General features: G+C 67.7%; 45 protein-coding genes and 11 pseudogenes. 24 read left to right on the top strand and 32 right to left on the bottom strand.

All coding sequences use genetic code 11. The annotated features are described in order from the left end of the window. Positions 1-338: pseudogene (locus tag G205_RS22915) on the bottom strand (HNH endonuclease); the annotation flags it as partial. 197 nt (positions 339-535) lie between these two features. On the opposite strand from G205_RS22915, the gene G205_RS13010 reads away from it, so the two are divergent. From G205_RS13010 to G205_RS21175, 4 genes and pseudogenes are all read left to right on the top strand, one after another. Beyond that, positions 536-1354 carry an oxygenase MpaB family protein gene (locus G205_RS13010; RefSeq protein WP_035753013.1) on the top strand — a complete coding sequence of 273 codons (819 nt, stop codon included), beginning with the start codon at positions 536-538 and terminating at the stop codon, positions 1352-1354. After that, the gene (locus tag G205_RS13005) at positions 1347-2246 is read left to right on the top strand and encodes a DUF817 domain-containing protein (RefSeq protein WP_009358372.1); all 900 of its coding nucleotides are present in this window, start codon (positions 1347-1349) and stop codon (positions 2244-2246) included. Before G205_RS13010 ends, G205_RS13005 begins: the two co-directional genes overlap by 8 nt. A 69-nt stretch (positions 2247-2315) precedes the next feature. Continuing rightward, positions 2316-3545, top strand: coding sequence for an MFS transporter (locus G205_RS13000; protein WP_009358371.1), 1230 nt, complete (start codon positions 2316-2318; stop codon positions 3543-3545). A gap of 46 nt (positions 3546-3591) precedes the next feature. Continuing rightward, positions 3592-3986, top strand: a pseudogene (locus tag G205_RS21175) ((R)-mandelonitrile lyase). A gap of 22 nt (positions 3987-4008) precedes the next feature. Here the strand turns inward: G205_RS21175 and G205_RS12990 are convergent. Next, positions 4009-5386: pseudogene (locus tag G205_RS12990) on the bottom strand (LLM class flavin-dependent oxidoreductase). 320 nt (positions 5387-5706) lie between these two features. On the opposite strand from G205_RS12990, the pseudogene G205_RS12985 reads away from it, so the two are divergent. Continuing rightward, a pseudogene (locus tag G205_RS12985) lies at positions 5707-6851 on the top strand (PQQ-dependent sugar dehydrogenase). A gap of 12 nt (positions 6852-6863) precedes the next feature. Here the strand turns inward: G205_RS12985 and G205_RS12980 are convergent. After that, positions 6864-7748, bottom strand: coding sequence for a helix-turn-helix transcriptional regulator (locus tag G205_RS12980; protein ID WP_009358370.1), 885 nt, complete (start codon positions 7746-7748; stop codon positions 6864-6866). Positions 7749-7899: 151 nt separating this feature from the next. Here G205_RS12980 and G205_RS12975 point away from each other — a divergent pair. From G205_RS12975 to G205_RS12965, 3 genes and pseudogenes are all read left to right on the top strand, one after another. Then, positions 7900-8939 (top strand): annotated as a pseudogene (locus G205_RS12975) (NAD(P)-dependent alcohol dehydrogenase). Positions 8940-9149: 210 nt separating this feature from the next. Beyond that, positions 9150-9857: a hypothetical protein gene (locus G205_RS12970; protein ID WP_009358369.1), complete on the top strand. Its 708-nt coding sequence runs from the start codon at positions 9150-9152 to the stop codon at positions 9855-9857. A gap of 53 nt (positions 9858-9910) precedes the next feature. Next, entirely contained in the window at positions 9911-10090 is a 180-nt protein-coding gene (locus G205_RS12965; RefSeq protein WP_035753009.1) for a hypothetical protein, read from the top strand. Between the two features lie 10 nt (positions 10091-10100). Here the strand turns inward: G205_RS12965 and G205_RS12960 are convergent. The 10 genes and pseudogenes from G205_RS12960 to G205_RS12915 all read right to left on the bottom strand — a co-directional run bounded on the left by G205_RS12960 (position 10101) and on the right by G205_RS12915 (position 19756). Beyond that, positions 10101-10696: pseudogene (locus G205_RS12960) on the bottom strand (GNAT family N-acetyltransferase). Continuing rightward, the gene (locus tag G205_RS12955) at positions 10693-12783 is read right to left on the bottom strand and encodes a penicillin acylase family protein (RefSeq protein WP_009358367.1); all 2091 of its coding nucleotides are present in this window, start codon (positions 12781-12783) and stop codon (positions 10693-10695) included. Before G205_RS12955 ends, G205_RS12960 begins: the two are co-directional and overlap by 4 nt. A gap of 123 nt (positions 12784-12906) precedes the next feature. After that, on the bottom strand, positions 12907-13935 hold the full coding sequence (locus G205_RS12950; protein WP_009358366.1) for a nitronate monooxygenase: 1029 nt from the start codon (positions 13933-13935) through the stop codon (positions 12907-12909). Positions 13936-13992: 57 nt separating this feature from the next. After that, positions 13993-14762: pseudogene (locus G205_RS12945) on the bottom strand (CPBP family glutamic-type intramembrane protease). 155 nt (positions 14763-14917) lie between these two features. Beyond that, positions 14918-15862 (bottom strand): hypothetical protein, encoded by a 945-nt coding sequence (locus G205_RS12940; RefSeq protein WP_009358364.1) that lies wholly within the window; start codon positions 15860-15862, stop codon positions 14918-14920. A 128-nt stretch (positions 15863-15990) separates the two neighbouring features. Beyond that, positions 15991-16188: a hypothetical protein gene (locus G205_RS12935; protein WP_009358363.1), complete on the bottom strand. Its 198-nt coding sequence runs from the start codon at positions 16186-16188 to the stop codon at positions 15991-15993. Positions 16189-16364: 176 nt separating this feature from the next. Continuing rightward, positions 16365-16544, bottom strand: a complete 180-nt coding sequence (locus tag G205_RS12930; protein ID WP_009358362.1) for a hypothetical protein — start codon at positions 16542-16544, stop codon at positions 16365-16367. A gap of 218 nt (positions 16545-16762) precedes the next feature. Then, the gene (locus G205_RS12925) at positions 16763-17578 is read right to left on the bottom strand and encodes an ABC transporter ATP-binding protein (RefSeq protein ID WP_035753007.1); all 816 of its coding nucleotides are present in this window, start codon (positions 17576-17578) and stop codon (positions 16763-16765) included. 2 nt (positions 17579-17580) lie between these two features. Then, on the bottom strand, positions 17581-18576 hold the full coding sequence (locus tag G205_RS12920; RefSeq protein WP_009358360.1) for a FecCD family ABC transporter permease: 996 nt from the start codon (positions 18574-18576) through the stop codon (positions 17581-17583). Positions 18577-18679: 103 nt separating this feature from the next. Then, the gene (locus tag G205_RS12915; protein ID WP_009358359.1) at positions 18680-19756 is read right to left on the bottom strand and encodes a FecCD family ABC transporter permease; all 1077 of its coding nucleotides are present in this window, start codon (positions 19754-19756) and stop codon (positions 18680-18682) included. Between the two features lie 124 nt (positions 19757-19880). Here G205_RS12915 and G205_RS22910 point away from each other — a divergent pair, with 124 nt between their 5' ends. The 5 genes and pseudogenes from G205_RS22910 to G205_RS22900 all read left to right on the top strand — a co-directional run bounded on the left by G205_RS22910 (position 19881) and on the right by G205_RS22900 (position 21808). Further along, positions 19881-20216: a hypothetical protein gene (locus G205_RS22910; protein ID WP_235046911.1), complete on the top strand. Its 336-nt coding sequence runs from the start codon at positions 19881-19883 to the stop codon at positions 20214-20216. Beyond that, the gene (locus tag G205_RS12910; protein ID WP_235046910.1) at positions 20213-20890 is read left to right on the top strand and encodes an ABC transporter substrate-binding protein; all 678 of its coding nucleotides are present in this window, start codon (positions 20213-20215) and stop codon (positions 20888-20890) included. Before G205_RS22910 ends, G205_RS12910 begins: the two co-directional genes overlap by 4 nt. Beyond that, positions 20890-21144 (top strand): annotated as a pseudogene (locus G205_RS22905) (siderophore-interacting protein); the annotation flags it as partial. The gene G205_RS12910 and the pseudogene G205_RS22905, both read left to right, overlap by 1 nt. A gap of 7 nt (positions 21145-21151) precedes the next feature. Next, positions 21152-21286: pseudogene (locus G205_RS23510) on the top strand (hypothetical protein); the annotation flags it as partial. Between the two features lie 36 nt (positions 21287-21322). Further along, complete coding sequence (locus G205_RS22900; protein WP_009358357.1) at positions 21323-21808, top strand: siderophore-interacting protein; 486 nt, start codon at positions 21323-21325, stop codon at positions 21806-21808. Between the two features lie 10 nt (positions 21809-21818). Here G205_RS22900 and G205_RS12900 read toward each other — a convergent pair whose 3' ends face one another. The 5 genes from G205_RS12900 to G205_RS12885 all read right to left on the bottom strand — a co-directional run bounded on the left by G205_RS12900 (position 21819) and on the right by G205_RS12885 (position 24520). After that, positions 21819-22556: a GAF and ANTAR domain-containing protein gene (locus G205_RS12900; RefSeq protein WP_009358356.1), complete on the bottom strand. Its 738-nt coding sequence runs from the start codon at positions 22554-22556 to the stop codon at positions 21819-21821. Positions 22557-22558: 2 nt separating this feature from the next. Next, positions 22559-23287 (bottom strand): GAF and ANTAR domain-containing protein, encoded by a 729-nt coding sequence (locus G205_RS12895; RefSeq protein WP_009358355.1) that lies wholly within the window; start codon positions 23285-23287, stop codon positions 22559-22561. A 172-nt stretch (positions 23288-23459) separates the two neighbouring features. Further along, positions 23460-23792: a hypothetical protein gene (locus G205_RS12890; protein ID WP_009358354.1), complete on the bottom strand. Its 333-nt coding sequence runs from the start codon at positions 23790-23792 to the stop codon at positions 23460-23462. Between the two features lie 9 nt (positions 23793-23801). Continuing rightward, positions 23802-23996 (bottom strand): ANTAR domain-containing protein, encoded by a 195-nt coding sequence (locus G205_RS22895; RefSeq protein ID WP_235046909.1) that lies wholly within the window; start codon positions 23994-23996, stop codon positions 23802-23804. After that, a complete protein-coding gene (locus tag G205_RS12885; protein ID WP_235046908.1) occupies positions 23993-24520 on the bottom strand; it encodes a GAF domain-containing protein in 528 nt (175 codons plus the stop codon). Before G205_RS12885 ends, G205_RS22895 begins: the two co-directional genes overlap by 4 nt. Before the next feature lie 100 nt (positions 24521-24620). On the opposite strand from G205_RS12885, the gene G205_RS12880 reads away from it, so the two are divergent. Further along, entirely contained in the window at positions 24621-25355 is a 735-nt protein-coding gene (locus G205_RS12880) for a GAF and ANTAR domain-containing protein (protein ID WP_035753003.1), read from the top strand. Between the two features lie 13 nt (positions 25356-25368). Here the strand turns inward: G205_RS12880 and G205_RS12875 are convergent, their stop codons facing one another. Beyond that, a complete protein-coding gene (locus tag G205_RS12875; RefSeq protein ID WP_009358352.1) occupies positions 25369-26121 on the bottom strand; it encodes a type 1 glutamine amidotransferase family protein in 753 nt (250 codons plus the stop codon). A gap of 102 nt (positions 26122-26223) precedes the next feature. On the opposite strand from G205_RS12875, the gene G205_RS12870 reads away from it, so the two are divergent. Beyond that, positions 26224-26556, top strand: coding sequence for an ArsR/SmtB family transcription factor (locus G205_RS12870; RefSeq protein WP_009358351.1), 333 nt, complete (start codon positions 26224-26226; stop codon positions 26554-26556). Positions 26557-26568: 12 nt separating this feature from the next. Continuing rightward, positions 26569-27066, top strand: coding sequence for an SRPBCC family protein (locus G205_RS12865; protein ID WP_009358350.1), 498 nt, complete (start codon positions 26569-26571; stop codon positions 27064-27066). A 42-nt stretch (positions 27067-27108) separates the two neighbouring features. On the opposite strand, the gene G205_RS12860 is transcribed toward G205_RS12865, so the two are convergent. Together G205_RS12860 and G205_RS12855 are read right to left on the bottom strand one after the other, a co-directional pair. Beyond that, positions 27109-27642, bottom strand: a complete 534-nt coding sequence (locus tag G205_RS12860; RefSeq protein WP_009358349.1) for a PaaI family thioesterase — start codon at positions 27640-27642, stop codon at positions 27109-27111. Positions 27643-27707: 65 nt separating this feature from the next. Then, a complete protein-coding gene (locus tag G205_RS12855; protein ID WP_009358348.1) occupies positions 27708-30068 on the bottom strand; it encodes a beta-galactosidase in 2361 nt (786 codons plus the stop codon). A gap of 124 nt (positions 30069-30192) precedes the next feature. Here G205_RS12855 and G205_RS12850 point away from each other — a divergent pair, with 124 nt between their 5' ends. Next, entirely contained in the window at positions 30193-30786 is a 594-nt protein-coding gene (locus tag G205_RS12850; RefSeq protein WP_009358347.1) for a DnaJ family domain-containing protein, read from the top strand. On the opposite strand, the gene G205_RS23505 is transcribed toward G205_RS12850, so the two are convergent. From G205_RS23505 to G205_RS12840, 3 genes are all read right to left on the bottom strand, one after another. After that, the gene (locus tag G205_RS23505) at positions 30783-31010 is read right to left on the bottom strand and encodes a GNAT family N-acetyltransferase (RefSeq protein ID WP_268743677.1); all 228 of its coding nucleotides are present in this window, start codon (positions 31008-31010) and stop codon (positions 30783-30785) included. The genes G205_RS12850 and G205_RS23505 overlap by 4 nt on opposite strands. Before the next feature lies 1 nt (position 31011). Further along, a complete protein-coding gene (locus G205_RS23500) occupies positions 31012-31311 on the bottom strand; it encodes a GNAT family N-acetyltransferase (protein ID WP_268743676.1) in 300 nt (99 codons plus the stop codon). Positions 31312-31567: 256 nt separating this feature from the next. Further along, positions 31568-33739, bottom strand: a complete 2172-nt coding sequence (locus G205_RS12840; protein WP_009358346.1) for a transglycosylase domain-containing protein — start codon at positions 33737-33739, stop codon at positions 31568-31570. Positions 33740-33919: 180 nt separating this feature from the next. On the opposite strand from G205_RS12840, the gene G205_RS12835 reads away from it, so the two are divergent. Continuing rightward, positions 33920-34534, top strand: coding sequence for a PadR family transcriptional regulator (locus G205_RS12835; RefSeq protein ID WP_009358345.1), 615 nt, complete (start codon positions 33920-33922; stop codon positions 34532-34534). Between the two features lie 27 nt (positions 34535-34561). Here the strand turns inward: G205_RS12835 and G205_RS12830 are convergent. From G205_RS12830 to G205_RS12820, 3 genes and pseudogenes are all read right to left on the bottom strand, one after another. Further along, positions 34562-35883 (bottom strand): annotated as a pseudogene (locus G205_RS12830) (ammonium transporter). Between the two features lie 324 nt (positions 35884-36207). Then, positions 36208-37002 carry a carbon-nitrogen hydrolase family protein gene (locus G205_RS12825; protein ID WP_009358344.1) on the bottom strand — a complete coding sequence of 265 codons (795 nt, stop codon included), beginning with the start codon at positions 37000-37002 and terminating at the stop codon, positions 36208-36210. Positions 37003-37071: 69 nt separating this feature from the next. Beyond that, positions 37072-37308, bottom strand: coding sequence for a DUF2630 family protein (locus tag G205_RS12820; protein ID WP_009358343.1), 237 nt, complete (start codon positions 37306-37308; stop codon positions 37072-37074). A 94-nt stretch (positions 37309-37402) separates the two neighbouring features. On the opposite strand from G205_RS12820, the gene G205_RS12815 reads away from it, so the two are divergent. Then, positions 37403-37801 (top strand): hypothetical protein, encoded by a 399-nt coding sequence (locus G205_RS12815; RefSeq protein ID WP_035752999.1) that lies wholly within the window; start codon positions 37403-37405, stop codon positions 37799-37801. A gap of 15 nt (positions 37802-37816) precedes the next feature. Here G205_RS12815 and G205_RS12810 read toward each other — a convergent pair whose 3' ends face one another. From G205_RS12810 to G205_RS12800, 3 genes are read right to left on the bottom strand one after another with little or no spacing between them, the layout of a single operon-like run. Beyond that, complete coding sequence (locus G205_RS12810) at positions 37817-38149, bottom strand: DUF202 domain-containing protein (protein WP_009358341.1); 333 nt, start codon at positions 38147-38149, stop codon at positions 37817-37819. A 3-nt stretch (positions 38150-38152) separates the two neighbouring features. After that, on the bottom strand, positions 38153-38557 hold the full coding sequence (locus tag G205_RS12805; RefSeq protein WP_009358340.1) for a YidH family protein: 405 nt from the start codon (positions 38555-38557) through the stop codon (positions 38153-38155). A 33-nt stretch (positions 38558-38590) separates the two neighbouring features. Continuing rightward, positions 38591-38950: a YnfA family protein gene (locus G205_RS12800; RefSeq protein WP_035752985.1), complete on the bottom strand. Its 360-nt coding sequence runs from the start codon at positions 38948-38950 to the stop codon at positions 38591-38593. Positions 38951-39005: 55 nt separating this feature from the next. Here G205_RS12800 and G205_RS12795 point away from each other — a divergent pair, with 55 nt between their 5' ends. The 5 genes and pseudogenes from G205_RS12795 to G205_RS12775 all read left to right on the top strand — a co-directional run bounded on the left by G205_RS12795 (position 39006) and on the right by G205_RS12775 (position 43886). Continuing rightward, complete coding sequence (locus G205_RS12795) at positions 39006-40049, top strand: LLM class flavin-dependent oxidoreductase (RefSeq protein WP_035752983.1); 1044 nt, start codon at positions 39006-39008, stop codon at positions 40047-40049. A 215-nt stretch (positions 40050-40264) separates the two neighbouring features. Next, complete coding sequence (locus G205_RS12790; protein ID WP_009358337.1) at positions 40265-41362, top strand: ferredoxin reductase; 1098 nt, start codon at positions 40265-40267, stop codon at positions 41360-41362. A 12-nt stretch (positions 41363-41374) separates the two neighbouring features. Further along, entirely contained in the window at positions 41375-42565 is a 1191-nt protein-coding gene (locus tag G205_RS12785; RefSeq protein WP_009358336.1) for a fatty acid desaturase family protein, read from the top strand. Positions 42566-42750: 185 nt separating this feature from the next. Further along, positions 42751-42948, top strand: a complete 198-nt coding sequence (locus G205_RS12780) for a hypothetical protein (RefSeq protein ID WP_009358335.1) — start codon at positions 42751-42753, stop codon at positions 42946-42948. Positions 42949-43050: 102 nt separating this feature from the next. Further along, positions 43051-43886: pseudogene (locus G205_RS12775) on the top strand (alpha/beta fold hydrolase). Between the two features lie 112 nt (positions 43887-43998). On the opposite strand, the gene G205_RS12770 reads toward G205_RS12775, so the two are convergent. Next, positions 43999-45585, bottom strand: coding sequence for a carbohydrate-binding domain-containing protein (locus tag G205_RS12770; RefSeq protein ID WP_009358334.1), 1587 nt, complete (start codon positions 45583-45585; stop codon positions 43999-44001). Positions 45586-45649: 64 nt separating this feature from the next. Then, complete coding sequence (locus G205_RS12765) at positions 45650-46435, bottom strand: polyphosphate polymerase domain-containing protein (RefSeq protein ID WP_009358333.1); 786 nt, start codon at positions 46433-46435, stop codon at positions 45650-45652. Positions 46436-46503 lie beyond the last annotated feature (68 nt).

Raw genomic sequence — 46503 nt, 5'->3', positions numbered from 1 at the left:
TTCGCCAGGCCAAAAAGCCGTCCGCCCTTGGCGGGGGATTCCCGCCGCGCCAGGGCAATTTGGGCAGCCACGCCGGCGCCCTGCTCGTCGGCCGGGACGCCGGCCGCGGCCTGGACCCGCCGCTGGAACCCATCAAAGGCGACAGTGATGTCGGCCTGCCGGGCACCGGCCAGGGACTTCACATCCTCCAGCTGCCGCAACTGGTCAATCATCCCCGCACCAGCGGAGGCAACAGGCACGCGGGCGAGCAGGGCAAGCACGTCCGAAACAGTCGGGACACCATAAAGCCCCGCAACCGTTCCGTCCCCTGGCTCTGCCGCCGCCCCAACCACTTCCATAAACAAAGTCTTCCAGCACGGTCTGACAATTCCCGCCACGACCAGCGCCTATGTGGAAAACCGCGGCCAGTGGGTTCCGGAAGATGTCCGGGCTGCAACCGGCACCGCAGAGTCAGCAGCCCCCATCACCGCGGCGGGTTTCCACATGCCGGCCGCCCGGCGTCGTCGGTTCATGCGCCCTCCGGTAGCCTGTTGAAATGGTGCGAGGAATGGCCGACTACGGTGCAGAAACCATCCTGCTCGTGGGAGCGGGACGGGCTCTGCTGCTGCAGCTCGCAGACCCAGCCGTCGGGCGCGGCGTGGACGAGCACAGCTCCTTTGTCGGCCGCCCGGTCAACAGGCTCAAAGGCACCCTGACCTACGTCTACGCCATCGTCTATGGCACGGACGAGCAGGTGAAAGAGGTCCGGCGCAGGGTGAACCGCGCCCACGTTCCCGTGCGGAAAGCCGGCACCGAGGCTTCGCCGGGCTACAACGCCTACGATCCGGAACTCCAGCTCTGGGTGGTTGCCACGCTCTATGACACCGCGGTGACCATCATCGAAAAGATCTACGGCCCGCTCGACGACGAGTCAGCCGACGCCATGTACCAGGACTACGCACGGATCGGGACGGCCCTGCAGCTGCCCCGGGAGCTGTGGCCGGCAGACCGTGCCGCCTTCCGCCGCTACTGGGACGGACGCATCTCCACGCTGCGCGCGGAAGCGGGCGGCGTGCGGGTGGGCCGAGGCCTGCTTTACCCCAAGCACACCGCACTCTGGTACCGCGCCATCATCCCGCCCGCAAGGTTCCTCACCGCCGGGCTCCTGCCGCCGCAGCTGCGGGAGGACTTCGGCCTGCCGTGGAACCACCGCCGGCAGCGCCGCTTCGACCGCACCATGGCGGTCCTGGCCGTGGTGTACCCCCGGCTTCCGCGGCGGATCCGGCACTGGTTCAAGGACTACTGCCTGGCCGAACTCGATAAAGACCTTCGCAAGAACCGCCAGCCCATACAGCGTCAGGGAGCCAGTGCGTAGTTCCACTTCAGTTGAGCAGCGGATCGATGAACGGGCCCGCCGCTTCCTGGCCACCGCCCCGGCCGGCGGCTACAAAGCAAAAGTCACCGAGTTCGTGGTGTTCGGCCTCAAACAGGGCTGGGCGTGCATCTTCGGTGCCACGCTCCTCGCCGTCCTGATGGCCGCGCGGCTCTGGTACCCGGACACCGCTGCCCTGGCCCGGAACGATTTCCTGACCATCGCCGCCGTCGCCATCCAGGTCCTCATGGTGCTGTTCAAGCTGGAGACGCTCCGCGAACTGCGGGTGATCATCCTGTTCCACATCGTGGGCACCGTGATGGAGCTGTTCAAGACCGACGCCGGCTCCTGGTCCTACGAGGCCGAGGGCTTCCTGCGCATCGGCGCGGTGCCCCTGTTCAGCGGCTTCATGTACGCAGCAGTGGGTTCCTACATGGTGCGGGTCTACCGGCTTTTCGACCTCCGTTTCGCTGCCTACCCGCGGCGCTGGATCACGGCGCTCCTGGGCGCGGCCATCTACGCGAATTTCTTCACGCATCACTACATCTGGGACCTGCGCTGGGTGCTGCTGGCCGCCGTCGTCATCATCTACGGGCGGTGCGTGATGCACTTCCGGGTGTTCCGCAGGCAGTTCCGCATGCCGCTGGTGGCCGCATTCCTGCTGGTGGCGCTGTTCATCTGGATTGCCGAAAACATCGCCACCTGGTCCGGCGCCTGGCTGTACCCGAGCCAGGTGGCCGGCTGGCATCCCGTGGGGCTGGAAAAGCTCGTGGCGTGGTTCCTGCTGATGATCATCTCCGTGGTGCTGGTGGCGTGGGTCTACAAACCCCAGCCGCCGGAAGGCGAAAACGGACGACGGCGGGAAGTCCCGGCGTCGTCCGCGGTGCGGCAGTAAGGGGTACTGCCATAACCCGTTCCAGCAGGGCCCTCGCTGGAACTTTGGCCCCGGGGTTTGATGAAGGCTATGGACTCCACTACCGCCGTCACCAGCAGCAAGAAGGCCCCGGCACCGGACGTCCGCGAACACCACCGGGCGCACTGGGGAGGCGTCTTCGCAATGTCGCTGTGCGTCTTCGCCCTGATCGCCTCCGAATTCATGCCGGTCAGCCTCCTCACACCCATGGCATCCGACCTCCAGGTCTCCGAGGGCATGGTGGGGCAGGGCATAGCAATCTCCGGCCTCTTCGCCGTCCTGGCCAGCCTGTCGGTGTCCAGCCTGGCCGGAACCATGGACCGCAAGACCCTCCTGCTGGGCCTGACCGCGGTTATGGCTGTCTCGGGAGCGGTGGTTGCCCTGGCGCCGGGGTACCTGCCCTTTATGATCGGCCGCGCGCTGATCGGCGTGGTCATCGGCGGGTTCTGGTCCATCTCGGCAGCCACCGCCATGCGCCTGGTCCCCGCGCACAAGGTGCCCCAGGCACTGGCGATCTTCAATGGCGGCAACGCGCTGGCAACGGTTGTCGCCGCGCCGCTGGGCAGCTACCTCGGCTCCATTGTGGGCTGGCGGGGCGCGTTCTTGTGCCTGGTGCCGGTGGCCGTGCTCGCCCTGGTGTGGCAGTGGTTCAGCCTCCCTTCGATGAAAATCACGGCAGGCGCGTCCGCGGCGAAGAACCCGTTCGGAGTCTTCTCAGGACTGAAAAGCCGGCCCGTCGCCTGGGGAATGGCCGCCTGCGGGTCGTTCTTCATGGGACAGTTCATCCTCTTCACCTACATCCGCCCGTTCCTGGAAACCGTGACGCGGGCGGACGTGGCCACAGTCTCCCTGGTCCTGCTGGTGATCGGTGTCGCCGGCTTTGCGGGCACCATGCTGATCGGCCGCTTCCTCGGGAAAGGCCTGTACCGGACGCTGGTCATTCTTCCGGTGCTCATGGCGGTCCTGGCCGCGGCGCTCGTTCCCGCCGGCGGCTGGCTCGCCGCCGTCGTGGTCCTCCTGGGCCTGTGGGGCCTGATGTCCACGGCCGCGCCCGTGGGTTGGTGGAGCTGGCTGGCGAAGGCCATGCCAAACAATGCTGAGGCGGGCGGCGGCCTCATGGTCGCCGTTGTCCAGACGTCGATAGCCATCGGGTCGACACTGGGTGGAGTGCTGTTCGACTCCACCGGCCACCGCGGTACGTTCCTGGTGAGCGCGGGCGTCCTGTTGGCCGCGGCCGTCCTGGCATTCCAGGCCGCACGTGCCGCCAGGCAGGCAGCATGACCATTTGGAAAGACTTCCCTTTAAGCCGAAACCTTAGGAGGACGACATGAAGTACACCCCAAGCGGCGGCCAGACGGCAGCCGGGCCGGAGGAGTGGTTCACCGGATCAGTGCACATCGACAGCATCCGCAACCCGGATGAGCAGTCAGCCATCGGCTGTGCCCACGTCCGGTTCGCCCCCGGCGCACGGACCGCCGGCACCACCACCCCAAGGGGCAGACCCTGTACGTCACGGACGGCATCGGACTGGTGGCACGGCGCGGCGGGGAGGTCCAGGAGATCCGGCCCGGCGACGTCGTGTACATCGAGCCTGGCGAGGAGCATTGGCACGGGGCTGCTCCGGACCGGTTCATGGCGCATGTTGCCATGCACGAAGCTGACGGTAACGGGCAGGTGGTCACCTGGCTGGAGCACGTGACCGACGAGGAGTACCGGGCCTAGTGCTCCCCGCCGGCGGCGCATGTCAGAACGCCGCGCCGATCGAGGCCAGCTGTGCCGCCCCGGCGTCCGCGTACTGGTTCCCGGGCCGTGCCAGGCCGTAGTGGTCCCGAAGGGTACGGCCGGTGTAGTCGGTGCGGAACAGTCCGCGTTCCTGCAGGATGGGCACCACCCGGTCCACGAAGCGTCCAGCCCGGAGGGCAGCACCGGCGGCATGATGTTGAAGCCGTCGGCCGCCCCGCCGTCGAACCATTCCTGGATGGCGTCCGCCACCTGCACCGGGGTGCCGGTGAAGGTCCGGTGCCCGCGGCCGCCGCCCAGCCGGCCGATCAGCTGCCGCACGGTGAGCTGCTCGCGGCGGGCCAGCTGCACGATCAGGGTGTAGCGGCTCTTGGCGCCCTCGATCTCATCCTCGCTGGGCAGGTCGGCGGGCAGCTGGCGGTCCAGCGGGAGGTCTTCGGGATTGACGCGGAGGGTCTTGGCCAGCTGGATCCGGGCGTACTCGGGCTTGATCAGCCGGTCCAGTTCGCGTTCGAGTTCCAGGGCTTGCTTTTCCGTCGCGCCGATCACGGGCACGATGCCGGGCAGGATCTTGATGCTCTCCGGGTTGCGGCCGGCGGCGGCGGTGCGGGCTTTCAGGTCGCGGTAAAACTCCTGCGCGTCGGCCAGGGTCTGGTGCGCGGTGAACACGGCATCCGCGTACCGGGCGGCCAGCTCCTTGCCGTTCTCGGACGAGCCAGCCTGGACGATCAGCGGGTGCCCCTGCGGGGAGCGGGGGACGTTGAGCGGACCGCGGACCTGAAGTGCCTGCCCTCATGGTCAATGGTGCGGATCTTTTCGGCGTCGCCCCAGACGCCGTCGGCCTTATCCGCGAGGATGGCGTCGTCCTGCCAGCTGTCCCAGAGTTTCCGGGCCACCTCGATGAACTCGGCCGCCCGCTCGTACCGTACGGCGTGGGCGGGCTGGTCGTCGACGCCGAAGTTCCGGGCGGCGTCGGGCCCGGCCGTGGTCACCACGTTCCAGCCGGCCCGGCCACCGCTGACCCAGTCCACGGAGGCGAACCGGCGGGCCAGGTTGAACGGCTCGTTGTAGGTGGTGGAGGCGGTGGCGATGAGCCCGATCCGCTTGGTGGCGCCGGCGATGGCGGTCAGCAGGACGGTGGGTTCCAGCTTGCCGGCCGGACGGCGTCCCACTTCGCCGAACAGGACGGGGGAGTCGGCGAAGAAGATGGAGTCCAGCTTGCCCCGTTCGGCGGTGCGGGCCAGCTGCTGGTAATGCTCCACGCGGCTGCCGGCGTGGGGGTCGCTTTCCGGCAGCCGCCACGAGGCCTCGTGGTGTCCGGTGCTCATGAGGAAGGCGTTGAGGTGCAGCTGGCGCTGCGGGGACGGGGTCTGGGAAGCCATGCGGGTACTCCTTCGAGTGTGGGAAGAGGTGGCGGGTACGACGCCGGACGCCGGCCAGGAAGGACGGCGCGGGAAGGCGCGGAAAAGGGATGCAGGGGAGTGCCGGCGTCGGACGATTGTGCCCGACGCGCCGGGGTGTTGAAACACCTAAACACGGCCGCTGCGGCCTTGGCCAGCACCGTGAAACGGAAGCTCAACGGGAGGAAACGGCACTACTTATTGCGCCATTCCGGGGTCAAAACAGGCAACGCGGCGCCATGATCCGCAACGCGGGTTAATGTGGCTGGAAAGGTAGGGACATGGGTCGAGGGGAGAAGCGCATGCGTCACCGGGTCCTGGCTGCTGTGGCCGTTTTCGGGGCAAGCCTTCTAGTGGCCGGCTGCACTGCCGCCCCTGCTCCCGCGCCGGCCACCACATCCGCTGCCCCCGCGACATCCGCCGCGCCGCCGTCCGCCCCGGCTCCCACCACACCCGCGCCCGGGGCTCCCGCCGCAGCTGCCACCATCGCCGGCGCGCCGCAGCAGGTGGCGGCGGACCTTGACGCTCCCTGGTCGGTGGTCTTCCGGGATGGGACGCCGCTGGTGAGCGAACGCAACAGCGGGCAGATCCTTGAACTCGCTCCTGACGGCTCCTCCCGGTCCATCGGAACCGTGGAGGGGGTGGCGGCCCGCGGCGAGTCCGGCTTGCTGGGCCTCGCCGTGGGCAGCCAGGGCGACCTTTACGTCTATTCGACGGCGGAGGACGGCAACCGGGTCCAGCGCTTCCCCGTCAGCGGTGAACCCGGGTCCCTCTCGCTGGGGCGCCCGGACACGCTCCTTGACCGCATCCCGTCGGCAAACATCCACGACGGCGGCCGGATCGCTTTTGGCCCCGACGGCATGCTCTACGTGACGGCAGGTGACGCGAGCCGGCGCGACAGCGCCCAGGACCGCGGCTCACTGGCCGGCAAGATCCTGCGGATGACCCCCGACGGCGACGCTCCCGCAGACAACCCCTTCCCCGGTTCGCTGGTCTACAGCTACGGCCACCGGAACCCGCAGGGCATGGCCTGGGCGGAGGACGGAACCATGTTCGCCACCGAGTTCGGCCAGAACACCTGGATGAACTGAACATCATCACCCCCGGCGCCAACTACGGCTGGCCCACCGTTGAAGGGATCGCGGGCCGGGATGGCTTCGTGGACCCGGTCCAGCAGTGGCGGCCCGGCGCGGCGAGCCCCAGCGGCATGGCCCATGCGGGCGGTACCTTGTTCGTGGCCAACCTGCGCGGCCAGGTCCTGCGGTCTGTCCCCGTCTCGGATCCCGGCACCTCCGCGGAGCATTTCAGCCGCGAGTTCGGCAGGATCCGGGACGTGACAGTGGCGCCGGACGGCCGGCTGTGGTTCCTGACCAACAACACCGACGGCCGCGGCCGCCCGCAACCCGGGGATGACCGGATCCTCGCCGTCGACCTGGCGGAGGGGTGAGCCGGAGCTCCGTCAGCTCCGCGCGCCGGCCTGCGCCAGTTCCACGATCTTCTCGGTGGCGGCCCAGGAAGCGAGGAGCTTGAGCGCCTCGTCGGAGGGGCTGCCGGGGGTGGCCGGATAAACGGTGAGGGAGTGCCCGGGGTCCTCCTCCAGTCCCAACACCTGGTAATTCAGTTCCAGCAGTCCCACCGCCGGATGCCGGAAGAATTTGGTCCCGGCGTAATGGCGGCGGACATTGTGCGCAGCCCACAGCGTCCGGAATTCCTCGCTGCGCATGGACAGCTCGCCAACCAGTTCGGCGATGCCCTTGTCGTGCGGGTTCCGGCCCGCCTCGCGGCGCAGGATGGCAACGTTGGTGTTGGCTGCCCGGTCCCAATCGACGTAGAAATCGCGGGACCGCGAATCCAGGAAGATGAAGCGGGAATGGTTTCCCGGCCTGGCGGTGCTGCGGTACATATCGGAGTAGAGCGCGTAGCCCAGCGTGTTGGCCGCCACGATGTCCAGCCGGTCGTTGCCTATGAAGGCGGGCGCTTCGGTGATGGCGTCCAGGAGGTACTGCAGCTCCGGCCGCACCCCGGACGGGACGGGAGCCGCAACGCGTTTCCGGCCCGAGGTGTTGGCCGCCCGGGCAAGATCGTAGAGGTGGTCGTGCTCTGCCCGGTCCAGTTCCAGGGCCCGCGCAATCGCATCCAGCACACTGTCGGACACACCCGAAAGGTTCCCGCGCTCCAGCCGGGTGTAGTAGTCCACGCTGACCCCGGCCAGCCGGGCCACTTCCTCACGCCGCAGCCCGGGCACGCGCCGGCGGCCCCCGTAGGGCTCGAGTCCCGCCTGCTCGGGCGTGATGCGTCCACGGCGGGTGGAAAGGAACTGCCGGACTTCGGCTCGGTTATCCATAGGGGACACGTTACGACGGATCCGGAAAGCCAAGGGTGGGTCTGCCAGAACCAGTTACAGCAGGGCCCTCCTTACGGATCCCAACTGCCGGTTTGATGTCCATGTAGCCCTGTAGCATTTCGATAACCCCCAAAGACATCACAGGAGACCCATGACTACCGTCAAGGCCTATGCCTCACCGTCCTCCTCCGAGGACCTCATCCCCACCACCATCGAACGCCGCGCCGTTGGCCCGCACGATGTCCTGATCGAGATCAAGTTCGCCGGCATCTGCCACTCGGACATCCACACCGTCCGCGGCGACTGGGGCCCGCAGCAGTACCCGCTGGTCCCCGGCCACGAGATTGCCGGCGTCGTCACCGAAGTGGCTCCGCCGTGACCAAGCACAAGGTGGGCGACCGCGTGGGCGTCGGCTGCATGGTTAACTCGTGCCGTGAATGCGCCAACTGCCTGAACGGCGACGAGCAGTACTGCCTCAAGGGCATGGTGGGCACCTACGGCGCGGAGGACCGCGACGGCACCATCACCCAGGGCGGCTACTCCACCCACGTTGTGGTCACCGAGCACTTCGTGGTGAGCATTCCGGACGGCTTGGAGCTGGACGTCGCAGCCCCGCTGCTGTGCGCAGGAATCACCACCTACTCGCCGCTGCACCGCTGGGGCGCCGGCCCCGGCAAGAAGGTGGCCGTGGTGGGCCTTGGCGGACTGGGCCACATGGCCGTCAAGCTCGCCGCCGCCATGGGCGCCGAGGTCACCGTCCTGTCCCAGTCGCTCAAGAAGCAGGAGGACGGCCTGCGCCTGGGCGCAACCAGCTACTTCGCCACCAGCGACCCCGGCACGTTCGAGCAGCTGGCCGGTAGCTTCGACCTGATCATCAACACCGTCAGCGCCTCCATCGACATCAGCGCCTACCTGCAGCTGCTGACGCTCGACGGCGCCCTGGTCAACGTGGGTGCCCCCGCGGAACCGCTCCCTGTCAACGCCTTCGCGCTGATCGGCGGCCGCCGGTCCTTCGCCGGATCGATGATCGGAGGCATCCCCGAAACCCAGGAGATGCTCAACTTCTGCGCCGAGCACGGCATCGGCGCGGACATCGAGGTCATCCCGGCAGGGAAGATCAATGACGCATACGAACGTGTCCTTGCCTCGGACGTCCGCTACCGCTTCGTGATCGACACCGCCACGCTGTAGCAGGGACCCGCGTAACGGCGGGCCGGCCCCGGAAGGTGCCGACCCGCCGTCGTGCGTGGGGCGCCGGGTCCTTTTGTTATGCCCCGCAACGGTTGGGCGGCAATCAGTCCGCTCCCGGATCCCGAATCCAGCCCCGGTTCCACAATGGAAGGACCAGTTTTCCAAGCCCCGGGAGGGTGTGATGAGAAGGTCCGCCGGCTGGTTCCCGCGGTGATCCTCGTTGGTGCGGCGGTGGCCGGCTGCGGCCCGCAGGCAGGACCGCCGGCGGCGTCGCCCACCACCACGGCCGCGTCCGCCTCCCCGACCCCCTCAGCGACGTCGTCACCGACCGAAACAGCAAGTCCCGCACCGGCCACCACCACGAGGGGTTCCCTGAAGACCTTTACGACGGCGGACGGCCAGCTGGCGTTCGACCTCCCCGCCACGTGGAGCGTGCGCGATCCGGCCGGGGAACTGCCCGAAGGCGGCGGGGCTTTCGCCGAGGTGACGAACGAGGCGGGCAGGCCGATGGCAACGCTGCGGACCAACATGGCCACAGGTTCCACCTGCCTGGAGAAGTACCCCTATGAGGTCCTGGAGTCGCAGGAGCTGCCCGCCCTGGCGCAGGACGGCGAGACTCCACGGTTCATCTACGAAACCCGGGGCAACACCGCAACGCCCGGTCCCGCTGACACGCCGGCCGCCGCCTACGGCATCGTTTCCGTTCCCGCCCCCACGGGGGACCTGGCCTGCCCGATGTTCCACTTCTTCACCTGGCCTCCCACCGCCGCAATGTTCGGTGCGTTCTACAACCCGGAGAACAACAGGACCCCGGGCACCGAGTCCCTTCCCTACCTGGAACAGGCCCGGAGGTACATGGACACCACCGAGTACCAGAACATCCGCCGGATGATCACCTCGCTCCGCCCGGCGGGCTAGAAACCCCGCAGGTTTCCCGCCATCCGTTCCCGCAACCACAACGAATTACTGGCATGAACTACTACACCCCGGCGGCGCAGGAAAGAGTCCGGGACGCCGCATATGACGCAGTGGAAAAAGTGCTCGACGGCATGTTCTCGCCGTTGAACAGGCACGCGCTCAACGCACGCTGGAACCAGGCCTGCGAAGCCATGGCAAAGTACCTGGAAGCCCAGGACACCGGCGAGGAGTAGGGGCCAGTCCCTACTCCGCAGTCCGGGATTCGAACGCTTCCCGGTCCAGGAACACCAGCTGCGCTTCCTTCTCGGGCAGCTGGACCTTGGGCCCGGCCTCGAAGCCGAAGCCGGTGAGCCGGCCGATGGCCTTGGCGTTCCGGGCATCCGGTTCCGCCACCACGCGGTTCTTCGCCGGATCGGAGAGCACGAACCGCACCAGCCGGACAGCAGGGTCGCCGTGAAGTTCGGGATAGGGCGTTCAGCCGGGGCCAGCAGCAGGTGGATGCCGGCATCCCCGGCGCGGGCCGGATACACCTCGGCCACGGGATCGTGCAGCGGCTCGTACGTCTGGAATACGCCGGCAGGCTCGCCGTCAACGGTCATCAGGAATCCGTGGTGCGTGTCCAGGCTGTCCAGGAACGCATAGACGTCCCGGACCTCGTCCCGGCTCCAGCCGTTCATGCCCCAGAACCGGGCGCGCTCCTCCCGCACCCAGCTGTGCACCAGGTCCGCGTCCTGTTCAGGTGCCAGGCGGAGCAGCCGGAGGCGGCCCAGGCCCGGGAGGTCCTCCTCGTACACGGCGTCCCGGGTTGCGTGCGTAAGTCCGGCCTCGATGCTTGTCATGGAGTCTCCTTGGTGAGCTGGTCCCAGTCGGTGACAACGGGGAGGAGTTCGCCGGCGGCCCAAAGCGGCAGCTGGCTGAGGAAGTTCGGGTCGTCTGCTTGTCCGGACGCTCCGAACGGCACGATCCATCGGCTCTTCGAACGGTCGGAAAGGTCCCAGACGTAGCGGGCCACGGGTCCGCGGAAGGACGCATCCGTCACGCCCGGCAGGCTTTCCGTGCACAGCACGCAGCTGGTGTCCCCGGACAGGGCGGTGGCCGGCACGGCGGGTGCGGCGGCACCTGCGCCCGGGAAATCAGACAGCGCGTGCAGGGGCAGTACCGTGTGGCTTTCACCCCAGGCAGCGGACGACGGCGATGCTGCCGCCGCCTCCAGCGCCCGCCCCGCCGCGGCCGCCACGTCGATGCCGTGCCCGGCACCCTTGGCGATGATGGTTTCCAGGGCGAAGCCAACCCGGGAGACCGGGTTAAGCCACGGTGCAAACAGGGCCGAGTGCCCGGCGGACGCCGTGAGCCGTGCCAGCAGGGGGTCGCCGGCCAGCTCCACCACCAGTGCCGAGCGCCAGGCCGTGAAAGCTGCGGCGTCAGTGCTGGCGGCATGCATGGATCCGTCCCAGGCCAGCAGCCGGTCCCGCAGTTCCGCGGCGGGGGCGGACAGGGAAATCCCATCTTTCCCACCGGGCCCCGCCAGCAGGGCACGCAGCGCGGGCCAGGACCCCAGCCGGCAGTCCATGTGGATCCGCTGCATGTCTTCAACGTCCAGGTTGTCCCCGGCGTCTTCCAGGAGCTGCCGTATCCGGTGAGCCCGGTGGGCGGGAGCGAACTCCAGCCCGGTCAGGCTGCCGCCGCCGGACTCCCGGTCATTCGCGTTCACGGCCAGAGCGTCCACGCGGGACGCCGGCAGGTCCACCCATGTGCCCGACCACCGGTGCTGCGGGGATTCGGCCGGAACGGGACGGACCCGGTTCTCCGGGTTCCGCACCGGGACCTTGCCCGCCACCAGCTGCCGGACGTCGCCGCCGGTATCGGCGGCGAGCACGCAGTTGACCGGCTCCACCCAGGCTTGCAGCGCAGCCTCAATATCGGCGGCGCTTCGGCTCCGCAGCAGCGGCAGGAGGGCCTCGAAACCCAGCTGCCCCCCGGCCCGCGACGGTGCCCGCAGGCTCAGCGCGCCGCCGTCGGGCCCGCCCGAGATGACAGGGCCGCGGGCTGTCTCAACCACGTGCACCGTTTCCGTGGCGGCGCCGCGGACCAGGATCTCCTCCTGGTGGTCGGCAACCACCGGCTCCCACCCGTCCGGGCCGAGTGCCTGGAGGGTGGCGCCGTCGCGCCTGAGCTGTTCACGGTAGAGGTCCTGGTAGTCGGCCATGGCATTGGTGACCGCCCATGCCGCCGTCCCCGTGTGGCCGAAGTGCGGCAGGCCGGGGACGCCGGGAAAAGCCAGCCCGACGGCGTCGAACTCCGGGCAGGCGAGCCGCACCTGCTGGTAGACGCCGGGAAGTTCCAGGAGCCGGTGCGGGTCGCCGGCGATGAACGGAGCGCCGGAGCCCGTCCGGCCTCCCGTGGCAGCCCAGGCGTTGCTGCCCGCCCAGACCGGTGCCTCGATGCTGAACAGCTCCACCGCTTCCGCGCCAAGGGTCTGGGCCACGTGGTCACGCCAAAGCTTGTTGGGGAAGGTGCTGAACAGGATGTGGTGGACCAGGAAGACGCCGAGCGGAGTCCACGGCTCCCAGCGGGCGGGTGCCGTGGCCGTGTCCCGGAACTCCCGGGCTTCCCGCCGGCCGGCTTCCAGGGCGTTGTTCACACCATCCACGTAGGCCCCGCACCACTGCTGCGTGGCCGGGTCCAGGTTGTGGAAGCAGCGGCGGGCGGTGTCATCGATCCGCGCCTGCCGGGCAAACCGGTCCCACACCACGCCGTCCGGTCCCAGGTGTTCGGCGGTCCTGCCCTCGGATCGCCACCGCTCCACCTCGACCTGCCAGGAGCGGTCCGTGGCGGCGTTCCCACCCTGCAGGAAGGCGAGCTCGGTGGCCGACCCGGCGCGCAGATGGGGGATGCCCCACGGGTCGCGGAAGGTCTCAGCGGCCATGGGGCGGAGTTGTGGGGGTGGGCACGGGTCGGGTCCCTTTCTTAGGTAAGCCAAGCCTAAGTAAGGGTACGGGGAGAGGCGGGCCATTCCCAAAACCCGTGGCGCAACAAACCGCCCTGCAGCCTACGGCGTGAGCGCTGCCAGGATCGCGGCGGCGGGTCCGTCCACCGCATGCCGGAACCCGGTGCCCGCCCAGAGGTTGAGCCAGTTCGGATCACCGGCTGCCGCGGCCGCTGCGCGCAGGGGAGTGGTCATGTGGTGGATCTCCGGGTAGCCGTAGGGCGCCTCGGCGTCGTGCAGGCGCATGAATTCGTTGGTGAGGCCGCGGGCGTTCCTGCCGGAAAAGGACCGGGTGACGGCGGTGGCGGTGAAGCTTCCGGACGACAATGCTGCCCGGTGCGCGGCCTTGGTTCCGGCCTCGTCTGCGCGCAGGAACGCCGTGCCCGCCTGGACTGCGATTGCGCCCAGGGCCAGGGCCGCCCGGACGTCCGCTGCGGTGGCGATTCCTCCAGCGGCGATCAGCGGGACAGGAAGGTCGGCAAGCCCGGCCAGCAGGGTGTGCAGGGGCTGCGTCTCGTCGGCGGCGGGATCGAAGGTGCCGCGGTGGCCGCCGGCTTCCGGTCCCTGCACGCAGAGCGCGTCCACGCCGGCGTCGAGCGCCTGCAGGGCCTCGGCGCGCGAAGTGACGGTGGCGACCACGGCGCTTCCCCGCTCCTGCAGCGCGCCGATGACTGTGTTTTCCGGCAGGTCGAAGGTGAAGGAGACGACGGCGGGCGCCAACTCCAGCAGGACGTGCACCTTGTTGTCCCAGTCGTCATCGTCGTGCCGGGGATCGCCCAGCCGGACGCCGAAGCGCTCAGCGTCCGGCGCCAGGGCATCGGCGTAGGCGCGGAGCGCATCGGGGGTGCTGAAGGGGGCCTGCGGAACGAAAAGGTTGACGCCGAACGGCCTGCCCGTGAGGCCGCGGGCGGTTTCGATCTCCGCCCGCATGGCATGCGCCGTCTTGTAGCCGGCGGCCAGGAAACCCAGTCCGCCCGCCTCGCTCACAGCAGCAGCCAGCCGCGGCGTGGACGGTCCGCCGGCCATGGGTGCCTGGATGACGGGAACCGGCAGGGAAGCAAGATCGAAGCGGGAGTTGTGCTGGTGGCTCATGGAGTCCTTCCGTATCAGGCTGGCTGGCCGCCGGGTCAGCTGCGGAACTGGCCGGAATCAGTAGAGGAAGATGTCGATCCATTCCCGGTTGTGGGCATGGATCAGCACCAGGAACAGCACGAAGTCGAACAGCAGGTGCACGCTGACGATGTAGGAGAGGGACTTGGTGACCGTGAAGAGCCGGGCCTGCAGCAGGGCAAACGGAAGATGAAGAACGGCGCCCAGGCGTGGAACCCGAGTTCCCAGAGGAAGGATGTGAAGAGGACGGCCTGGAGCAGGTTGGCCTGCCAGTCGGGGAGGTGCCGGCGCAGCAGGGTGAAGGCGGTGCAGATGAAGAACAGTTCATCCCAGATCCCCAGCACATTGGTGCCCAGGAACAGCCGGGCGATGCCGTCCGCGTCGCTGACCGCCGGCCAGTTGTTGTAGACGCCGGTGCGGATCATGTACACCGGCATCAGGGCGTACCCGATCAACAGGACGGCGGGCAGGTACCACTTCTCCGCGCGGGTCCACGGCTGCCCGGTCCGGACGGGGAAACGGATGGCATGGTCCTTGGTGACGAACCGGGACACGGCGTAGGGGATGCCCACCGCCAGGATCATCGCGGTTCCCATCACCGCCATATGTCCGGTGCTGATGTCCGTGGTGATGGGGACCAGGCTCATGGCGGTCAGCCCCACCGCGATCAGCGCAAGGTCGATCAGGAGCCGGCGGCTGATGATGCCGGCCAGGACCAGTGCCGCGGCCAGGAGGGTGAAGCCGAAGATCCGGTCCTCCCGTGCGAACAGCAGGAAGCCCGACGCCGAGACGAGGGCTGCGGGAACCACCGCCAGTGTGGTCCGGGCGGGCTTCCCTGCTTCCGCGCTCTGGAGATCGGCTTGCGCCTGTGATTGCTGCCTCATCACGTCCCTATGCTTCAGTGGCGCTTCCGGTGGATGCTCAAAAGTCTACTTGCCGGCCGGACGCCGGACGAGGTGCCGGATCACCACAGCAGCGTCAACTCCAGGTCCGCGGCGGGCCGGGCCTCCAGCCACGTGTCGAGTACAGGGCGTAGCTGGGACTCGGCGCCGGCCAGCCCCAGCTGCGTGGCATCGGACGATGCCGGCACGTGGTGGTGCCCGTCGTCGGGGGTTCCGTGCGAGCATTCCGAACACAGCAGGCGCATCCCGGACCAGTCGTCCGCGCCCATGCCATGCCGCTCCAGAAGGTCGGACAGTTCCTGGAGGTCGTCCGGCGTTGCCCCGGTCACCTGGGCCTGCCATGTGGGCAGCCCTGAGTCCTCCAGCCGCAGGAGCTGGTCGAATACTGCCACGTCCTGCCCGTCCAGCTGGCGGAACCCTTTCGGTTCGCCGTCGTGCAGGACCACGTCCCGGAACCGGTGCCCGGATTCGGGCAGCGGCACACTGGCGATGACCGCGTGGGCGGGGCTCCTGCGCCAGCACCAGACCACTTCGGTGGCGCCGGCGGAGGGCAGCACCTGGTGGGGAAGGCTTGGCTGGTCCGGATTCAGCCGGACCGGCGCCAGGCCAAAATTGGAGTCGATGGGATCGTAGCCGGTTCCCAGGCCGCCAATGCCGTAGGCAGCCCACGCCCGGCGGGCCGTTGCCCAGTCGCCCAGGGCCGTGGAGGCGATTCCCAGGTTCCAGGCAGCGGGGTTGACGCCGTCGAAGTCCGCCGCCTCCACAGGCGTGAAGAGCTCAACCGCCCGGGCGTTGCGTTCCAGGCTTTCAGCCCACTTGCCGAGCGCCTTCGACAGCAGCCCGGCATGGAACCAGGCGTAGAAGGAATCCGGGGCGAGGCGCAGCATCTCGCCAGCCAGCGCCCTTGCCCTGTCCGTTTCGCCGGCGTCGTCCGCGGCCGTCCAGTCGGACCAGACATCCCGCGGTCCACGCTGCTCCCCATGGCCCTGCCATTTGCGAACCGTCACCCGTCCAGTATGCAGGGGCCTCCGGGTGCGCACCATGGCCTCCCGGCCATCTGCCCGGGACTAAAGCAAAGCGTACGACGGCGGGCGGTGCCGGCGTCGTACGCTTTGCTTTAGAGGAGGGTCGCCGCTTAGGCGCCCACCAGGGCCTTGTCCTCGCCGCGAACGCTCAGCGTGAAGGTGTTGGGTCCGCTGCAGGTCACCGCAACGCGGCACGTGGTGGTGTTGTGCCGTTCCGAAAGATCGCTGATCGCGGAGTCCAGGGTGTGGTGGAGGGTGGCTTTGTCCCAGATCTTCAGGGTTACGGAATCAGTGGCATCGAACGTCATTATTCAACTTCCATTTCTTGCGGTCTGGCGGCCTGGTCGTGTCCGGCCGTGTCCTCGTCGGTGAGGACAAGCAGATGGGAAAGCGCATTCCCAGGTTTTAGTCTGCATGGCTCCCGGATGAATGGCAACCGGAACCGGGATTAAGTGAGCAAGCACACCGGGGGGAAGCCCCCGGCCTAGAGTGCGGGGTTAAGGCTGAGGGTGAAAGTGTTGGGGCCGCTGCAGGTCACGGCGATCCGGCTCTTGTCGGTGTTGTGGCGCACGGAGAGGTCTTCCACCAACGTGTCCAGGGTCGTGTGCACGGCGGAGCGGTCCCAGATTTTGAGGGTCACGGATTCGGCAGTTTCAAACGTCATTGTTCAGTACTTCCTTGCATTGGTCCGGCCGGTAAAGCCGGAAAATCGGCCTGCTCGCGTCATGGGGCGGTCGGCCGCCCGCTGGGCATGCCGGCGCGCCTCATTGCGTCACCAGGATGGGTTAAGGGCCGGAAAATGAATCCTGCCCTGCCCTTCCATGGTGCCGAAACCGAAAGGGTGCTCTCAACCAAATCGCCGATTATTGCAAGTGAATCTCATCACGTATGGACGGGTGCCGCCCCCACGGTCCCCAGCGGTATGACGTGCGGACGGCCCTCGGTGGGTTCCGCCACCACGTGGGCGTCCAGGCCGAACACCTCCAGCAGGCACTCGGGGGTGATGACCTCGGACGGGGTGCCCTGCGCCACGATGGCCCCGTCCTTCATGGCGATGATGTGGTCCGAGTAGCGCGCGGCCAGCGAGATGTCGTGGAGCACCATCACCACGGTCCGGTGGTGCTCACGGTACAGCCGGCGGACGAGTTCCAGCACGTCCACCTGGTGGGCGAGGTCCAGGTAGGTGGTGGGCTCGTCCAGGAGCAGGATCCCCGTTTCCTGCGCCAGCGTCATCGAAATCCAGGCCCGCTGCCGCTGCCCGCCCGAGAGGTCCTCCAGCGGCGAATCCGCCAGTTCCAGAATGTCTGTTGCCTCCAGGGCAGCCTCCACCACCCGTTCGTCGGAGGCGGAAAACTGCTGGTACCACTTCTGCCGCGGGTGCCTGCCCCGCGAAACGAGGTCCGCCACCGTCAGGCCGGACGGCGCGGTGGGGGCCTGCGGCAGCACGCTGATGCGGGTGGCGATGTGCCGGGTGGAGTGTTCCCGGAGCGGGATGCCGTCCAGCAGCACGTCGCCGGACCGGGGATTCAGCAGCCTGCCGAGCCCCCTCAGCAGCGTGGACTTGCCGCAGCCGTTGGGGCCGATGATGGAGGTGACCCGGGCGTCGGGGACGTCCAGGGTGAGGCCGCTGATGATGTCGGCGCCCTCGTAGCCAAGGCTGAGGTCCCGGGCGCGGAGGCCCTGTTGCGGGGTGGACATGTTCAACTCAGCCTCCGCTGGTACTTGAGGATCAGGTGTATCAGGAACGGTGCGCCCACCACGGCGGTGGCAACGCCCACCGGCAGCGGGGCGGCGAGGGCATTGGCGGACAGGGTGTCCGCCAGCAGCACGAAGATGGCGCCCACCAGGGCGGACACGCCCACCGAGGGAATCACCGTGGACGTCAGCGCCCGGGCAATCCGGGGACTGGCCAGGGCGACAAACGCCACGGGTCCCGCAGTCACGGTCGCCACCGACGCGAGCAGGACGGCGAGGGCCAGGACAACCAGGCGGACCACGCCGATCCGGACACCGAGGCCGACGGCGGTGTCCTCACCCAGGCTGGTGAGCAGCAGCCACCTGCCGCTGGACATCGCAGCCAGGAGCAGCACCGCAGCACTGATCGCCATGGGCCGGACGGTTTCCCAGTCCTTTCCGTTGAGCGAGCCCATCATCCACGTCAGCGCCTGGGCGGCACTTGTCACATCGCCCAGGGTGAGGATCCACGTGGTGAGGCTGGCTGCCAGGCCGGAGATGCCCAGGCCTGCCAGGACCAGGCGGTAGCTGTCCAGCCCCCGCCGGTAGGAGAGCAGATAGACGGCCAATCCGCTGGCGATGCCGGCGGTGAACGCGGCGGCGGGCATTCCCACCGTCGCGGCCAGCCCGCTCAGGCCCGCGTGGCCCCCGCCCGCGATGACCAGCACCGTCACGGCACCCAGCGAGGCGCCCGCCGTCACTCCCAGCAGGTCCGGACTTGCCAAGGGGTTCCGCGCCACCGTCTGGGTGATGGCGCCGGCGGCTGCCAGGCACGCTCCCACTACGACGGCGGCCACCATCCGCGGTGCGCGGAACTCCGTTACTGCCAGGTGGATGCGGGTATTGGAGTCGTCCCCCAGCAGCGCGCGGAGGACGTCCGGGTAGGCCATCGGTGTGCCGCCGAAGGCAACGTGCAGCGCCATGGCGGCCACCGTTGCCAGGACCAGCAGGACCGACACCACCAGTACGTGGACGTTGAAACGGATGGAAACAGGGCCTGCGCGCAGGGCCCTGATACGCGTGATGCCCTGGGAAGTTTCCCCTGCTGCGCCTTCTGGAGGACGGTCATAGCGTCTGCAGCCTTTTTCGCCGGGCCAGGTAGATAAAGAAGGGTGCGCCCACCACGGCAAGGACCACGGCAACGGAGAGTTCGCCGGGCCTGGCGATCAGGCGTCCCGCCGTGTCCGCGAGGAGCACCACCGTGGCGCCGGTGAAGGGTGAAACGGGCACCAGCCAGCGGTAGTCCGGGCCGGTGATGGCGCGGGTGATGTGGGGAACCAAGAGGCCGGCGAAGGCGATGGGACCTGCCAGGGTCACGGCAGTGCCGGCAAGGAGGGTGACGGCCCCAATGCCCACGGCGCGTGCCCGGAGGACCGAGATGCCGAGCGAAACGGCGGTGTCCGCGCCCAGCGCCAGGGCGTTCAGGGCGCGGATGTTGAGCAGGGCAAGCACCACCCCGGCCGCGATGAACGGCCACACCAGTTGAAGGACGCCGGTCCTGCCGGCCAGGGAACCCACCTGCCAGAAACGCAGGGTGTCCAGGGCCTGGTCGTTGAGCAGGACGATGCCGGCCACCAGCCCGGAGCACAGTGCGGTGACGGCGGCACCGGCAAGCACCAGCGTCACGGGGGTGGCACCGTAGCGGGCCGCCGAGCCGATCATGAACACCAGGACGCTGGCCACGAGGGCGCCGGCGAAGGCCAGCAGTGCCTGGGCCAGGGCGGGAAGGTCGCCGGCAATGGCGATGGCAGCCACGATGGCCAGCGCGGCACCCTGGTTGATCCCCAGCAGGCCGGGGTCCGCCACGGGATTCCGGGTGTGGCCCTGGACCAGGGTTCCCGCCAGGCCGAGGCAGATACCGGCGCAGATCCCGAGCACGGTGCGGGGCCAGCGCAGCTCGCGGATGGTCACGTCCATGACGTTGCCGGTGGGGGTAAACAGGGCATGCCAGGCTTCCTGCAGCGAGGAGGGCTGCCCGCCGATGCAGATGCTGAGCGCGCTGGCCAGGAGCAGTGCCAGTACCGAGGCCAGGAACCAGGCTGTCCGGTTCCGGGGAGCCTTCCGGCGCGGGGGAGCGGGCGCAGCGGGTCCTGCCGGCGCCCGCTCGTCCGTGGGGCCCGCCTCAAGGTTCAGCGTTTTCACATGGGACTTTCTATTACGTCACGGGTTTGTGAGCTATTCTCCAAATCCTGCTACAGTCTACGGCAGACGCAGGTAAGCCTTACCTAATGCGTCGCAGACCCGTTCCGTTTATGAAGGCATCCCCGTGAAAACTCGCATCTCCAGGCAGCTCACTGCTGCCGCCGCCGGCCTGGTCCTTCTGGCCACCGCGGCCTGCGGCTCCCCGGCCGCCACCACCAGCAGCACCGCCACCACCGCCGCTGCCGAAGCCGCCGGATTCCCGCTGACCATGGAACACACCATGGGCTCCACCACCATCGAAGAGGTCCCCAAGCGCGTGGTTGCGCTGGATCCCAGCTACATCGACGCGGCGCTCCTGCTCGAGGCTGACCTGGTGGGCTACGTGCAGTACCGGCAGGACCCCAAGGCCCCCTTCGCCCCGTACCTCGCGACGTTGCCGATGCCACCAAGGATGCGGTGAACGTTGGAACCCTGGCCGAGCCCAACCTGGAAAAGATCCTGGAACTGCAGCCGGACCTGATCGTGTCCGCAAAGGTCCGACACGAGGCGTTGTACTCGCAGCTGTCCAAGATCGCGCCCACCATCTTTTCCGTGAGCACCGGTCCCACCTGGAAGGAGAATGTTGTTTTCCTCGGCGAGGCGTTGGGCAAGAAAGCCAAGGCTGAGGAACTGGTCAAGGCATACGAGGACCGTGCGGCAAAGGTCGGCGCCGAGATCCTGGCAAAGAAGCCGGACGCCACCTACTCGCTGATCCGCTTCACCGGCGGTGACACCGCCCGCCTGTATTCCTCGAACTCCTTCATTGGCGAGATCATGGCGGACATGAACATCCCGCGGCCCAAGGACCAGCCGGACAGCGACAAGGAGATCTTCGTCCCGCTCTCTGCCGAGCAGATCCTGCAGGGCGACGCCGGCCTGGTGATGGTCAGCGCCTTCACCCCCGCCGGCGCCGAGGGTGACAAGGCCCGCGCCCAGCAGGAGGCCTTCCAGTCCAACCCGCTGTGGCAGCGGCTCCAGGGCGAGGTCAAGAACGTTGATGACGCCACGTTCCTGGCATCGGTCAGCATCCAGGGTGCCCACGCCGTGATCACCGAGCTGGCCAACCACTACGGCGTTGATCCGCAGCTGCCGTAATGCCCCTGATGGCTGCTTCAGAACCGGTTTCCGGGCACCCCGTGCGGGTGTTCGAAGCAGTGGTGGCGGAAGTGCGGGACCTGTCCCCGCACTTCCGCCGCGTCACGTTAACCGGTCCTTCCCTGCTGGACTTCGGTGTGCCGGGCCCAACCCTGGACCTCCGCCTCAAGCTGCTGCTGCCCAACCCGGGCCATCCACTGCGACTTCCGGGCGTGAACGGCGTCCTGCAGGCCGGCTGGTACCAGGACTGGCTGCGACAGTATCAGCCCGGCCGCGGCTTCATCCGCAGTTACACGGTCCGGGCGCTGCGCCGGCCCCCCCTCGGGCCCGGAAGTCGACGTCGACTTTGTCCTCCACCGGGGACCCGGGAGCCAGCCGGGGCCGGGATCCGGCTGGGCGCTGGAGGCAACCCCAGGCTGCCCGGCCTGGTTCGTGGGCCCGGACATCACCGCGGTGACAGCGGCAACGCCGTTGCCCGAAGCCGGGATCAACTGGAAACCCGGCCGCTCGGACCGGGTCCTGCTGGCAGGGGATGAAACGGCGGTTCCCGCGGTCAGTTCCATCCTCGAAGCGCTTCCGCCGCAGATCAGCGGCCACGCGTTCCTCGAAGTCCCCGAAGCCGCGGACGTCCTTCCGCTGGCTACGAAAAGCGGTGTCCAGGTGACGTGGCTCCATCGCGGCACCGGCGACGTGCAGCGCGGTGCCCGCCTCCTGGCAGCGGTGCAGGAGGCACTTGCCTCCGACGCCGGGACCTGGCATCCGTACGCGTGGATCGGTGCCGAAGCGGCAACGGTCAGATCCCTCCGCCGGTGCCTCACAGAGTCGGGTGTGGATCCCAGGGCATCGGAACTCCGGGGCTACTGGAGCCTCGGGAAGGCCGGCTCGGGCGTCAACGGAATCCCCGTGCCGCAGCGGTGAAGCGCCCGTGTCATTCGTCGAAGTAGGTGGGGACCTGCTGCTGCCCGGCAATCGACGTCACAACCGCCGCCGCCACCTCCCGGAGCTTGACGTTCCGCGCGTTGGAAGCCCTGGTGAGGATGGCAAAAGCTTCATCGCTGCTGCAGCGGTTCTCAGCCATGATCGCTCCCACGGCCATGTCGATCACCGTCCTGGACTGCATCGCGGCGGCCAGGTCGTTCCGGGTTTCCCTCAGATGGGTGATGCGCAGAACCAGCCGCAGCGAACTGGCGGCCTGTCCGGCAAAAGCCTCCACTGTCGTAATATCCTCACCCGAGAATCCGTCGACACGGTCGGAATAGAGGTTCAGGACCGCTTCGGCCTCCCCGGCCAGGTCCAGCGGCACCGCAAGGATGGAGGACACCCCCTGGCCAGCCGCGGCCCGAACATAGGGCGTCCAGCGCTGCTCGGTGGAAAGGTCCGCCGCCAGGATGGTTGTCCCCGTACGCAGCGCAGTGAGGCAGGGGCCGTCGCCAAAGCTGTTCTGCAGCTCATCCAGGGTCGCTGCCACGGCATCGCTGCAGGCAACGACCTCCGGCCGTTTGCGGCGCAGGACCGTAACCCCGCTGTGGATGGTGTTGCCCGGCCCGGACAGGCGGGCGGCCGCCAGCACAGCGAGCTCCGCCAGGAAGTCCCGGACGTCCCGGCTGTCCAGCACCAGCTCCTGCAGGCGGGTATCAGTGTCCGGTACGTGGCCCTCGATGCCCATTCCTAGCCTCCATCCAGCCGGGCGGCGGAAAAGCTTCCTCCGTCCACAATGTCCCTGGCGATGTCCTGGATCCGGCGGTCGCTGGACTTGGCGGCCACCTGGAGCAGTTCGAGGGCATCCTCGCGACCGCCGCGGTGCTGCAGCATGATCAGTGCAATGGCAGCATCCACGGCCGCCCTGGATTTCAGGGCATTCCGAAGGTGCCCCGTGTAGGCCTCGGGCGCGTGCAGCCGCAGGGCCAGCCGGAGGATACGGGACAGGGACTGGGCGTGCCCCTGCACCCGGCTTACGGTCCGCTGGTCAAATGCATGTGCCCGCTGCGCGTAGCAGTTCAGTGCGGCCCTGGCCGGGGAATCTGTCGGTATCGGCACCGCCATCATCGAATGCACCCCTTGCTGGAGGGCCGCCCTGGCGTACAAACCCCAGCGCGTATCGGCATCGATGTCGTCGATGAGGACCACCGTCTGCTGCCGGACCGCCGTCAGGCAGGGGCCGGCGTCGGCCACGTACTGCGTCTCGTCCAGCCGCCGCCCCTCCTCGGTGCTGCTGGCAACGGTGGAGGGGGCGCCGTCGCGCTCCACTGTGATGGTGCACAGCACCGGCGCCGTGCCGTCGGCGATCTGCGAGGCGGAGATTGCGGCCAGCCCCAGGAGGAACTCAGCAAACCCTGCGCTTTCCAGCAGCAGGTCCTGGTATTCCTCAGCTGTGGTCAGCGCATCATTCCCGGCCATAAGGCCCCGATTCCTGGTTGCGCCAGCTTCTGCCCTGGCTGTCGGCCGCCGCGCTTACTGCGGACTGGCCCCTGTATTCAACCTCCGGATCCTCTTGCCATCCCGAAATCTCCTACCTTCGACACTACGCTTGTGCAAGGCTTTCCGATACGGCGCCCCCGTCCGGCGACTGCTATTCGTCCGCCTCTGCAGCGCGCCCGCCAGCGGCCCCGCCGGACTCATCCCGGTTGTCCAGCTCTTCCGCTTCGCGGTCGAAGTCGTCCGAATATGGAGCGCGCGGCCGGGGGAGTTCGTCGATCATTTCGTTGGCTGCCAAAGCGAGCAGGTCCCGCTGGACGGCGGGCAGGGACAGGAGTCCCTGCAAGTAGGCTTCCACTTCATATTCACCGGCATCGCCGGAGAGGCTGAAGTATTTAAGCCAGAGCTCGGAGACGCTGATGTCCGCTGCCCGCAGTGCTGCGCGGAGACGGCGCCGTTGTTCCGGTTCATTTGGATCGAAGCCCATGGGCGGTGCCTAGATTCCGGATGCTGGCGTCCCGGCCAGGACAGACTCGCAGACTTGTTGCAGGGTATTGGCCCGCTCCCTGGCCTGCCGGAGCAGCTGTTGCAGCGCGGCATCGCGGGAAACGCCCAGCCGTTCCATGAGGACGCCGCATGCCTGATTGACCGTATCCCGGGTGTTCAGCGTGAGCTGCAGGCCTTCGGTCATCCTTTTGGAGTCTCGCTGGCCTGCACATGCGAGAGCAGGGTGGCGGCCGGGCCGGCGAAGAGTTGCAGCAGCCTGGCGCTGGAGTCGTCGTAGGTGGCTGGGGTGGCTGCGTACAGTTTCAGGGCGCCCAGGGCTTCCTTGCCGGCGATCAGCGGGGCGCTCACAACGGCCCGGACGGGCAGGTCCCGGACGGCGTTGCGCCAGCCGGTCCAGCGCGGATCGGTATGTACGTCCTGGACCAGGACCGGCTTCTCCGAGGCCCAGGCCGTCAGGCATGGGCCCTCGCCGTATTCGTACTGGGCGGCGTCGGCTTTTTCCACAATGCCGTCCGTGTAGCCGCTGCTGGTCCGGCGGCCGCGGGCATCCAGGAGGGAAACGCCGGCGCCGATGGTTCCGGGCACCGATTCCTTCGCCGCCCTGGCCAGGAGCTGGACCGCCGTGGTCACTTTTTCCTCCGTCAGCAGCAGGCCCTGGATGCGAGCAATAATCGTGCTGAGCTCGTCCAGGGGTAGTTGCTGCGCCATACGCCCAGCATATGCCAAGCCGTTCCCCGCCCTGCGGGAGGGGGCTACGTTTCCCCGGACGTCACGGCTCCTTTTTCCGGGCGGCCAGTAAGATGTCCCCATGTCGAGTTCTGCAGATAACGAGTCAATACAGCAGCTGCAGGAAATCCTGGTGGGCGCGGAGAACGCGGTGGAATTCCTCTCCGGACTTTCCGGCCTGGCGGCAGCGGCCGTGTCCGAAGCTGCCGACGACCAGATCGAATGCGCGGTGACGCTCCAGCTCCGCCGGCGGCCGGCCACAGCGGCCGGGAGCAGCCAGCGCGCCCTGGACCTCGACCACGTGGAGCAAAGCCTGGGGGACGGTCCCTGCATCCGGGCCCTGCGCGAGATGTCGTCGGTCATGATCGACGACGTCTCCAAGGACCCGCGCTGGCCCGCCTACAACGAGGCGCTTGCCGCCGCCAACGTGCACAGCACCCTGGGCGTGCCGCTGGAGATCAGCGGCGACGCCCGCGCAGCCCTGAACTTCTTTGCCACCAAGCCGGGAGCCTTCACCGCGGACGTCTATGAAAAGGCCGGGGGGTTTGCTGCGGCAGCCCACAACACGCTGCACCTGTCCGTCCGGATCAACACCGCCCAGAACCGGGCGGAGGACCTTGAGGCGGCGCTGGAGAGCAGGACCGCCATCAACCTGGCCTGCGGCGTGATCATGGCGCAAAACCGCTGCTCCCAGGCCGAGGCGATGGACATCCTCACCAAGGTCTCCAGCAACCGCAACCGCAAGCTGCGTGATGTTGCCACCGAACTGATCGAACAGCTCTCCGGCGACAGCATCCAGACCCACTTCGACGGGTAGCAGCAGCGGGCCGTCAGCCCGCCCGCAGGACGGAAACGACGGCGGATGCGCCGGCCGCCTGCGCGTCACCTGGCGCGTGTGCCCGGACGTCCCAGCAGTTGCCGCTGCCGATGACCTCGAAGTCCTGCGATCCCGTCCGGGGCAGGACAAGGGCGGTGTTTTCGTCGATGGCAACAGCCCGCTCCACCAGCCCTGCTGTCACGGCGCCGACCGCCCGCCCCAGTGTTCCGGCCTGTGCGGCATGCACGTCCACGGCAAAGGGGGCGAGGCTGAGGCCGACCCGGATATCGAGCACATCCAGCCCCTCGGAGCACTCTTCACCACATACCTCGGTGCCATCCACCCGGTAGCCGCCGATCAGCGCGCGTTCCGGCGCCACCATGGCACCCGCGGAAAAGCCAAGGTAGGAGGCGCCGCGTGCAATTGTCCGGGTGAGTGCCGCCATCGCGGGCTGGAGGCCTTCCAGGTAGGCCGGCGTCAGTCCGCCGCCCACCACCACTGCATCCACGCCGTCGAACATTTCCGGGTCCGCGGCGCCGGCCCCGCCGAGGAGTACCGGAACCGGTTCAAACGGCAGCCGTGCGCGCAGCGGCTCGACATACTCGGCCAGCCGGCCAGCGGGGTTGCCGGCCCGGTCATGGACCACCACGGCAATCGTCGCGCAGCGGGCAGCACCCGGTTTCTGCGACACCTCCCCGGCAAAGCGGTCGAACACTTCGGGAAAGGCCAACGGGTCCGGCCCGGCACCGGCAAGGAAAATGCTCATGCGCTTCAACCTACCCGTCGTGCCCAGACCGTGGACTGAAGCCACAAAAGAGGGGGAAAAACCCTTGACCCCCGCCCCGGGCAAGGCATATTGTACAACCAAATGGTTGTAGATCAGCTCCGCGAAACCGAACTTGACCGCCTCTTCCAGGCGTTCGCCGACTCGACGCGCCGCGACATCGTCCGGCGGGTGACGGGCGGCGAGTACTCGGTCTCGGGTCTCGCGGCCCTCTACGCCATGAGTTTCGCCGCAGTGCAAAAGCATGTGGCGGTGTTGGAGCGTGCATCCCTGATTACCAAGGAAAAGCGCGGAAGGGAGCAGATTGTGCGGGGTGATCATGAAGGCCTGCAGAAAGCCCGGCGGCTGCTCGACGAATATGAACAAATCTGGCGGCAGCGTGCCGCCCGGATGGCCGACATTCTCGCTGAAGGTTAGGAAGGCATTGCCATGACAGTCATCAGTATGGACACGAATCCCGAGGCCCTGAGCATGACGCTCGTTGCCGAGTTTGAGGCGGGGGTGGAGCGGGTGTGGCAGCTTTTCGAAGACCCGCGCCAGCTGGAGCGCTGGTGGGGTCCGCCCACCTACCCGGCCACGTTCTACAAGCATGAGTTCGTCCCGGGCGGTAAGGCCAGCTACTACATGACGAGTCCCGAAGGAGAGAAGTCCCACGGCTGGTGGGAGTTCACCAACATTGAGGCGCCGCGCCGGCTCGAGTTCAACGACGGTTTCGCGGACAGTGACGGCAACCCGACCGGAGACATGGGGAGTGCCCATGCTGCCGTCACCCTGGAATCTGTGGGGGAGCGGACCCGGATGACCATGCTGTCCACCTTCGAGTCCGAAGAACAGCTGCAACAGATGGTGGCGATGGGCATGGAAGAGGGCCTGAAGGAGGCCGTCGGCCAGATGGACGGCATCCTCGCCGAGCACGCCAACGCCTGACCGAACGATAGCGTACGACGCGGGACGTCCCGCCGTCGTCCGCTATGCCTTGGGTGTCGCCTGCGTTGGGGCGGCGGCAGCGAAAACCAGCAGCGAACTGGTGGCGGTGGCCAGCAGGCCGCCGTCCGGGGCGAGGACACGGCCCTCCGCAAAGATCACCCGGGACCCCGATTTCACCACCGTTCCTTCCGCCCGCAGCACGGCATGCTGCAGCGTGATGGGGCGAAGGTAGCTGACCGACAGGTCTATCGAGGTGTAGCCGAAGCCGGCGGCCAGCGTGCTGTGCGCCGCGCATCCCACTACCGTGTCCAGCAGTGTGCAGGCCAGTCCGCCATGCACCACGCCCAGCGGGTTGTAGTGCGCCTCGCCGGGCCGGCACTCGAACTCCACCCGCCCGTTTTCCACCGCCAGCAGGCGCAGGTTCATAAGCGACGCCATGGGCGGACGCGGGATGCTGCCGTCCCGCATGCCGGAGAGGAAGTCCAGCCCGGACATGGTCGGGAGGTACTTCAGTCCCACCTTCGGGTCTGTCCAGCTGAAGGTCTCCGAGCGCTCCGCCTGCCCGCTGGTGTCCATGGGCTTCTCCTCTGCAGTGGCCGCGTTTTGTGCCAGCTTAGGCGCTGCGGTGTCTGGCCGGCAGTTCAGTCCGCAGCTTCGTGCCACCCCATCCAGCACACCAGGTGGACGGCATCCAGCGCCGCAAGGTCCCCGGCCGTGGCCTCCCTCCGCTGCTGCGCTTCTGCCGGTACGCCGACCTTGGCCAGCGGGGACAGGGGCAGGATCTGCAGCGTGACGTGGGCGGGCCCGCCTGGGTCCGGCCGGATGCCGGCGTCGGCCACGTTCAGGATCCAGGGGGAGCCGTCCCAGAAACGGTCGGCCACCGGCACGCCGTCCACCAGGATGCGGGCCACGTCACCGGCCCAACGGATCTCGAGCTCCTCGTGGCCGGTGGGGAAGGCTCCGCCCGGGAGTTCCAGGGTGTACTCCCGGGCCAGGCTATCGATGACGGGCGGCCCGGGTGCGGCCGCGCGGTTGGCGGCTTCCCCATAGGATGCCGGAACGGGGCCGGCTTCGCGGACGAGGACCGCTTCAACCGACATCCTGCCCTGCCTTGGGCTGGTGTGGTTCGTGGTGACGGCGTCGAACGTGCGGGTGTTCAGGTTGTAGCGCAGAACGTCCGGCCGCTCCGCCGACCGTCCCGCAAGGCGTCCGCCGGCGTCCAGCCACAGCTGCCCGGCAGAGAGGACCAGCTCGCGGCCGCCTGCGCTCTCCAGGACCCACGCCGTGTCCGCGGCTTCGGCCGGAAGGACCAGGATGTCTGCGACGGCGTTCCCCGCCTTCGCGGTCAGCACCTCCGGCTCGTCGCCTGGAAGCCGGGCGGTGCGGCCGCTGCCGGCAGCCGAACCGCTGGCGTCCGTGCCGGCGGCGAACCGGATCTCCACCGGAATGCCGGCTTCGGCGGCGAGGACCAGGGTGGGCCGGCCGCCCGTTACTCCCGGGGCCGGTTCGAGCAGGGTCAGCGGGGAGGCCGTGGCCCACTCAAGGGTCACGCCGGCCACGTCCAGGTTGACGGGCCAGTGGGCGAGAGTTCCGGCCGGGATGTTCACGGGCACGGCGGGGAAGGTGACCGCTCCGCCGTCGAGCGTTACCTCGAACTGCGCGCCGCGGTAGGTGTGCAGCGGGACATGCGGCTGGTGCCAGCTGATGAAGACGAAGCCCGTGCTGCCGTCGCTGCGCAGCGCCCAGCGAAGGGTGGTGGCGTCCTCCACTCCTGCGGGCATGACATCCGGCAAAGAGGACGGCATCCGGGCAAGGCGCCCGCCGAACGCTGCCAGGAAGGCGTGCTGCTTCCGGAGCGCGGCGAAACTGGACGCCGGCCGCCCGGAGGCGCCGATCGGCGCATGGAAGTCATAGTCGAACCGGGGGAGGTCGTTGGGGTAGCCCGTGTCCTGTGATTCCTGCAGTCCGTCGGCCGGATTCATGCCGCCGGCAAACATGTAGTAACCCTGCCAGGCCGAGCCGTTGCCGATCTTGTTGTGCGCCACCGCACCCACATCCAGGCCCTGAGGCCAGGGCCGGCGCTGGTAGGCGGTGGCCATGCCCCCCGCGAGCTCGCAGGTGGCGGGCGGGAAAAGGGCCGACGGCGTCCGCGGGGCTGCGGCTGCGCGGGTTCCCAGCTGCCCGCGGACGTCCGCGCCGATGCCCGGATCGTCCCAGGTGTGGCTGAAGAAGTAGTGCTCGCGGAAGGTGGGGTCCCACGGTGCATCGGCGTCCACCCAGAAGCCGTCGCCGTAGCCGCCGAACAGGGGCAGGACCTCGCCGTCGGGAAGCTCGGCGCCGCCCCACGCCGTCGCCGTCCACACAGGCGCGGACAGTCCGGCGTTCCTTGCCAGCCTCTTGAGTTCGGTGAGGTGGTCCGGCTGGTCGTACAGCTCGTTTTCCAGCTGGATTCCGATGACGTTGCTGTCCGGCCCGAGGAGCCCGGCCAGCTCCTCGCCCAGGTAGCCGAACCAGCGCCCTACCAGGTCCAGGTAGGCGGGATCATTGGTGCGGTGCTGCGCCGGCGCCGCCTTGACCCAGTCCGGAAATCCGCCGTTCCGGACCTCCCCGTGGCACCAGGGCCCGACGCGCAGCACCACGTCCAGACCGACCTCCCTGCACAGCCGGACGAACGCTGCCACGTCCAGGCCGTCGTCGAAACTTACCTTGCCCTCGGTGCGCTCATGGTGGATCCAGAACGTGTAGGAGGCCACCACTGTGATTCCGCCGGCCTTCATCAGCCGCAGCCGCTCTTCCCACCGCGCGCGGGGAACCCTGCTGTAGTGCAGCTCGCCGGACACCGGGATCGCCGGCTTCCCGCCCAGCTCCACGTATCGGCTGGTGACCCGGAACCTTTCGTGGCGTTCCTCCGTGTTGCTCATTGCGGGCCGGACCAGCGGCCCGTCCCAGGGTGCGTGGGTGGCGCGCAGGACGGAAGTGGAACGTTTCAGAGGATCGGGCATGCTGGAAGTATCGCATATCGGGGAAGCGTTTTCTTGCCCTGTGCTGGCGAAGGCGTTGAACCGTCCGGAGGGCTTCGAAATACTTGTAGCAGTGGCGGGGTTGGCTGCGGAAGGCGGTGGCAGGATGGGAAGCGGGTCCGGGGAATTCCGGAAGCGGCTGGAGCGCGCCGCCGAGGTGCGGTCCTACCGGGGAGCCGGCATCAGCGCCGAGGAGGAAGCCGCCCTTGATGCCCTGGAAGCGAAGGAACGGGAAAAGCGCCGCAAGGTAAGCGATGCCGCCAGGGCGGATTACCTGGTCCGGGACGCCATGGCCCAGGGCAAGTTCGACAACCTCAAGTACGCCGGCAAGCCCATCCCGGGGCTGGGTGAGTCGTACGATCCCGACTGGTGGGTCAAGGGCCTGCTCCAGCGCGAGAACATCAGCGGCCTCGGCCCGCCGGCCATCCTCCTGCGCACCGAGGATGCGGAGCTGGATGCCAAACTTGATGCCCAATACACCGAGCAGCAGGTCCGCGACATCCTGCAGGACTTCAACCGCCGGGTGGTCGATGCACGGCGGCAGCTGCAGGGCGGCCCACCGGTCATCACCAGGCTGCGGGATGTCGAAGAGGAAGTGGTCCGCTGGCGGCAGCGGCGCGCCTCCCGGACCGTCGAGCCGGCGCCGGAGCCTGAAGCTCCGCGCTCGTGGTGGCAGAAGCTGTGGAAGGGCGCCGGCTAGGCAGTGCGCTCGAAGAGCTCGCAGAGGGCGTTGTAGTAGCGCCCAGTCTGCCCCTTGTGAACCAGTCCGATCCGGATGCAAACCTTCTGTGACGCGGTGTTGGCGGGCGCCGTCACTGCCACTACCTTCCGCAAGCCGCTGTCAAAGGCATACGCGAGGACCGCGGCCGCCGCCTCGCTCGCATAGCCGTGGCCCCAGTAGTCGGGGTGGAAATGCCAGCCGATTTCAGTGTCCCCGGAGCTGCAGGGGAAGTGAACCGCCCGACGCCGGAATGGACTTCAGGAGCAGCGCTCCGGCCAACTCCCCGGTGGCCTTGATCTGAACGGACCAGGCTCCATGGCCAGGGTGGTCCGTCGCCCGCCACACGCGGATCCGTTCTTCCGCCTGCTGCAGGTCCGTCATGACCTGGGGCGGATTGCCGATGAACTGCTGGACCTCCCACCGGGAGTAGAGATCCAGCACAAAACCGGCATCCTCCGGTTCCCACTGGCGGAGGATCAGCCGCTCCGTTTCGAGGCTCTTCACGCCGTTCATTGTGGCAGAGCGACGCGGCTTGGGCGGCTGGTCGGCAAAACCACTCCCGCTGCCCGGCCTCCGGCACACCGTCCAGACCCGCACCCCAACAGGCCACACCTACCACTCCACCGCACCCCCACTGCCGGGAACTGCGCTTCTGGTAGATCCGCCTCGGGACAAGCCCGGAAGCGGGCAGCAGTGTAGAACTCCGTCCAGGTACCAGGTAAGGCCGGTCCCCTGGATGACTGACGTAGAGTTCTGGGACTCAGGGCTTGGGTGTGGGGTTGGGCCCGATCATCGATGGCGGAGGGCCGGGGAAGGGTGCTGCCGGGTACAGCGGCGCCACCTTCAGCATGTAGTTCGCCCACTGCGGTCCTGCGATCATGTAGCCGTCAAGCCGCGGGTAGAACGTCCCGTTGATGGTGACGTTCTGGCCCGGGCGTTTCTGGCTTTCAAGGGGGTCCCCGAAGAAGGAGGCGGTGGACAGCCCGCTCGTGTAACCGACGATCCAGGTTGCCCCGTTGTTGTTGGACGTGCCGGTCTTGGCGGCCGTCGGCCACTTGTCGTGGACCTTGGGGTTGATCCAGAAACCCGAACCCCTCACCAGCACGTCCTGCAGCACCGAATTGACGCCCCGCGCCACGTCCGGCTTGACGGCATCCCGGCACTCGACTCCTTGCGCCGGCAGCTTGCCGCCCGCTGCGTCGGTGATCTCTACCAGTGCGATCGGGGCGCAGTAGCGGCCGTCATTGGCGAAGGTCGCGAAAGCGTTCGCCATATGCAGCGGAGCCACGTTGGTGGCACCGAGCAGGTTGCCCAGTTGGTGCATGTTGATCGGCGACCCGTCCAGCCCGTTGTGCAGGCCCACGCTGTCCACCATCTTCTGGATGCCGCAGAAATCCAGCTGCGCGGCTGATGCGAAGGTGGCCGTGTTGATGGAGTTGTACAGGCCATAGTTGATGGGCATCTTCCGGTAGAAGCCCTCTTCGGAATTCTGCAGGTCATCCGCGGCGCCCAGCTCGGGGTTATTCTGCGCCGTGCTGTAGGCGCCCAGCACCCTGCCGCAGCTCGACCGCCACGGGAAGCCCAGCGGATAGACGCGCCGTGAGGCGTCCACCTCCGCTGTCAGCGGCTTGCCCTCGTTCAACCACTGGGCAAACGTGAACGGCTTCATGGTGGAACCGGTCTGGAACCCGCCCGCACCATTCAGGTTGTTGCCCTGGGGATCCTTGGCATCCACATTGAAGTTCAGGTGGGTGTCGAACTTGCCCGGCTCCGCCAGGAACACCGTGTTCTGGGCCATGGCCAGGATCTTGCCGGTTCCCGGCTGGACCGTGACCAGCGCGGCGCCCCACCGGTCGGGGTTGGCCCCGGCCGTGCCGTCCACCTGCGCCTGGGCAGCGGCCTGCAACCGGCTGTCCAGCGTGGTGATGATGGTCAGGCCGCCGCGATACAGTTTTCGCTGGCGTTCGGCCTCATTCTGGCCGAAGGCTGGATTGTTCAGGATCAGGTGTGAGACGTAGTCGCAGAAGTATGGGGCCATGCTGGCGTTCGCGCAGCCCTGCCGCTCCGGACTGATCTTGAGTTCAATCGGGGTGGCAACCGCCTGGTCGTGCTCGGCCTGGGTGATCTTGCCCAGTGTGAGCATTTCGCCCAGTACCTGATTGCGGCGGGCCATGGACTTGTCCGGGTTGATGGCCGGGTTGTAGAACGTGGGGCTGTTCACCAGTCCGGCCAGCAAAGCCGCCTGGGGGAGGGTGAGGTCCTTGGCGGTGGTGCTGAAGAAATAGTGTGCGGCGGCCTCAATGCCGTAGGCGTCGCTGTTGAAGAACACGATGTTCAGGTAGCCCTCAAGGATCTGCTCCTTGCTGAACTTCTTCTCCAGGGCGATGGCGAGCTTCATCTCCCGCAGCTTGTCGCCCATGTCCTTCTGGCCGCTGAGGACCACCTCGTCAGGCCGGTCCTGCGACACCCGCGACTCATTGATGACATTGGTGACGTACTGCTGCGTGATGGTGGAAGCGCCCTGCTGCTCGCCCCTGGTCAGGTTGGCCACTACTGCACGGAGGATGCCTTGCGGGTCCACGCCGGCATGGTCGTAGAACCTGCTGTCCTCGATGGCGATGACGGCGTCCTTGATGTACGGCGACATCTGGTCCAGCGGAATCCGGACGCGGTTCTCCGCATAGAACGTGGCAATCGTCTGGCCGTCGGAGGTCAGCACCTTGGTGGACTGCGACGGCGGCTCGACGGTCAGCTCCTCGGGCAGGCTTTCAAAGAACCCGATGGAGTTGCTGACGCCGAATCCTGCGGCGGCTATTGCCGGGACCACCAGGCTGGCCACCAGGACGCCGCACATGGCGCTCGCGGCCAGGAACCCCAGGATTCGTCCCACGGCGCTGCCTTCGCCGCGCCTGCGCTTCCGTTTTTTCGCCATTCTTCAGCCCTCGGAGCTTGGAGGTGTGAAAAGACTACGCCCGGGTAGGTGGGTCTTCCAGAGCCAGGCAGATCAGGATTTGGTCACAGTTGTTCCTTGACGGGCGATAGTTACCGACATATCGTTAACTATCGCTGAAGAGGTCAGTGAAAACGACTTCCTTGGAAAGGACGATCCATCATGAAGGGTGTTTCTGACGAAAAATTCCCCCACCGCGAAGCCGGCAGGGGCAGGTTTGAACGGGGAAGGGGCCACCGCGGGCCGCACGGCCACCGCGGCGGCGGATCCGGCCCGGGCTTTGGACCCGGTTTCGGCCCGGGCTTCGTGCCCGGTTTTGGTCCGGGCTTCGGCCGCGGTCCGAGGCGGGCTAACCGCGGCGATGTCCGCGCGGCCATCCTCTCGCTCCTGGCCGAGTCTCCGTCGAATGGTTACGGGTTGATCAAGACCATCGCCGAAAAGACGGACGGCGCCTGGCGCCCGAGCCCCGGGTCCATCTATCCGACGCTGCAGCAGCTCGTGGACGAGGGCCTCATCGAGGCGCTGAGCGAAGGGCGCGGCACCGAGTTTGCCCTGACCGACGCGGGCAGGGCCTACGTTGCAGAGCACGCCGAGGAAATGGAGAATGCGTGGAACGCCGGCCCGGACAGCTCGGACCGGGAATTCCACCAGAGCATCGGCAAGCTGATGGGCGTCATCCACCAGTTCCGCAGCGGCGTCTCCGAGGAGCAGCGTGCGGCAGCCATCGAAAAGCTGGATGAAACCCGCCGGGCCCTGTACAAGATCCTGGCGGACTAGGACAGGGAAGCCCGGCGGCTCGGCACCCTAGGCGAAGGAATCTTCCTTGGCCCGCTGTCCAACAGCGTTCCCGGCTGTACCGTGGGGGTCGGCGGAACCAGACCGGAGCGGGTTGAACCCGGCGCCCAGCTCACCGAAGGCGTAGGCGCTCTCTGCGTGCTCGGACAGGTCCACGCCGGCAGTCTCGGCTTCGTGGCTGACCCGGAACCCGATGGTCTTGTTGATCGCCCGGCCGATGACCAGGGTGCCGAGTCCGGAGAGCAGCATGGTGACGACGACGGCCGCCGTCTGGGCGATGAGTTGCTGGACGCCGCCGCCGTAGAAGAGTCCGCCGCCCTGGCCGTCAACGGGCAGGGCGATGAAGCCAAGTGCCAGGGTGCCGATGAGCCCGGCACCGAGGTGGACGCCCACCACATCCAGGGAGTCGTCCAGGCCGAACCGGTATTTGAGGTCGACGAAGACGGCGCAGGCCGCACCGGCCACCAGGCCCAGGCCGATTGCGGCCACCGGGCTGATGTTGGCGCAGGACGGGGTGATGGCCACAAGCCCGGCCACCACGCCTGATGCCGCACCCAGGGACGTGGGGTGGCCGTGCCGGATCTTCTCCGTGACCAGCCAGCTCAGCATGGCCGCGGCCGGGGTAACCAGCGTGTTCACCCAGATCAGGCCTGCCTGCTCCGCGGTGGTGGCGGCGCCGCCGTTGAAGCCGAACCAGCCGAACCAGAGGATGGCGGCACCCAGCATGATGAAAGGCACGTTGTGCGGGCGGTGGTTCGGGTCCTTGGCGAAGCCGTGCCGCTGCCCGACGATGAGGGCGAGGACCAGGGCTGCTGTTCCGGAGCTGATCTCCACCACGGCGCCGCCGGCGAAATCGATGACCTGGCCGAAGATGGCGGTGAGGGCACCGCCCGGGCTCAGGAGGCCGCCGCCCCAGATCATGTAGGCGAGCGGGCAGTAGACCACCGTGATCCACAGCGGCACGAACAGCGCCCAGGCGCCGAACTTCGCCCGGTCCGCGATGGCGCCGCTGATCAGGGCCACCGTGATGATGGCGAACGTGGAGCTGAAACCAGCTTGATCAGGTCCGGGGAGCCCATCAGGTTCTGCAGTCCGAAGCTGGTGAAGGGGTTGCCGAAGAGGCCCAGCACGCCGTCGCCGGTGGTCATCGAGTAGCCCCACAGGACCCACACCACCCCGACGATGCCGGCGGAAATGAAGCTCATCATGATCATGTTGAGGGCCGCTTTGGCGCGCGTCATGCCGCCGTAGAAAAGACCCAGTCCCGGAGTCATCAGCAGTACCATGGCGGCCGACATCATCAGCCAGACGTGTTGGGCAGAAATTTCCACCAGCGGTCCCTTCGCGCAAGATCCTCCCGGGACGATCCTGACGTCCCGGCAATTCCCCCGGGGACCAATCTTTCGTTGCCTGTGTTTCGGTTACCGCCCTGGAAAGTTGCGGCGAGGTTACACAAACCGCTTCGGCGTGAAGTTCGCGTGTCGAAGATGTTTCCGCCGTGTTAACGGGCACCCTTCCGGCTGCGCGGGAAAAGGCGTGCACGGCTCTCCCGGCCCGGAACGGCGGGGAAGTGCCGGGGGAGAAGGTGAGGAACGCCGTCGAACGCTTCCTGCCGCCACGTTTCCTGTCCGTGAACGGCGGCTCACTGCTGTTGGCTAGAACTGCCGGGCGTTGGTGAGGACCGGGAGCTTGGCGCGAATCTCGTCAACCGAGGAGGGATCGATGTCCACGACGGCGAGTTCGGGCTTGCCGCCGAGCGCTGCCAGGGCGGAGCCCAGCGGGGAGATGACGGCGCTGTGGCCGATGCCGGTGGGGGCGCTGCCGGCCGGTCCCGCACCGATGGTCTCGGGGTCGCCCTGGCCGCAGGCCACCACGAAGGTGGTGCTGTCCAGTGCCCGGGCGCGGATCAGGAGGTCCCACTGTTCCGCCTTCCCTTCACCGGCACCCCAGGAGGCGCACACGATGTTCACCTGGGCCCCGGCCTTCGCGTTGGCCGTGAACAGTGCCGGAAACCGGACGTCGTAGCACGTGGCCAGGCCGAAAACTGTTCCGTTCACCTCGAACGTGACGGGGCTTTCCCCGGCGTCCACGGTCTTGGACTCCGTGAAGCCGAAGGCGTCGAAAAGGTGGACCTTGTCATAGGACGTGTCCACGCCGGGGCCGGTTACCAGCAGGGTGTTGCGGACCCGGCCGTCCTTCCCGGGAGTGAACATCCCCGCCGCCACCACGATCTCCAGCTCCCTGGCGATGCTTCGGACCTTATCGGCCCACGGCCCGTCCAGAGGTTCCGCAATGTCCCGCAGGGAGTGGCCGAAAGCCCGCATCGCCGCCTCGGGAAAGACCACCAGTTCCGCGCCGGCCGCCTTGGCCTGTGCGGCGTAGTCCCGGATCAGTTCCAGGTTGGCTGCCGGGTCAGCACTGCTGACGATCTGAGCGACTGCGAGACGCATGGATGAACTCCAATCTGGTGCCCGCGGGGCAGGTGCGCGCTAGGCGGGGGGCATCCCCAGCTTAGCGAGCTACTGCTTGTAGCCCTCCACCTCGCTGACGGGCCGCGCCTCGGCCTCGTTGGGGTTCTCCCCGGACTCCGATTTGGCCCTGCGCTGCCGCAGCAGGTCCCAGCACTGGTCCAGGCTTTCCTCCACCTGCTTAAGCCGGGCCTGGTCCGGCACCTGGCCGTCGCCCGCCGCCTCGCGGAGGGAATGCTCCTCCTCCACCAGGGCCTGGATGCGCGCCAAAATATCCTGATCGTTCACGGTTTCCCCTCATTCCCTTGCAGGTCCCTCTGGTCCCCTCAGGGTACGTAGTCGCTGCAGAACCCACCACCCCCTGCGCGGTACCATCAGGTTCATGCCCACTGTGCTCGATATGGCAGGTCCAATCCTGGAAATGCTGACCTGGATGTGCCTGCCCACCGGCCTGGGCCTGCTGTTCTACACCGGGTTCCTCCGCCGCTTCGTGCACCCCTGGGCAGTGGCCGACGCCGTGGTGTACTCGGACAGCACCGGCGTGGGTTTCCGCTGGCTGGACCGGAAGCAGCAGGTGCACCGGGCACCCATGTCGCCGCACGACATCAAGCACCTTTCCGAGGGCGATACGCTGCCCATTTACTACCATCCGAAGCGTCCCACCCAATGGCAGACTGCGGAGCCGGAGGAGGCCGGCCGGACGGCTGCGGTGCTGGGCCGCGTGCTGACCGGCATCGGGGCGGTGGCCCTGCTGGCCGGTTTTGTCCTGCCGATGTTCTGAAACGTACGCCGGCAGCTAGGCGGCGAGGACCACGCCGATGCCCAAGGCGCCCAGCACAACCCCAGCGAAGGCCGTCCACAGCACTGCGGTGATGTCGGCGTCGACGTTTTCCCTGGCTATGCCATGGGAGCTGGTGCTGTAGCGCCGGCGCTGGGTGAGGTAGATAGCCAGTGCGGCCGCCGAGGAAACTGCGAACAGCAGCAGGATGGGGAATCCGTGCGCCGGAAGCCATCGCAGGAAAATTGCGCTGACGGTCACCAGCGCCATCATGGTGCGGCCCCACGCAAGGCTGGTCCGTTCCGGCTGCAGGCCGGGATCACCGTGGGGACCGGGGCGGGAACGTGCCATCCGTCAGCGCCAGAGGATGAAGACAAGCACGACGGCGGCCGCCAGGGCGCCTGCCGCCGCAAGCAGCGGCACAATGAGGGGCAGCGGCAGGGGTGCCTTGTTGCGCATGCTGCGTTCCACCCGGAGCCAACGTACCGCCGCCCCGGCGCTGAGCAGCATGCCGAGCAGTAGCAGCACAATGGCCAGGCCCTTGCGGACCGGCTCCAGGAACAGGTCGGCGGTGAACGCCTCGATGGCGATGCCGCCCGCCAGCAGCGCCAGGGATGTGCGGATCCAGGCGAGGAAGGTGCGCTCGTTGGCGAGGGTGAACCGGGGGTCCGGCTCTTCCCCGCCCGGCAGCAGCCGCTCGGCGATCCTTCCGCGCGACGGCGGTGAAGGTTCGCTGGATGCTGGCTGCGAGTTGGTCACGGTGCCAGTTTAGGCGGTGCGGCCGGACCTCCTTTAACTGCCGCTCCGCGGCGCGAACATGATCACGGCCACGCCCAGCAGGCAGATGAGGGAACCTGCGACGTCCCAGCGGTCCGGCCGGAAACCGTCGAAGATCATGCCCCAGGCGAGCGAACCGGCAACGAACACGCCACCGTAGGCTGCCAGGATCCGGCCAAAGTGGGCGTCCGGCTGCAGGGTTGCCACAAAGCCGTAGGCGCCCAGGGCGATGACGCCCAGCCCTGCCCACCACCAGTCCTTGCCCTCACGCACGGATTGCCACACAAGCCAGGCGCCGCCAATCTCCGCCGCAGCTGCCGGGGTGAACAGCAGGACAGTCTTGCCGATAGTTAATGTCGCGTCAGGAGTACCCACGCAGCCATCATGCCAGCCGGGAATGCCGCCGGGGTCCCGGAGGTTGGGGACAGGTATGGAGCGCATTGGATTCTTGTCATTCGGCCACTGGGGTCCCGGCCAGGGCTCCCGCACCCGGACCGCCGGTGAGGCGCTGCTCCAGGGCATCGAGCTGGCCGTCGCCGCGGAGGAGCTTGGTGTGGACGGCGCGTACTTCCGTGTCCACCACTTCGCCCGTCAGCAGGCCTCCCCATTCCCACTGCTATCCGCCATCGCGGCGCGTACCAGCCGGATCGAAATCGGCACCGGGGTGATCGACATGCGCTACGAAAACCCCCTCTACATGGCCGAAGAGGCAGCAGCCGCCGACCTGATCAGCGGCGGCCGGCTTCAGCTCGGCATCAGCCGAGGTTCACCCGAGCCGGCCCGGCAGGGCGCGTCAGCCTTCGGCTATTTGCCGGAACCGGGTGAGACCGACGCCGATATGGCCCGGCGCCACACGGCCCTTTTCCGGAAGGCGGTCAGCGGCGCCGGCGTGGCCGAGGCTGATCCGCGGTACGCCGGGGGTGCCACCGGGTTGTTGCCGGTCCAGCCCCAGTCGCCCGGCCTCGCCGAACGCATCTGGTGGGGAGCAGGGAGCCGCAAGACCGCCGTCTGGGCTGCCGAGCAGGGCATGAACCTGATGAGTTCCACCCTGCTGACGGAGGACACCGGCGTTCCGTTCCACGAACTGCAGGCCGAGCAGATTCGGCTCTTCCGGGACGCCTGGGCCGCGGCCGGCCACCGGCGCGAACCCCGGATCTCCGTCAGCCGCAGCGTGCTGCCCATCGTGGATGCCGAGGACAGCCGCTACTTCGCGGGGAGCGCCTTGCGGGACAGCCGGGACCAGGTGGGGATCATCGATGGGCTCACCGCCAGGTTCGGCAAGAGCTATGTGGGCGAACCCGACCAGTTGGCAGAAGCGCTGGCTGCCGATTCAGCCGTCCAGGCGGCGGACACCCTGCTGCTGACGGTCCCCAACCAGCTGGGAGTGGAGTTCAACGCCAAACTTTTAGGCAACGTGGCCAGGCATATAGCCCCGGCGCTGGGATGGGCCCCTCCCGCTCCTGACCGGCCGTAAAACTCCGCACCCGCTCGGAAGAAACTTGTGCCCGGGTGGCTCTTCTGGTTATACACTAAGCATGCTTACTGAGTTGCGATGGAACCATCCATGGACGCCAGCCGTTACTCTTAAAGTGCGGCTTGGGGGCTTAGCGCCCATTTACAGCGTGACTGCGGAACGGTCATATGACGGAGAGAGAGAAATATGGCTCGCGCCGCTCTAGGCTTAATCGCATGATCCGGCTACGACAGCTGGCCCAGGCGGCCTCAGTACTCACCACGCCACTGGCGCCCGAGGACATCCTTGCGTTGTTCAACCCGGTGTACTCCGCCCGCCAGCTGCGCGGCGTGGTCACGCGCGTGGTGCAGGAAACTGCGCAGTCTGCCACCATCTTCTTCCGGCCCGGGCGCGGCTGGCACTCGCACCTCGCAGGCCAGTGGGCCCGCATCGGCGTCGAACTCGACGGCGTCCGGCACTGGCGCTCCTATTCCCTGAGCGCCCCGGCGGGCAAGGATCCGGCCATCACCGTCACGGATGTCGGTGCCGTGTCCGGCACGCTGGTGCGCACCACCCGTCCCGGCGATGTCCTCTTCCTGGCACCCCCGCAGGGCGACTTCGTTCTCCCGGAGCACCCCCGGCCCCTGCTGATGGTCACGGCGGGCAGCGGCATCACTCCGGTGATGTCCATGATCCGCACGCTTGTGCCGCGGCGCCCGGATGCCGACGTCGTGCTGGTCCACTCGGCCAAGACTCCCGGCGACAGCCTGTTCCGTGAGGAGCTCGCCGAGCTCGCAGACCAGTTCCCCAACTTCCGGCTTGCCCACTGGTTTACCGGTGAGCAGGGCCGCATGGACCTGACCAGCACAGACCAGCTGGACGAGCTCTGCCCGGACTGGAAGGAACGCGCAGCCTACGCCTGTGGTCCGGACAGCTTCCTGGACGACGCCGAGGCCCTTTGGAAGCGTGCCGCGCTCACCACGGCGGCCCCCGGCTCCGAGGTAGCGGTGGCCGGTACCACCGGCAACCTGATGATCGAACGGTTCAATACCACCTTCAACCTCGGCGTGGGGCACGACGGCGGCGTGGTCACCTTCGAAACGTCCGACCGGGAAGTGGAAGCCGACGGCGACACCCCCCTCCTGGACGTGGGCGAGGACGCCGGAATCCTGATGCCCAGCGGCTGCCGGATGGGCATCTGCCACAGCTGCCTCACCCCGCTCCGGGCCGGCCAGGTCCGCGACCTCCGCACCGGGGAAGTCCACGGCGAACCCGGCCAACTGATCCAAACGTGTGTCTCGGCAGCCGCCGGACCCGTCAACCTCGAACTCTGAGGAGCACCAGGTATGTCTGTAATCTCACCCAGCAAAACCACTCCCGCATCCACCAAAGGCAGCGCCGCCGGCGGGTCCAGGACGCGCCCCGGAAAGCTGGCTGAGTCCGGCAGCCCCACCGTCCGGCCGCCTGCAGCGGCGCACCTGAGCGACGAGCAGGTGGCGGAGCTGGGCCGTGAACTCGACGCCATCCGCGACGAGATCCTGGCCAAGCGCGGCGCCGAGGACGCGGCCTACATCCGCCGGATGATCAAGATCCAGCGCGGACTGGAGATCTCCGGCCGCGCAGCGCTGCTGGTCAGCAAGAACAAGGCCGCCTGGGTTACCGGAACCACGCTGCTGAGCCTGGCCAAGATCCTGGAGAACATGGAGATCGGGCACAACGTCCTGCACGGCCAGTGGGACTGGATGCGCGATCCGGACATCCACTCCACCACCTGGGAGTGGGACTTCGTCACGCCTTCGCGCTCCTGGCAGCACACGCACAACGACCTGCACCACCGCTGGACCAACGTGGTGGGCAAGGACAACGACGTCGGATACAACCTCCTGCGCATGGACGAACAGCAGCCGTGGAAGCCCGTCAACCTGGCCAACCCGCTGTTCAACGCCATCCTGGCGCCTCTCTTCGAGTGGGGCATCGCCATCTACGACCTCGAACTGACCGAGTACAAGGAAGGCACGAAGTCCAAGGAGGCCCTGCTCAAGGACCTCAAGGCTTTGGGCAAGAAGGTGGTCACGCAGTTCACCAAGGACTACGCCGCCACCCCCGCCGTGGCCATGCTGACCGGCTCCGGCAAGCAGGCCCTCTACGGCACCATCGCGGCCAACGCGATCCGCAACGTCTGGGCGCACGCGGTAATCTTCTGCGGCCACTTCCCCGAAGGCACGGACACCTTCACTGAGGAAATGGTGGAAGGCGAAACCCGCGGCGACTGGTACGTCCGCCAGATGATCGGCTCGGCCAACATCTCGGGCTCGAAGTTCATGCACATCATGACCGGCAACCTGTCGCACCAGATCGAGCACCACCTGTTCCCGGACCTGCCCTCCAGCCGCTACGCCGAGGTGGCCCCGCGCGTCCGCGAAATCTGCCAGCGCTACGGGCTCAAGTACACCACCGGGCCGCTGATCAAGCAGGTGGGATCCTCCTGGGCCAAGGTCTTCAAGCTGGCACTGCCGGGCAAGACGGCCACGGCCTAACCACCGCGCCGCCTGTCCAACGCGCACTGAAGGAACCTCCGGTTCCGGGACCACCCGGAACCGGAGGTTTTTTGTCCCACCACCGACGCTCTCCCACTTCCTGCATGTCTTCGGCCGACGCTCTCCAACCTCCCGGGCAGGCGCGCATAATTGATCCCACAGCCGCCGCGGCCTACGGAGGAATCATGCGGTTCTTGGGAGCACTTCTTGTCATCTGGCTGCTCATCGGCGGCGTGGCCGCATGGCAGCGCGGCTACTTCAGCGGAGCACCGGATAACTGTGCCGAGGCGGGAACCGTGCTCGTCACCATCGTGGCCGGGCCCTTGAACTACATGGGGGTCAACCCGCAAATCTCCTGTGAACTGCCCCAGCCATCGCAGTAGCAGGTTCGGCGCCGAACGCCATCCGCGGCCCTAGAGTAGGGAGTGCGCGGGCGCCGCACAACGGTGCCCGCTCCGACCAGCCTCGAAAGGAATCTGCCCGTTATGGCTTTCATCACCGTTGGGACCGAGAACAGCACCGACATCGAGCTTTACTACGAGGACCACGGCTCGGGCCAGCCAGTTGTGCTGATCCACGGCTACCCCCTGGACGGCTCGTCCTGGGAAAAGCAGACAGCGGCGCTGCTGGACGCCGGTTACCGGGTCATCACGTATGACCGCCGCGGCTTCGGCAAGTCAAGCAAGCCCACCGAAGGCTACGACTACGACACCTTCGCTGCCGACCTCAACGGGCTGCTGACCACGCTGGACCTGAACGACGTGGTGCTGGTGGGCTTCTCCATGGGCACCGGCGAGGTGGCGCGCTACCTGGCACCTACGGTTCCGCCCGCGTGGCCCGCGCCGCCTTCCTCGGATCCCTGCAGCCGTTCCTGCTCAAGACCGACGACAACCCGGACGGCGTCCCGCAGGAAGTCTTCGACGGCCTGATGGAAGCGGTGACGGCGGACCGCTACGCCTTCTTTACCGGGTTCTTCAAGAACTTCTACAACTCCGACACCTTCCTTGGCACCCCCCGGCTCAGCCAGGAAGCCGTCAACGCGAGCTGGAACCTTGCCGCCGGCGCGGGTGCCACCGCATCCGTTGCCGCCCAGCCCACCTGGCTCACGGACTTCCGGGCGGACATCCCCAAGATCGACGTTCCCGCGCTCATCCTGCACGGCACCGCGGACAAGATCCTCCCCATTGACTCCACCGGCCGGCTGTTCGCGAAGGCTCTGCCCAGCGCGGAGTACGTGGAGATCGAGGGAGCCCCGCACGGCCTGCTCTGGACCCATGGCGCCGAGGTGAACGAAGCACTGCTCAACTTCCTCGCCAAATAGGGTTCAAGCGCCACCGGCGGCACGGATGCTCTATCAGATAACGCTCCTAAACCCAGGTTTTAGGAGCCAAATCTGATAGAGCAACGTTCGTGCGGGTGTACCGGCGGGGGGTTTACCAGCGGGGGCCGCTGCCTCCGCCCGGGCCCTGCTCGGCAGTGTATTCGCCGGCCGTGACGGTGCCCTGTTCCGTGGCGCCGTCCAGGGACCCCTCGCCGATGCCCGCACTCACGGTGGCGGTGCCGCCGGTGTAGACGGTGTACCCTTCCCCGGCAGTGATCGCGGCGGAGGAAAACACCAGCGACGCCGTCGCCTTGGTGGTCACGAAGGCAGCCACCACGGTGCCGGACGGGTCTGCCACCTGGATGACCGTGCCGGCCGGAACCGAGGACCCCAGCGTCACTTGGACGCCCGACTGGGTGGATGATTCGCCCGGGGTGACCACCATGCCGGCGCTGCCGGCCGCGGCAACAGTTCCGCCGGTAACAGCGAGTTCGCCGTTCACGTCCAACGCCCCGTTGCCGTTGTTCGTGGGGCCGTTGACAACAACGGTGCCGCCGGAGATGCTGGCGTTCCCGTTGGAGTCCAGCCCGTCGCCCTGTGAGTTGATGGTCAGCAGCCCGCCGGTCACCTCCACGGTGTAGTCGCCCACCTCCATGCTGCCCCCGCCCATGCCGCCGCCCGCTCCCTGGCCCGACGCGGTGGTTGTGCTGCCGCCCGAGGCGTTCACGCCGTCGTCGTTGGCCGTGACGGAGGCGGTTCCGCCGGCCATGACGATGTGCTGCGCCTCCAGGCCCTCCTCGGACTCCTCCACGGTGGTGTTGCCCGCGGCGATGGTGAGGGTGTTGTAGGCCTTGATGCCGTCGTCACCGGCGGAAACACTGAGGGTGCCGCCGTTGACCAGCACCCAGCCGCGGCCCTCGTCCTCCTCGTTGTCGGACTTGAAGCCGTCGCCCGCCACGCTGACCTGGTACGCGCCGTCCAGCAGCACCGCGTAGTCCTTGCCCACGATGCCGTCGTCCGCGGCGTCCACGGTGACAGTTCCGTCTGCCAGGACCAGGCCGTCCTTGGACGAGATGCCGTCGTTGTAGTTGCCGTCCACGGTGAGGGTGCCCGTGCCCGCGATGGTGAGGTCGGCCATGGAATACAGGGCGGCATTCGGGGCGTCCGTTCCCTGGTCGGCGTAGGTTGCTGCGTCCGTGAGCGAGCTGCTGGTCCCGTCCGCCAGGTAGACGATGGCTTCGTCTGCGCTCTGCACCACGAAGGGTGAGCCCGTGAAGCTGGTGACGCTGGCGCCGTCGAGGATGATCCGGACCGTGTCCTCCTCGGCGGCGGCCACCACGATCTGCCCGTCCGCCAGGGAGCCGCTGAGCCGGTAGGTGCCGGCGGCGCTGATGGTGACTGTATCGCCGTCGACCGTCACCGCGTCCGGGGAGCCCGACGCGACGGAGCTGGCACCGTCGGCGAGGGTCACGGCAACCTCGGCGGCGGCGTCCCAGGTGAGGTCGTCGGCGTCGTAGTGGGTGTCCGCGGCGAGGGTGTCCAGCGATACCGCCTGTGTTGTCCCGGTGGCGGCGGAGGAGGTGCCGGTGGCGCTGACAGCGGAAACACCGGTGGAGGTGCTGCCAGCCACGGAGCAGCCGGCGAGGCCGACGGCGAGGGTGAGGGCGGCGACGGAAAGGTAGGAGCGGAGGCTTTTCATGGAAGTGTCCTTTGGAATGGTGGAGGAACAGGGGGAAGTGTGGCGGGGCTCAGGGTTTCAGGGATCAGGGTGCGGGCCGGAGCGCCATGGTGCGGCAGAGCGTCCGGTGCCAGCGGTTGGCGGGGAGGCCCGGCCGGAGGGCCGCCATCCCGGTGGCGAATTTGGAGATCCGGGAGGGCCTGACGCCGTTGGCCCAAAGGTGCCGGTCCAGGGGGCCGGCCGTGGAGCCCGACTTCGTTTCGAGGATGACGGCGTCGGCCAGGACCCAGGCCGGTTCGCCGGGGCACTGCCAGGTGACGCCGGTATCGACCGTTGCCCGGCTGCCGGATTCCGGCAGGTACAGCGTGGTGCGGTGGTAGCGGGTTTCGATGACCGGCTCCAGCGCACCTGCCGGGACTGACCCTACGGCCGCGGCCAGTGTTTCCCGGACATACTCCAGGCCTTCTGCGGTGAGCCGGGAGCGGTCTTCGAGCTGGTACGGGATCCGTTCCTTGACGGTCGCTTCCCGGGCGCCTTCGGTCTTGACTTCCAGGAAGCTCATGGCACTGTCCACGTAGGTCCGGGTGCGGATCTTGTACCTGCGGCGCCGGCCGTGGGCTGCCAGCAGGTAGCTGTCCAGGGTGGCGGTGTCGAAGTAGACGGAGTCGTAGGCGAAACTGCGGGATCCCTCCATCTCCAGGACCCTCATCCCGGTGCCGGCAGTGGCCAGCAGTTCACGGGCCAGGCGGGTGGGGACAACGTATTTGCGGTCCACCCGGGTCTGGAGGGCGGCCTCGCTGTTGAGCTCCTCCAGTCCAATGGCCGGCAGGAGGTGGAGGTTGCCGACGGCGGCCGTTGCCTTGGTGCTCATGCCGCACCTGCCTGGGCGTGTGCGGGGGCTTGGGCGTGTGCGGGGGCATGGGCCGGCGCGGGGGCAGC

It is taken from the genome of Arthrobacter nitrophenolicus (genome assembly GCF_000332815.1).
Taxonomy (GTDB): Bacteria; Actinomycetota; Actinomycetes; order Actinomycetales; family Micrococcaceae; genus Arthrobacter; species Arthrobacter nitrophenolicus.
The sequence above is the reverse complement of the archived record's forward strand: the minus strand, read 5'-3'. Positions and strand labels throughout refer to the sequence as shown.

Bases quoted from the DNA above. Each gene is read 5' to 3' on its own strand.
- G205_RS12870 (WP_009358351.1), top strand. From the start codon at position 26,224: ATGGTTGTAGATCAGCTCCGCGAAACCGAACTTGACCGCCTCTTCCAG.
- G205_RS12880 (WP_035753003.1), top strand. From the start codon at position 24,621: ATGTCGAGTTCTGCAGATAACGAGTCAATACAGCAGCTGCAGGAAATC.
- G205_RS12895 (WP_009358355.1), bottom strand. From the start codon at position 23,287: ATGGCCGGGAATGATGCGCTGACCACAGCTGAGGAATACCAGGACCTG.
- G205_RS12840 (WP_009358346.1), bottom strand. From the start codon at position 33,739: ATGGCGAAAAAACGGAAGCGCAGGCGCGGCGAAGGCAGCGCCGTGGGA.
- G205_RS12865 (WP_009358350.1), top strand. From the start codon at position 26,569: ATGACAGTCATCAGTATGGACACGAATCCCGAGGCCCTGAGCATGACG.
- G205_RS12965 (WP_035753009.1), top strand. From the start codon at position 9,911: ATGAACTACTACACCCCGGCGGCGCAGGAAAGAGTCCGGGACGCCGCA.
- G205_RS12835 (WP_009358345.1), top strand. From the start codon at position 33,920: ATGAAGGGTGTTTCTGACGAAAAATTCCCCCACCGCGAAGCCGGCAGG.
- G205_RS12930 (WP_009358362.1), bottom strand. From the start codon at position 16,544: ATGACGTTTGAAACTGCCGAATCCGTGACCCTCAAAATCTGGGACCGC.
- G205_RS12765 (WP_009358333.1), bottom strand. From the start codon at position 46,435: ATGAGCACCAAGGCAACGGCCGCCGTCGGCAACCTCCACCTCCTGCCG.
- G205_RS12785 (WP_009358336.1), top strand. From the start codon at position 41,375: ATGTCTGTAATCTCACCCAGCAAAACCACTCCCGCATCCACCAAAGGC.
- G205_RS12950 (WP_009358366.1), bottom strand. From the start codon at position 13,935: ATGAGCCACCAGCACAACTCCCGCTTCGATCTTGCTTCCCTGCCGGTT.
- G205_RS12825 (WP_009358344.1), bottom strand. From the start codon at position 37,002: ATGCGTCTCGCAGTCGCTCAGATCGTCAGCAGTGCTGACCCGGCAGCC.
- G205_RS12890 (WP_009358354.1), bottom strand. From the start codon at position 23,792: ATGGGCTTCGATCCAAATGAACCGGAACAACGGCGCCGTCTCCGCGCA.
- G205_RS12815 (WP_035752999.1), top strand. From the start codon at position 37,403: ATGCCCACTGTGCTCGATATGGCAGGTCCAATCCTGGAAATGCTGACC.
- G205_RS12925 (WP_035753007.1), bottom strand. From the start codon at position 17,578: ATGTCCACCCCGCAACAGGGCCTCCGCGCCCGGGACCTCAGCCTTGGC.
- G205_RS12860 (WP_009358349.1), bottom strand. From the start codon at position 27,642: ATGGACACCAGCGGGCAGGCGGAGCGCTCGGAGACCTTCAGCTGGACA.
- G205_RS12780 (WP_009358335.1), top strand. From the start codon at position 42,751: ATGCGGTTCTTGGGAGCACTTCTTGTCATCTGGCTGCTCATCGGCGGC.
- G205_RS12795 (WP_035752983.1), top strand. From the start codon at position 39,006: ATGGAGCGCATTGGATTCTTGTCATTCGGCCACTGGGGTCCCGGCCAG.
- G205_RS12790 (WP_009358337.1), top strand. From the start codon at position 40,265: ATGATCCGGCTACGACAGCTGGCCCAGGCGGCCTCAGTACTCACCACG.
- G205_RS12850 (WP_009358347.1), top strand. From the start codon at position 30,193: ATGGGAAGCGGGTCCGGGGAATTCCGGAAGCGGCTGGAGCGCGCCGCC.
- G205_RS12980 (WP_009358370.1), bottom strand. From the start codon at position 7,748: ATGGATAACCGAGCCGAAGTCCGGCAGTTCCTTTCCACCCGCCGTGGA.
- G205_RS13000 (WP_009358371.1), top strand. From the start codon at position 2,316: ATGGACTCCACTACCGCCGTCACCAGCAGCAAGAAGGCCCCGGCACCG.
- G205_RS12935 (WP_009358363.1), bottom strand. From the start codon at position 16,188: ATGACGTTCGATGCCACTGATTCCGTAACCCTGAAGATCTGGGACAAA.
- G205_RS12770 (WP_009358334.1), bottom strand. From the start codon at position 45,585: ATGAAAAGCCTCCGCTCCTACCTTTCCGTCGCCGCCCTCACCCTCGCC.
- G205_RS12885 (WP_235046908.1), bottom strand. From the start codon at position 24,520: ATGGCGCAGCAACTACCCCTGGACGAGCTCAGCACGATTATTGCTCGC.
- G205_RS22895 (WP_235046909.1), bottom strand. From the start codon at position 23,996: ATGACCGAAGGCCTGCAGCTCACGCTGAACACCCGGGATACGGTCAAT.
- G205_RS12875 (WP_009358352.1), bottom strand. From the start codon at position 26,121: ATGAGCATTTTCCTTGCCGGTGCCGGGCCGGACCCGTTGGCCTTTCCC.
- G205_RS12855 (WP_009358348.1), bottom strand. From the start codon at position 30,068: ATGCCCGATCCTCTGAAACGTTCCACTTCCGTCCTGCGCGCCACCCAC.
- G205_RS13010 (WP_035753013.1), top strand. From the start codon at position 536: ATGGTGCGAGGAATGGCCGACTACGGTGCAGAAACCATCCTGCTCGTG.
- G205_RS12810 (WP_009358341.1), bottom strand. From the start codon at position 38,149: ATGGCACGTTCCCGCCCCGGTCCCCACGGTGATCCCGGCCTGCAGCCG.
- G205_RS12900 (WP_009358356.1), bottom strand. From the start codon at position 22,556: ATGGGCATCGAGGGCCACGTACCGGACACTGATACCCGCCTGCAGGAG.
- G205_RS12955 (WP_009358367.1), bottom strand. From the start codon at position 12,783: ATGGCCGCTGAGACCTTCCGCGACCCGTGGGGCATCCCCCATCTGCGC.